The sequence below is a fragment of the Streptomyces sp. NPDC056361 genome (assembly GCF_042262805.1).
GTDB lineage: Bacteria > Actinomycetota > Actinomycetes > Streptomycetales > Streptomycetaceae > Streptomyces.
The window spans coordinates 55,998-101,119 of record NZ_JBHJQI010000012.1; the positions used below are offsets into that span (position 1 = coordinate 55,998).

The window sequence follows — 45,122 nt, forward strand, 5'->3', positions numbered from 1 at the left end:
GCCCCTCGCCGCCGCGCTCTTCACGGGGGTGGCCCAGGCCGACAACGGCGGGTTCGCGGACGACGGATCGAACACGAGCGTCGCCTCGATCATCGGGAGCGGCGTGGGTGGGGACAACCACGGCAACTCGACCACCACGCAGCAGGTGGCGACCGGTTCCGGTGCCTCCAACCAGAACAACACCGCGAGCGTGAACGGCTCCGCCTTCACCCACATCTCCCAGTCCAACAACGTGGTGAACTTCAACCCGTGGTGGTGACCGGCAGCACGGGAGCCGGCCCGACGGGGGGCGTGACCGCGGTGTGAACGACGGCCCGCGCGGTGGTACTTCGGTACCGGCGCGCGGGCCGTCGCGCTGTCGTGTGCGGCGTGCCGGAGCAGGGCGCGTGAGGGGGGCCGGGCGGGTGCTGAGGGGAAGCCGGGCGGGTTCCGGAGCCGGGTGCGGGCGTCGGCGACCTTGACAGGGGTCCTGAATCTGACGGACAGTCAGAAACCTCAGTCGTCCCACGGGAGGCCGTCGCCGTGCACCTCGCCCCGACCGAGCGGCAGCTGCGGCTGCGCGCCGAACTCCGCGCGTACTTCCGGGAGCTGATGCCCGACGGCCCGCCTCCCCCCGACGACGCCGGTGCCCAGCGCCGGCTGCTCCGCCGCATCGGCGCCGACGGGCTGCTCGGCCTCGGCTGGCCCGAGGAGTACGGCGGGCAGGGGCGCGGCCCGGACGAGCAGTTCGTCTTCTTCGACGAGGCGTACCGCGCGGGCGCCCCCGTCTCGATGGTCACCCTCAACACCGTCGGACCGACCCTGATGGCGTACGGCACCGAGGAGCAGAAGGCCTTCTTCCTGCCCCGGATCCTGCGCGGCGAGACCGTCTTCGCCATCGGGTACAGCGAGCCCGAGGCGGGCACCGACCTCGCCTCCCTCCGCACCCGGGCGGTGCGGGACCCGGCCCCCGCGGAAGGGGCCGCGGCGGGCGGGAGCTCCGCGGACGACGGCTCCTGGGTGATCGACGGGCAGAAGATCTTCACCTCCAACGCCCAGAACGCCGACTGGATCTGGCTCGCCTGCCGCACCGATCCCGACGCGCCCCCGCACCGGGGCATCTCCATCGTCCTGGTCCCCACCGACGCCCCCGGCTTCTCCTGGACCCCCATCGCGACCGTGGGCGGGCTGACGACGACCGCCACGTACTACGACGGGATCCGGGTCCCCGCGGGCAACCTCGTCGGACCCGAGCACGGCGGCTGGGGGCTCATCACCAGCCAGCTGAACCACGAGCGGGTCGCGCTCGCCGCGATCGGCATGCAGGCCGAGGACTTCTTCGGTGCCGTGCTCGACCGGGCGCGTACCCCCGATCCGGTGACGGGCAGGCGCCGCGTTGACGAGCCGTGGATTCGGATTCGAGCCGCCGAAGCGCACGCCCGGCTGGCGGCGACACGCCTGCTGAACTGGCGTTTGGTGGGGGACGTGGGGGCCGGCCGGCTGGCCCCGGGCGACGCGAGCGGAGTGAAGTTCGCGGGAACCGAATCGGCGGTGGAGGTGTATCGAATATGTCAGGAGATCGCGGGCGGGGCGGGGACGGTGCGGGCGGGATCGCCGGGGGAGTTCGACGGCGGTGAGCTGGAGCGCATGAACCGTGCCGCGCAGATCAACACCTTCGGGGGAGGGGTGAGCGAGGTGCAGCGCGAGATCGTCGCGAGGATGCGGCTCGGCATGAAGGGGAGGGGGCGGCGATGAGCGGAACGGAGCGGTCGGCGGACGGGCTGTACGAGCTGCTCGCCGCGTACGAGGGCCGGCCCGCCGCCGTCGGGGGCACCGGCAAGGACCCGGTCAACCTGCCCATGATCAGACACTGGTGCGAGGCCATGGGCGACGCCCACCCCGCCTACCGGGGGCCGGAGGCCGTCGCTCCGCCGACCATGCTCCAGGCGTGGACGATGGGCGGCCTCTCCGGGCACACCGACCGCTCCGGGGCGTACGACGAGCTGCTCGGCCTCCTCGACGGCGCCGGCTACACCTCGGTGGTCGCGACGGACTGCGAGCAGGAGTACCTGCGGCCCCTGCGGCCCGGCGACGAGGTCACCTTCGACGCCGTCATCGAGTCCGTGTCGCCGCGCAAGACCACCAAGCTCGGCACCGGGCACTTCGTGACGACGCGGATGGACGTACGGGCGGCCGGCACCCTCGCCGGCACCCACCGCTTCCGCATCCTCAAGTACGCCCCCGCCGGCCGCGGCCCCACCGACGCCGGGGCCGGCGCCGGGATCGGGACGGAGGCCGGGACCGGCACCAGCGCCCTCGGTACCGGCGGCGGGACCGGCGCCGGTACCGAGGGCGAGCGGCCGAAGGCGCGGCGCCCGCGTCCCGTGGTCAACCGGGACAACGCCGGGTTCTGGGAGGGCGTGGCCGCGCACAAGCTGCTCATCCAGCGCTGCGGCGACTGCGCGGCGCTCCGCTTCCCCTGGCTTCCGGGGTGCGCCGACTGCGGCTCGCGGGAGTGGGACACGGTCGAGGCGAGCGGCGCCGGGCGGGTCTTCTCGTACGTGGTGATGCACCACCCGTCCTTCCCGGCCTTCGACCCGCCCTACGCGGTGGGGCTGATCGAACTCGCCGAGGGCGTACGGATGATCAGCAACGTGGTGGGAGTGCCGTACGACAAGGTGCGGATCGGGATGCCGGTGCGGCTGGAGTTCCTGCGGGCCGACGAGGAGCTGGAGCTTCCCGTCTTCCGCGCGGGAGGGGAGGACTGACATGGACTTCACCCCCACCGAGGAGCAGGAGGCCGCCCGCGAGCTGGCCGGGCGGATCCTCGGCGACCTCGCCACCCACGAACGGCTCAGGGCCGCCGGCACCGGTACCGACGCCGAGCTCTGGAAGGCCCTCTGCGCGGCCGGCCTCCCCGGCGCCGTCGAGGACACCGGCCTCCTCGGCCTCGTCCTCCTCCTGGAGGAACAGGGCCGCGTCACCGCCCAGGTCCCGTTCGCCGCGACCTGTGTCTACGGGATCCTCGCCGTCACCCGGCACGGCACCCGGGAGCAGCGCGCCCGCCTCCTCCCCGGCCTCCGCGACGGCACGACGGTGGTCACGGGCGCCCTGCCGACCGCCGGCACGGTCACCTCCCGCGACGAGCCGCCCCACGGCGGGCCCGGCGGAGCAGTGGCCGGCAGCGGGCGGCTCAGCGGGGTCGTGGAATGGGTGCCGTGGCTCAGGGACGCCACCCATGTCCTCGTCCCCGACGAGAACCACACCCTGTGGCTGGTCCGCACGGAGGACGCGGCGGCCGTCGAGGCCGTCGAGCTCACCGCGCCCTGGTCGGCCGGCCGGCTCGTCCTGGCGGGGACGCCCGCCGAGCGGCTCGGTGGGCCCGGGGCGGCGGCCTACGCGGACGTGCTCGCCGCCGCGCGGATCGCCTTCGCCGGGCTGCAGGCGGGGGTGTGCGCCGGGTCGTTGGCGAGGGCCGTGGCGTACACGTCGGTGCGGGAGCAGTTCGGCCGGCCGCTGGCCACGCATCAGGCGGTGCAACTGCGGGCCGCCGACGCCCATATGGACACCGAGGCCATCCGTGTCACGGCCTACGAGGCGGCCTGGCGGTTCGACGAGGGCCTGGACGCCGAGGAGGCGGCCCTGACCGCCGCCTGGTGGGCGTCCGAGGCGGGGAAGCGGGTCGTGCACGCCGGACAGCACCTGCACGGCGGCATGGGCGCGGACCTCGACCACCCCGTCCACCGGCACTTCCTGTGGGGCCGGCAGCTCGACTCCTATCTGGGCTGCGGCACCGAACTGCTCGCCGAGCTCGGCGACCTGCTCGCGAAGGGAGACCCGTCATGAAGGCCGGGGACGAACTGCCGCCGCTGCGGATCCCGATCACCCGCACCCTGATCGTCGCCGGGGCCGTCGCCTCCCGCGACTACCAGGACGTGCACCACGACGCCGAACTGGCCCGGGAGAAGGGGTCGCCGGACATCTTCATGAACATCCTCACCACCAACGGACTCGTCGGCCGGTACATCACCGACCACTTCGGCCCCCGGGCCGTCCTCCGCAAGGTCGCCATCCGGCTCGGCGCCCCCAACCACCCCGGGGACACCATGGTCCTGACCGGGACGGTCACCGAGGTGGACGGGGACACGGTCGGCGTCAGGGTCGTCGGGGCGAACGGGCTCGGACACCACGTCACCGGGACGGTCACCGTGGAGGTCGGGCGATGAGCCTCCGCGCCAGGGACGAGCTGGGCGGCCGGGCGGCCGTCGCGGGCATCGGGGCCACCGAGTTCTCCAAGGACTCCGGCCGCAGCGAACTCTCCCTCGCCGTCGAGGCGGTGCGGGCGGCCCTCGACGACGCCGGGCTCACGCCCGCCGACGTCGACGGCCTGGTCACCTTCACCATGGACACCAACCCCGAGATCACCGTCGCCCAGGCGTCCGGCATCGGCGAGCTGTCGTTCTTCTCCCGCGTGCACTACGGCGGCGGGGCGGCCTGCGCCACCGTGCAGCAGGCCGCGCTCGCCGTCGCGGCCGGGGTGGCCGAGGTCGTCGTCTGCTACCGGGCGTTCAACGAGCGCTCGGGCCGCCGCTTCGGCTCCGGCGTCCAGCAGCGCGAGCCCTCCGCCGAGGGCGCGGCCCTCGGCTGGCAGCTGCCCTTCGGGCTGCTCACCCCGGCCTCCTGGGTCGCCATGGCCGCCCAGCGGTATCTGCACACCTACGGGCTGACCCCGGACGCCTTCGGCCACGTCGCCGTCACCGACCGGCGGCACGCGGCCCGCAACCCCGCCGCCTACTTCCACGGGAAGCCGATCACCCTCGCCGACCACGCCGCCTCGCGCTGGATCGTCGAGCCGCTCCGGCTCCTCGACTGCTGCCAGGAGACCGACGGCGGCCAGGCGATCGTCGTCACCTCCGTCGAGCGCGCCCGTGACCTGCGGAATCCGCCCGCCGTGATCCTCGCGGCGGCGCAGGGCGCCGGACGCCGACAGGAAGCCATGACCAGCTTCTACCGGGACGATCTGTCGGGGCTGCCGGAGATGGGCGTGGTCGCCCGGCAGCTGTGGCGGACGTCCGGCCTCGCGCCGACCGACATCGACGTGGGCATCCTCTACGACCACTTCACCCCGTTCGTGCTGATGCAGCTGGAGGAATTCGGCTTCTGCGGGCCCGGCGAGGCGGCCGACTTCGTCGCGGCCGACGCCCTCCCGCTGAACACCCACGGCGGTCAGCTCGGCGAGGCCTACCTCCACGGCATGAACGGCATAGCGGAGGCCGTGCGTCAGGTGCGCGGCACCTCCGTCAACCAGATACCCGGCGCGGCCAGGACACTGATCACGGCGGGCACCGGTGTTCCCACGTCCGGGTTGATCCTGGGCACGGACGGCTGAGGCGACGGGCCCAGCGGTGGCCGGGTGGCGCGGGCGGTTTTTCACTCGCGCCATGAGCACAAGCGCCCGCCCCCCTGCCGCACCCGAACCCGACCCCGTACACGCACCCGAACCCGACCCCGTACGCACACCCCTGCGCGCACCCGAACCCGACCCCGTTCCCGAGGTGTCCTCGGCACCGCCGCCTCCGTCCTCGCCACCGCCCTCGGCCTCGCCGTCCTCGCCCTCGCCGTCCTCGCGTTCCGCGCCGCCTCACGGGGCGCGGTCCGCGCTGGCCGCCCTGATGGTGGCGGTGGCCGGCGCGGGCCTCCTGATCGCCCCCGCCGCCGACACCGCCACCCGCTCCGACGCCTCCACCCACGCCTCGACCCAAGCCCCCACCCACGCCTCGACCCAAGCCCCCACCCGTGCCGACGCCCAAGCCCCCACCCGTGCCGATGCCCTCGCCTCCACCCGTGCCGATGCCCTCGCTCTCGCCGGTGCGCCCGCGCTCGCGTACTTCGAGGGCAAGGCCTTCGACACGTGCGAGGCGCCGTCGCTCGCGGTGATGGAGGCGTGGCGCAGCTCGCCGTACGGGGCCGTGGGGATCTACTTCGGCGGTCGGGGTCGGGGGTGCCCGGAACAGCGGGAGCTGAGCCCGGCGTGGGTCGCCTCGGCGCACGCCATGGGCTGGCGGTTGCTGCCCCTGTTCGTCGGCTCCCAGGCGCCGTGCGTCATCTCCCCCGCCAAGCGGCCGTACGCGATCGGTGCCGACCCCGGGGGGCAGGGCACCAAGGAGGGGGCCGAGGCGGTACGGGCGGCGCAGGCCCTGGGGATGGGCGCGAGCAGCCCGCTGTACCTGGACATCGAGGCCTACCAGCGGGAAGACGCGCGGTGCGCCGCGACGACCCTCTCGTTCGTCCGAGCCTGGAACAGGGAGGTGCGACGCCTCGGCTACGTTCCCGGCTTCTACAGCAGCGCCGATTCGGGGGTCAGGGACATCGAGGCGCAGCGGAAGGCGGGCACGACGGACCTGCCGGCCGTGATGTGGTTCGCGCGCTGGCGGGGCCAGCCGGCGCTGTACACCGAGTCCGTACTGCACCCGCAGGCCTGGATGCCGCACGCCCGCATCCACCAGTACGTGGGCGACGTCGCCGAGTCGCACGGCGGTCGCCGCCTCTCCATCGACCGCAGCGAGGTGGACGCGCCCGTCGCCCGTGTCACGACCAGGAACGCGTTCGCGGCGACCCGGCCCCGACCGGTGCAGGAGCCGTGAGCGACACGGGGCCACAGCCAGTACAGAAGCCGTGAGCGACACGGGCCTCGGCCAGTACAGAAGCGGTGAGCGACACGGGATCCGGCCGGTACAGAAGCGGTGAGCGACATGGGGCCCGGCCGGTACAGAAGCGCTGAACGCGGCCCCCGTCCGCCCCTCCGCCGTCCAGGTCGCCCCGGCCACCGTCCGCCTCCTCCGTCCCCTCCGCCCCCGCCCCGCGGCCGGTGATCTCCTCCCCAGGCAGGTTCCGACCCTGAGGCGGGGGTCGGGGGACTCCACCCAGAGGAGGTGGAGCCGTCCCCGCCCCTACAACCTGAGGCGGAGCGCGGGTCGGGACCTGGGGCCGATCCGCCGGGGTCCGTCCGCTCCTAGCGTGGAGTCATGACTCCGCCACCCTCTGGCCCCGTCTGCGCCGGTGCCTCGCAGTACGCGTCGTACCCGTCCTTCTCCTCGTACGTACGGGCGCGCGGGCCCGTGCTCCTGCGCACCGCGCGCTCCCTGACCGCCAACCCCTCGGACGCCGAGGACCTCCTCCAGACCGCGCTGACCAAGACCTTCGTGGCCTGGGAGCGCATCGAGGACCACCGGGCTCTGGACGGGTACGTCCGCCGGGCGCTGCTGAACACCCGCACGTCGCAGTGGCGCAAGCGGAAGGTCGACGAGTTCGCCTGCGAGGAGCTGCCGGAGCCCACGGGGCTGCCGGAGCCCGACCCGGCCGAGCGGCAGGTGCTGCACGACGCGATGTGGCGCGCGGTCCTGAAGCTGCCGGAGCGGCAGCGGCAGATGGTGGTGCTGCGGTACTACGAGGACCTGAGCGAGGCGCAGACCGCCGAGGTGCTGGGGGTGTCGGTCGGCACGGTGAAGAGCGCGGTGTCCCGGGCGCTCGGCAAGCTCCGCGAGGACCCGGAGCTGACTCCCGTACGGTAGCGAAACGGGGCGTAGGGCCCGCGGTTCGTCCACTTTCGCCAGCGATCACTGGCAATTTCCGTACTCCCGGGTAGTGACATACCGCGCGGTACGTGCGCAGAATCTCCACACCCCTACTGCCACGTAGCGCCCACCGGGAGGACGCCCCGTGTACAGCACCATGCAGGACGTACAGCTGAACGTGAGCCGCATCCTCAAGCACGGGATGACGATCCACGGGAAGTCCACCATCACCACCTGGACGGGCGAGCCCGAGCCGCAGCGCCGCACGTTCGCGGAGGCCGGGGCCCGCGCGCACCAGCTGGCCAACGCCCTGCGCGACGAACTCGGGGTCACCGGCGACCAGCGTGTGGCCACCCTCATGTGGAACAACTCCGAGCACGTCGAGGCGTACTTCGCGATCCCCTCGATGGGCGCGGTCCTCCACACGCTCAACCTCCGCCTGCCCCCCGAGCAGCTGGTGTGGATCGTCAACCACGCCGCCGACCGGGTCGTGATCGTCAACGGCTCCCTGCTCCCCCTCCTCGCCCCGCTGCTCCCGCACCTGCCGACGGTCGAGCACGTCGTCGTCGCGGGCCCCGGGGACCGTTCCCTGCTGGACGGCGCGGCGCCGCGCGTGCACGAGTACGAGGAGCTGATCGCCGGCCGCCCGACCACGTACGACTGGCCCGAGCTCGACGAGCGTTCGGCCGCGGCGATGTGCTACACCTCCGGCACCACCGGCGACCCGAAGGGCGTCGTCTACTCCCACCGGTCGATCTACCTGCACTCCATGCAGGTCAACATGGCCGAGTCGATGGGCCTCACCGACCGGGACACGACCCTGGTCGTCGTCCCGCAGTTCCACGTCAACGCGTGGGGCCTGCCGCACGCCACCTTCATGACCGGCATCAACATGCTGATGCCGGACCGCTTCCTCCAGCCGGCCCCGCTCGCCGAGATGATCGAGCGCGAGAGGCCGACGCACGCGGCCGCCGTCCCCACCATCTGGCAGGGCCTGCTCGCCGAGGTCACCGCCAACCCCCGCGACCTCTCCTCGATGGTCCAGGTCACCATCGGCGGCGCCGCCTGTCCGCCCTCCCTCATGGAGGCCTACGACCGGCTCGGCGTCCGCCTCTGCCACGCCTGGGGCATGACCGAGACCTCCCCGCTCGGCACGATGGCCCACCCGCCGCACGGCCTCACCGCCGAGGAGGAGTGGCCCTACCGCGTCACGCAGGGCCGCTTCCCGGCCGGCGTCGAGGCCCGCCTGGTCGGCCCCTCCGGCGAACACCTGGCCTGGGACGGCGAGTCGGCGGGCGAGCTGGAGGTGCGCGGCACCTGGATCGCGGGCTCGTACTTCGGCGGCATCGACGCCGAGGAGATACGCCCCGCCGACAAGTTCAGCGAGGACGGCTGGCTGAAGACCGGCGACGTCGGCGTGATCAGCCCCGACGGCTTCCTCACCCTCACCGACCGCGCCAAGGACGTCATCAAGTCCGGCGGCGAGTGGATCTCCAGCGTCGAGCTGGAGAACGCCCTCATGGCCCACCCGGAGGTCGCCGAGGCCGCCGTCGTCGCCGTACCGGACGAGAAGTGGGGCGAGCGCCCGCTGGCGACCGTCGTCCTCAAGGAGGGCGGCACCGCGGACTACGAGACGCTGCGGGCGTTCCTCGCCGACGAGGGCGGCATCGCCAAGTGGCAGCTGCCCGAGCGCTGGGCGATCGTGCCGGCGGTGCCGAAGACGAGCGTCGGCAAGTTCGACAAGAAGGTCATCCGCAGGCAGTACGCGGAGGGCGAGCTGGACGTGACCCAGCTCTAGCCGAGCGGCGGTTCCGCGGACGGAAACGCGTCCGCGGAACCGTGTCCGCTGAACCGCGTCCGCTGAACCGCGTCCGCGGAAACGTGTCCGCTGACGGAACCGGTTGCGCGGGCCGAGGCGGGTCTCCGGACGGAAAAGGGAGGGCGGGGGCGCCCTCCCTTTTCCCTTTTCCGTGCCTAGTTGGTGCCGATCTTCGCGAGCAGGTCGACGATCCGGGCCTGGACCTCGGTGCTGTTCGACCGCTCGGCGAGGAAGAGGACCGTCTCGCCGGAGGACAGCTTCGGCAGCTCCTCCTCGTCGAGGTCGACCGAGGTGTAGACGACGAGCGGGGTGCGGTTCAACTGCCCGTTCGCCCGCAGCCAGTCGATGATCCCGGCCCGGCGGCGGCGCACCTGCATCAGGTCCATGACGACCAGGTTCGGCCGCGTCTCCGTGGCGAGCGCGACCGCCTCCGTGTCCGTCGCCGCCCGGGACACCTGCATCCCGCGCCGCTCCAGCGTGGCCGCGAGCGCGTCCGCGATGTCCTCGTGCTCCTCGATCAGCAGGACCCGGGACGGGTGCTGCTCGCTGTCGCGCGGCGCGAGCGCCTTGAGGAGCACGGCCGGATCGGCGCCGTACGCCGCCTCCCTGGTCGCCTGCCCCAGCCCCGCCGCGAGCAGCACCGGCACCTCGGCGGCGACGGCCGCCTGGCGCAGCGACTGGAGCGCGGTGCGGGTGATCGGCCCGGTCAGCGGGTCGACGAACAGCGCGGCCGGGAACGCGGCGATCTGCGCGTCGACCTCCTCGCGGGAGTGCACGATCACCGGCCGGTAGCCGCGGTCGCTCAACGCCTGCTGGGTGGCGACGTCGGGCGCGGGCCAGACGAGCAGCCGGCGCGGGTTGTCGAGGGGCTCCGGCGGCAGCTCGTCGTCGACGGGACGCGGAGCCGGCCGGTTGGCGACCTCGACCGCGCCGCCGGGACCGTCGAGCGGCTCGGGACCTTCGGCGGAGCCCTCGGCGGGCGCCCCTATGGCGTACGCGCGCCCCTCGGGCGCTGCCGGGACGAGCCCGAGCGCGGCCTCGGGCGAGGACTGCGGGTGCGGCCTCGCCTCGGCCTCGGCCGCTGCGGGCAGCGCCGCCGGCACCGGCGGGTCCATCTCGGGCGGCGTCGCGAGCTTCCGCCGCCTCCCCGACCCGTTGGAGGGTGCGGCAGGGGGCAAGCCAGGCGTCGCGGCGGCCACCGGCGCGGGCGGCACGAAGGGCACGCCCTGCCCGAGCGTACGGACGCTGAACGCCCGCCCCTGCGTCGAGTCCTTCGGCATCGGCAACTCGGGCGGCAGCGGTACGGAACCGGTGCCGGTCCCCGAACCCGAACCCGTGCCCGTCCCGGAATCGGTGACGTTCCGCGTCTCGACCTCAGCGCCGTCCCGCGGGGCCGGCGGCGCCACGGCCCGGCGACGCCCGGTCGCCTCGGCCTGCGGCCCGTCCCGAAGCTCCTCGGGCAGCGGGGACCTGGGCAGCGGATGCGGCTGCGGAGGCGTGTGGTCGGCGCCCGGCACACCCCGTACGGCCTCGTGCCGCCCCTCGTCGCCCACCGGCAGCGCACCGCCCGCCGGAGCGACGGGCGCACCGGCCATGGGCAGCGGCGAGGACGAGGCGACGGGCAGGGAATCGGGCACGGGCAGGGACCCGGGTACGGGCACGGAACCGAGCCCGGGAACGGCTCCAAGTTCGGGAGCGGAGCCCATCCCGGAAGCGGCTCCAAGCTCGTGAACGGAACCCGTCCCGGCAACGGCGGACGGCCCGGGAACGGCGGAGAGACCGCCGCCCTCCGCCGCATCGGGCGCACGGTCGGCGTCCGCCGGCGGCAGCGCGAACGGCGTCCGCGGCCCCGCGTCGGCAGCGGCCGCACGCTCCTGCGCCGCGGCCAGCGCCCGGCGGCGACGGCCGCTCGGCTGCTCCACGGGCGCGTCCTCGCCGGACGAGACGGCCGGCAGGGCCCGGGCGAGGGCGGGCGCCCCCACGGGCTCGACGGCGACCCCCTGCGGCGGGACGGCGGCCCCCAGCGCGGCACGCCCCTGCGCGCCCTCGGCGGCGGTCACCACGGCACCCTCGGCGGGACGGCCCCGACGGCGCCCGGTGGGCTCCACACGGCCCGCGGGGTCGACGACCCCGGCGGCACCGGCCGGTACGACGGCGGGGGCGTCCACGGCCGCGTTCTGCTGGGCCGGGATCAGCTCGGCCGGAGCGCCGGCCTCTCCCGTACGCGCACGGCGGCGCCCACTGGGCTCGGCGCCGACCCGCGCGTCACCCTCGGGCGCGACCGCACTCTCCAGGAACGCGTCGGTGGAACCGCGCCGGGCACGCCGGCGCCCCCCACCGGAGGTGTCCGATCCGGAGACCGGCACCGGGACCGCGTCGGCACCGGCACCGGAATCGGCACTCGCGCCGACCACGGAGCCCGAACCCGGACCCGAAACCGAGCTCGTGTCTGCACCCGTGCCCGTACCCATGCCCATGTCCGAGCCGGTGCCCGTTCCGGACGACGTGGCCTGGGCCGGCAGCGCGAGGGCCTCCCGGCCGCCGCCACCGCCCTCCGGCGCGTCGTTCCGCGGTGCGGGCGGGACGGTGCCGCGACCGGCACCGAGCGGTACTTCGAGGACGTACGCGCCGCCGCTCGTGCCCGGCACCTCGTGGGTCTGCACGACACCGCCGTGCGCCGCGACGATCCCGCGCACGACGGGCCCGTGGACCGGGTCGCCGCCCGCGTACGGGCCGCGGACCTCGATGCGCACGACGTCGCCGCGCTGTGCGGCCGCGACGACGATCGTGGAGTCGGTGGGCACGGAGCCCTGGGCGGTCGCCCGGTTCTTGCCGGTCGCGTCGACACCGGCGACGTCCGCGACGAGGTGCGAGAGCGCGGTCGCGAGCCGGACCGGGTCGATCTCGGCCTCGATCGGCGGCGCGTGCACCGCGAACTGCGCGCGGCCGGGCCCGATCAGCTCGACGGCCCCGTCGATGCCGGCCGTCACGACCCCGTCGAGGAGCGCGACCCGCTTCTCCAGCTCCTCCGTGCCCGCGTCGAGGCGCTGGTAGCCCAGGACGTTGTCCACGAGCGCCGTCATGCGGGCGTACCCGGCGGCGAGGTGGTGCAGCACCTGGTTGGCCTCGGGCCACAGCTGCCCGGCGTCGTCGGCGGCGAGGGTGCCCAGCTGGGTGCGCAGCTCATCGAGCGGGCCGCGCAGCGACTCGGCGAGGACCGCCGTCAGCTGCTCGTGCCGGGCCGCCAGCGAGGCGTACCGCTCCTGCTGCGCCTCCCGCTCGGCCGCGTGCCGCTCGGCACGGTCGGCGAGCTCGGCGGCGTGCTGCTCGGCGAGCTCCTCGTACGGCCTGCGGTCGGTGAAGGTCATCACCGCGCCGACGAGCTGGTCCCCGTCCCGCACGGGAGCGGTCGTCAGGTCGACCGGCACCCGGTCGCCCTTCTTCGCCCACAGGACCTGCCCGCGGACCCGGTGCTTCCGGCCGGACTTGAGGGTGTCGGCGAGCGGCGACTCCTCGTACGGGAACGGCTCGCCGTCCGCGCGCTTCGCGAGGATCAGGGGGTGCAGCTCCTGGCCGCCGAGCTCGCCGGCGCGGTAGCCGAGGATCTGCGCGGCGGCGGGGTTGACCAGGACGACCCGGCCGTCGGTGTCCGTGCCGACCACGCCCTCGGCCGCGGCGCGCAGGATCATCTCGGTCTGGCGCTGCGAGCGGGCGAGTTCGGCCTCGGTGTCGAGGGTGCCGGTGAGGTCCCGCACGACGAGCATGAGGAGCTCGTCGCCGGTGTAGCCGCCGTACGAGTCGTAGGCCTCGCGGCCGTCCTCCAGGCTGGCGCTGGTCACCTCGACGGCGAACTCGCTGCCGTCGGTACGGCGGGCGATCATCCGGGCCGGCTTGGTGCGGCCCCGCTCGTCGGTGCCCTCGGGGCGTCGCATGGAGCCGGGGATGAGGCGCGAGTCGAAGCCGGGCAGCAGGTCGAGCAGGCCGCGGCCGACGAGCGCGGTACCGGGCGTCTCGAACATGCCGAGGGCGATCGTGTTGGCGTTGACGACCGTGCCGTTGCAGTTGACGAGCACGAGGCCGTCGGGAAGGGCGTCGAGTATCGCTGCGAGGCGAGCAGCGCCTCGGGATGGCCTGCTGCTCACGACGACGCTTCCTCCCAGACCCACTGCACGTGCTTGCCCATCGACCGCGGCCCCATCTTGCCCCTCGGGCCGCAGCCTGTCACTGAGGGGAGTCTAAGGGAGCCTCCGGGCGTCATCCCCGGACGATCGGAAGGACCGGCTCCAGGTTCGCCCAGCGGTCGATCTCGCAACCGTTCGCGCGGGAGAACCGGGCGTCGACCTTACGGCCCTGCCAGGTGCCCGTGACGTGCGCGAGCGCGGGCCCGCCGTACACCTGCGTGCAGAGCGCGTCCTGCGGCACCGACTTGAACGGGTCCGCCCCCTCCCCCGCCAGCTGCTCCAGCCGCTTGCAGGCGTCCTCCGCCGCCGGATGGTTCCCCTCGGCCCGGCCGTCGCACGTCAGCTCGAACGTGCCGTCCGCCGCCGGATGCCCGCTCTTCTCGACCGTCACCGTGAGCGTCTCGGGCCCCTCGGGCCCCGAAAGCAGCGGCAGCGGCGGCAGCGGCCCCAACCCGGCCGTCCCGGCGGCGGTGGCGAGGGTCGCGAGGACGAGGCTGCGCAGCATTCGGATCTCCAGGAGCACGAGGTGGCGTCACACGCGGACGCACGGCGCGCCCGCCCCCTCTAACGCTCCGACCGCCGCCGCGTTGCGCAACCGGGGTGCTCCGTGCGGACCCACGCCACGACCCACCCCTGGGCTTTGCCCTGGACCCCCCCTGCCTAGTACGGTGAGAATCGATTGGTGACACCCGGTTCGCCTGTGTCATCATCTGCACGCACCAAACGCGTATGCGCGAGGTGCGAGGAGGCGTCGCCTAGTCCGGTCTATGGCGCCGCACTGCTAATGCGGTTTGGGCCTTCAAGCCCATCGAGGGTTCAAATCCCTCCGCCTCCGCCCCCACCGAAGCCCCGGCCCCCAAGGCCGGGGCTTCGGCCGTTTCCGCCCCACCCCACACCTCGTGTGACCCCCGTCTCCTTCCGCCCCGTTCCTACCCCCCAACCCCCTTCACCACCCGCGCTCCCCTCCCCGTCCCACTCCACCCCATCCCGACGTTTTCGCAGGTCACAAGGGGTGGGGGCAATGGATTTCACATGGCGGCGGCAGTCATGTAATGTTCTTCCTGTCGCCGGGACAGCGGGCCGAAAGGGCCGGGGAACGGAGACAAGAACTAAAAACAAGCACTCGTAGCTTAACGGATAGAGCATCTGACTACGGATCAGAAGGTTGCAGGTTCGAATCCTGCCGAGTGCACATGGACAAGAGGCCCGGACGAGAGTCCGGGCCTCTTGCGTTGTTCGGGGTGTGAGGGGTGGGTGGAGGCCCCGCGGATCGGTCCGGGGGGCCTCTGGTGGGGTCGGGGGCGGTCGGGGCCGCGGGCGGGGTCAGGCGGTGGCCTTGGCGGGGGTGGCCGGGTGGAGCTGGGCGTGGCGGCGGCGGGTGGGGACGCCGAGGGTGGGGTTGGCGACGCCCCAGGCGGCGGCCTTGCAGATGAACTCCTTGTAGCGGGCGGCGAGGCGGCCGGTGAGGGCGGCGCTGACCGCGCGGTCGTCGGCGGTGACGTACTGGATGAGGCCTTCGCGGCGGCCGAGCGAGATGCACTGGTTGAAGTAGCGCGGGGCGGTCTTCGGGAGCTTGCCGCCGGTGAGGCGGGCGGCGATGGCGTCGGCGGCCTGCCAGGCCATGGGGGTGCCCGAGGCGCAGGACATGCGCAGCGGCTTGTCGCCGGGGCCCATGGCGAGGGCGGCGTCGCCGATGGCGTACACGTCGGGGTGGGAGACCGAGCGCATGGTGTCGTCGACGATGATGCGGCCGGTCTCGGTGACGTCGAGGGTGGTGGCGCGGGCGATGGGGTGGACCGCGAAGCCGGTGGTCCAGACGGTGACCGCGGCGGGTACGGGGCCGTCGGTGGTGATGATCCGGTCGGCCTCGACGCCGGTGACGGAGGTGTTCTCGTGCGCGGTGATGCCGAGGCGGTCGAAGACCTTCCGCACGTGCTGCCGGCCCTTGGGCGAGAGCCAGTCGCCGAGGCCGCCGCGGGCGGCGAGGGCGACGTCGAGGTCGGGGCGGGCCTCGGCGATCTCGGTCGCGGCCTCCAGGCCGGTGAGGCCGCCGCCGACGACGACCACGGACCGTCCGGCCTCCAGGGCGGCGAGGCGGTCGCGCAGCCGCAGCGCTCCGGGGCGGCTGGAGATCTCGTGGGCGTGCTCGGTGGTGCCAGGGGCGCCCTGGGTGTCCCAGCCGCTGCCGAGGGCGTAGACGAGGGTGTCGTACTCCAGCTCCTCGGCGCCGTTCGGGGCGGTGACGGTGACGGTCCGGCGCTCGGCGTCGACGGCGGTCACCGTCGCGAGCTTCAGTTCGACGCCGGTGCCGGCGAACATCTCGCCGAACGGCCGGGGCTTGAGGTCCTGGCCGACCGCCAGCTGGTGCAGGCGGACGCGCTCGACGAAGTCGGGCTCGGGGTTCACCAGGGTGATGGCGACGTCCTCGCGGTGCAGCTGCTTGGCGAGGCGCCCGGCGGCGATGGCTCCGGTGTAGCCGGCTCCGAGGACGATGATGCGGTGCTGCTGCATGTGCCTGCTCCTGTCTCGCTCGCGGTTTCGTGACTTGAACCGGGCAGCCCGTCGATTCCTGACAGGTGGCGAGTGTGAAGCAGGTCACATGGTGGTGAGGGGTGTCAGAACGCGGCTTCCATCAGCGGCGCGCCGTGGTCGGAGGCCGCCCAGATCCGCGTCGCGCGGTCGAGCTTGTCGGGGTTGACCTGGTTGCGGAAGGCGATGATGCCGTCGGCGCCGACCTCCAGGCACATGATGCCGACGACCCGGCCGTCGAGGACGGCGACGACGGCGGGGGCGCCGTTGGCGGTCGTGGCGTAGACGTCGGGCGAGCCGCCGATGATGGTGCGCTTGGCGGTGCTGGGCTTGAACAGGCCGCGCATGAACGTCGCGACCGCGAGGGCGCCCTCGAACGCCTTGGCGCGGGCCGGGACCTTCCCGCCGCCGTCGCCGATCGCGATGGCGTCCGCGGTGAGCAGCCGGACGAGCGGCTCGGTCTTCCCGGTGGTGGCGGCCGCGAGGAACTCCTCGACGATCCGCCGGGCCTCGGCGTCGCTGATCTCGGTGCGGGCCTTGCCGGCGGCGACGTGCTTCTTGGCGCGGTGGAAGATCTGCTGGCAGGACGCCTCGCTGATGTCGAGGATCTCCGCGATCTCCCGGTGCGGGTAGTCGAAGGCCTCCCGCAGCACGTACACCGCGCGCTCGTTGGGGGAGAGGCGCTCCATGACGGCGAGGACGGCGTACGAGACGGATTCGCGCTGCTCGGCGGTGTCGGCGGGGCCGAGCATCGGGTCGCCGGAGAGCAGCGGTTCGGGCAGCCACTCGCCCACGTACGTCTCGCGCCGTGCGCGGGCCGAGGTGAGCTGGTTGAGGCACAGGTTGGTGAGGACCTTCGTCAGCCATGCCTCGGGGACCTCGATGCGGTCGACGTCGGCGGCCTGCCAGCGCAGGAAGGTGTCCTGCACGGCGTCCTCGGCCTCGCTCGCGGAACCGAGGAGGCGGTAGGCGATGGCCTCCAGGCGGCGCCTGGAAGCCTCGAACCGGTCGACGTCGCTCAAGGTCAGAGGCATGGTTCGGATTTTAGTCCGAGCACCCCGCTCGGCAAGGATCCCCATTTGGGTGAACCTGTCTGATTTCCATGTCAGTTGAATATGCCTTCGGCCTAACGTCCGATACGGAGGTGATGATCGATGGACGCGATCGACATCGATGACTTGGTGCGGGTGGCCACCGGGGCCCGGCTGCGGCGGCTGACCGCGCCGGACGGGTCGTACTGGTTCCCCGTCACGGACGTGGCGAAGCGGCTGGGGTACGCCGGGTCCCGCGAGGCGCTGCGCGGTGCGGCGCTGCCCGCGGGGTGCCTGGCTTCCGCGCGGGAGCTGGCCGGCGGCACCGGGATACTCGCCCGGTGCGGCATCCGGGCCTCGGCGCGGATGGTGAGCCTCCAGGGGCTCGTCCACCTCGTCGGGGGTTGCGGCAGACCCGAGGCCGGGCCGTTCCGGGCATGGGTCGCGGAGATGGTGGCGGCGGTCCAGCGGAACGGGGGCTACCGACTCGAACGCTCCCCGGTGGACTCCGGGTTCGTGCTGCCGCCGGACCTCGTCGACGTCCTCGTACGACTGGAGGGCCGGTTCGACGAGCAAGCGACCGCCTGCGCCGAGTTCGCCGAATCCGCCGGGTCCGCCGAGTACGCGGAACTGCTGCGCGCGACCCGCTGCAGCCTCTCAAGGGTCGCCGACTCCCTTGAGAGGCTCGCCGTGCCGCGCCAGCGCACCTCGGACTCCGTCGTCGAACTCACCGCGCAGGAGCTCGTCGACTCCTGGGCGATCACGGGGGACGTGCGGACCGTCGCCACCTGCCTCGCGCCCGCGCTCGTCCGGGGCGGCGTCCGCTACCGGGCCCAGGACGTCACCCGCAGCACCGGCCTCTCCGGCGAGCGCGTGCGGGACTGCGTACGTCTCCTCATCGAGCGCGGCTGCATGCGGGAGGTCGGCGGCCCCGACCCGGACGGGACCCGGATCTACGTCCTGCCGTGAACCTGCCCCCGTAGGGAGGCGAGAGGGGGAGGGAGGGGGAGGAGGGGACCGGGGCCGGGGCCATCCCGTGCTGGGGGGCCGGGACCGGGGCCGGGGAGGGGAGCGGGGGAGCGGGAGAGCGGGCACGGAGGGGACGGGGAGGGGCAGGGCGGCGTGCCGGAGACTGGGTACCGGGACGAGGGCCGGGGTGCCCGGATGGTCGGGGTGGCTCGGGAGGGTGAGGAGGTGCGGGGCGTGGAGTGGCGGTGTCGGGGTCTCGGCTGGGCCGGTGGGGTGCCCGGACTGCGGTGGCGGGGCGGGAGGGTGAGCGCGCTCGGCTACGGGCAGGAGCTCGCGTTCCGGGCCGTCGGTGTGCGGCGGTGTCCCGGGGCCCGGGGGAATCCGTGCCCGCTGGAGGCCGTGGTGCCGGGGCGGGCCACCGGCGGGCGGTGTCCGGAGTGCGCGCGGCTCGACCGGGCCCATTCGGTGGCCGCGGACACCGTCGCCGACGACCCGCAGCCGTACCGCGTGTACCTGGCCTGGTTCGGGCCCGGGATGACCAAGGTCGGCATCACGGCGGAGGCCCGGGGCGAGGCGCGGCTCCTGGAGCAGGGGGCGGTCACGTTCAGCTGGCTCGGCCGCGGCCCGCTGATGGCGGCGCGGCGCACCGAGGAGGTGCTGCGGCAGGCCCTCGGCGTGCCGGACCGGGTGGCGTACGAGCGGAAGCGCGCCGTGCGGCACGCCCTGCCGCCCGCCGGTGAACGCGCCCGCGAGGTGGGGGAACTGCACCGGCGGGCCGGGGGTGTCGGCGGGTGGACGGAGACCCTGGAGCCGCTGGAGTTCGCCGCGCGCGACCATGCCGGCGCCTTCCACCTGGACGGGCTGCCGCCGCTCGCCGGCACGGTCGCCGAACTGGTCGACGGGGGTGTCGTCACCGGTCGGCTGCTCGCCGCCGCCGGACCCGACCTGCACCTCCTGGCGCCCGACGGCCGCTGCCTCGCGCTCGACACCCGGGTCATGGGCGGCTGGGTCCTGGAGGCCGCGGGGGCGGGGGAGGGCTTCTCGGTGCCGGTGGTGGCGGCGGCGGTTCCGGTGGCCGGGAGCGCGCAGGAGGGGCTGTTCTGATCCCCGTACTCCGCTTCGTAAAGTCTTGGATCCCTTTCCCCGGGCGCCGTGGACATCCCGCCGCCGCCCCGGCGAGGGTGATCACATGACTCCCAAGCTGGTGGCGGGCCTCGAACCGCCCTACTACACCGCCGTGTTCACTTCCGTCCGTCCCGAAGCCCCCGAGGGCTACGCCGAGACCTCCGCCCGGATGCAGGAGATCGTCCAGAAGGTTCCCGGTTTCCTCGGCTACGAGTCGGCCCGCACCCCCGGTGGCATCGGCATCACCGTCGCCTACTTCCGCGATCTGGAGTCGCTCGACTCCTGGCGCCTCGACACCGCGCACCAGGCGGCCAAGGCGCATGGGCGGGAGCACTGGTACGAGAGCTACAGCGTCCACATCGGCAAGGTCGAGCGGAGTTACGGCTTTGAGCGCGAGTGACCCCTCGGATCTGCCGGCGAGGCTCGGGATCCCCGGGCTCGTGGACGTGCACACGCACTTCATGCCGCAGAACGTCCTCGACAAGGTGTGGGCGTACTTCGACGCCGTCGGTCCGCTGACCGGCGTGGAGTGGCCCATCACCTACCGCGAGGAGGAGGAGCGGCGGCTCGCGCTCCTGCGCGGGTTCGGGGCGGTCGCCTTCACGGCGATGCTCTACCCGCACAAGCCCGGCATGGCCGCCTGGCTGAACTCCTGGGCCGCCGACTTCGCCGCCCGCACCCCCGACTGCCTGCACACCGCGACGCTTTTCCCCGAGCCGGGCGTGAACAAGTACGTTCACCAGGCGCTCGACGCCGGGGCACGGGTCTTCAAGGTGCACCTCCAGGTGGGCGGGTTCGACCCGACCGACATCGAGCTCGACAGTTCCTGGGGAGCACTCGCCGACAGCGGTACCCCCGTCGTCGTGCACTGCGGCTCCGGGCCGACGCCGGGGAACTTCACCGGGCCGGGGCCCATGTGGCGGCTGCTCGCCCGGCACCCGAGGCTGCGGGTGATCGTCGCGCACATGGGGATGCCGGAGTACGGGGACTTCCTGAACCTGGCGCAGCGGTACGAGGGCGTCCATCTGGACACCACCATGGCGTTCACCGACTTCAGCGAGCGGCTCGCACCCTTCCCGGAGGCGGAGCGCAAGCGGCTGGTCGACCTCGGTGACCGGATCCTCCTCGGCTCGGACTTCCCGAACATCCCGTATCCGTACGTCCACCAGCTCGACGCCCTGGAGCGGCTCGGGCTCGGGGACGACTGGCTCCGGCGGGTCCTCTACGAGAACGGGGCCGCGTTGTTTCACGTGAAACCTCCGCCGCCCGCCGCCTGAGACCTTTCTCAGGGAATTCACAGGAAAGGGAAAGGGGGATCTCAGCGGCGCCGGACAGCGTGGGTGCCATGACCGTGACCACGCGAAGCACCAGCGCCGGCGTCGGCACCCGTGCCGACATGCTCCGTGCCGACGGCACCGCCGTCCGCGTCCTCGTCGTCGACGACGAGGCCTCGCTCGCCGAGCTGCTCTCGATGGCCCTGCGCTACGAGGGCTGGCAGGTCCGCAGCGCGGGGGACGGGGCCGCCGCCCTGCGGACGGTGCGCGAGTTCCGCCCCGACGTGGTGATCCTCGACATCATGCTGCCCGACGTCGACGGGCTGAGCCTGCTCGGCCGCATCCGGCGCGAGCTGCCCGACGTACCGGTGCTGTTCCTGACGGCGAAGGACGCCGTCGAGGACCGGATCGCCGGGCTCACGGCGGGCGGCGACGACTACGTCACCAAGCCCTTCAGCCTGGAGGAGGTGGTGGCCCGGCTGCGCGGACTCATCCGCAGGTCCGGGGCCGCGCAGGCGCGCAGCGAGTCGCTGCTCACCGTCGGGGACCTCACCCTCGACGAGGACAGCCACGAGGTCACCCGGGGCGGGGAGTCGATCCACCTCACCGCCACCGAGTTCGAGCTGCTGCGCTACCTCATGCGCAATCCGCGCCGGGTCCTCAGCAAGGCGCAGATCCTGGACCGGGTCTGGTCGTACGACTTCGGCGGCCAGGCCAACGTCGTCGAGCTCTACATCTCCTACCTCCGCCGGAAGATCGACGTGGGCCGGTCCCCGATGATCCACACCCGGCGCGGGGTGGGTTATCTCATCAAGCCGGGGGAGTAGCGCCCCGTGCGCGGACGACGTGGGCGGCCCTGGTCGCTGCGGACCCGGCTCGTCGTGTCGGCGGTCGCGCTGATCGCGGTCGTCGCGGCGGTGATCGGGACGGTGACGACGATCGCCTTCCGGTCGTACCTGTACGACCAGGCCGACGAGCAGGTGCGGGCCGTCTCGAACCGGGCCGCCGGGCCGCCGGTCGCCATGCCCGCGCCCGATCCGGTGCGGGACCGCGAGCCGCTCGCCTTCGTCGTCGGGCCGGGCGTGCCGAGCGGCACGCTCGGCGCCGTCCTCACGGCCGGAGCGGTCTCCACCGCCGGATACCAGGCGGAGGCCGACGACAGCGGTGTGTACGGCCCGAAGTTCCGGGTCAAGGAGCTCGACGCGGCCCAGCGGGCCGCCCTCGCCGCCGTCCCCCGGGACGGCCGCCCGCACACCGTCGAGCTGCCCGGCGGCCTCGGCTCGTACCGGGTCGAGTACGCCGTCGGGACGCACGGCGAGTTCCTCACGGGCATACCGCTCGCCGAGGTGGAGGACGCGCTGTCCACCCTCGTGCTCGTCGAGCTGAGCGTCACCGGCGCAGGGCTCGTCGCGGCCTCGCTCGCCGGGACGGTCCTCGTGCGGGTGGCGCTGCGCCCGCTGCGGCGGGTCGCCATCACGGCCCGTCAGGTCGCCCGGCTGCCGCTGCACAGCGGCGAGGTGGCGCTGAACCAGCGGGTCCCGGAGGCGGAGGCCGATCCGCGGACCGAGGTCGGCCAGGTCGGCGCGGCCCTGAACCGGATGCTCGACCACGTCCACTCGGCTCTCGACGCCCGGCAGCAGAGCGAGACCCGGGTGCGGCAGTTCGTCGCCGACGCCAGCCACGAACTGCGCACGCCGCTCGCCTCGATCCGGGGGTACGCGGAGCTCACCCGGCGCGGCCGGGAGGAGTGCGGGCCCGACACCCGCCACGCGCTGGGCCGGATCGAGTCGGAGGCGACCCGGATGACGGGCCTGGTGGAGGACCTGTTGCTGCTCGCCCGGCTCGACGCCGGACGGCCGCTCTCGTACGAGACCACCGACCTCGTCCCGCTCGTCGTGGACGCGGTGAGCGATGCCCGCGCCGCCGGGCCCGAGCACCACTGGCGCCTCGAACTGCCCTCGGACACCGGGGTCGTACGGGCCGACGGCGCCCGGCTCCAGCAGGTCCTGGTCAACCTCCTCGCCAACGCCCGTACCCACACCCCGCCCGGCACGAAGGTCACCGGCCGGGTCCGTACGGACGCCTCGGCGGTGTGCGTCGAGATCGAGGACGACGGCCCCGGCATCCCGCCGGACCTGCTGCCCGCCGTCTTCGAGCGGTTCGCGCGCGGTGACGCCTCCCGCTCCCGGCACGCCGGGTCCACCGGCCTCGGGCTCGCCATCGTGCGCGCGGTCGTCCACGCGCACGGCGGCGAGGTGGGCGTGGAAAGCGCCCCGGGGCGGACCGTGTTCGCGGTGCGCCTGCCCGCGGCCGAGAACTCACAGGCAGGGCACAGGCTCATCACACAGGCGTGACAGCGGGCCCGGCGAATGTCGGTGCCATGCGAACCACAACGATCGCGGGACCCGCGTCCGCGGCCTCCGGGAGGCCCGACGGACGGTCCGATGCACGGCCCGACGGAACGTCCGGCGGAAGGTCCGACGCCCTCCCCGCCCGGGAGCACCTGCCGGTGAACGTCGCCGGACGGCCCGTCCTGGACGTGGTGATCCCCGTCTACAACGAGGAGAAGGACCTGGAGCCGTGCGTCCGCCGGCTCCACGAGCACCTCCTCAGGACCTTCCCGTACGGCTTCCGCATCACCGTCGCCGACAACGCCTCCACCGACACGACCCCCGAGGTCGCCGCCGCCCTCGCCGCCGAGGTGCCCGAGGTGCGCTCCGTGCGGCTGGAGCAGAAGGGACGCGGCCGGGCGCTGCGGACGGTGTGGTCGGGCTCGGACGCGCCCGTCCTCGCCTACATGGACGTCGACCTGTCGACGGACCTGAACGCGCTGCTCCCGCTGGTCGCGCCGCTCATCTCGGGCCACTCCGACCTGGCGATCGGCTCCCGGCTGGCCCGCTCCTCGCGGGTGGTGCGCGGGCCGAAGCGCGAGTTCATCTCGCGGGCGTACAACCTGATCCTGCGCGGCTCGCTCGCCGCCCGGTTCTCGGACGCGCAGTGCGGGTTCAAGGCCATACGGCGGGAGGTCGCCGAGCGGCTCCTCCCGATGGTCGAGGACACCGGCTGGTTCTTCGACACCGAGATGCTGGTCCTCGCCGAGCGGGCCGGGCTGCGCATCCACGAGGTGCCCGTCGACTGGGTCGACGACCCCGACTCGACCGTGCACATCGTGAAGACCGCCACCGACGACCTGAAGGGCGTGCTGCGGGTCGGGCGGGCGCTCGCCACCGGTTCGCTGCCGCTCGACCGGCTCGCCCGCCCCTTCGGCGACGACCCCCGGGACCGCGACCTGAGCGGGGTGCCGGGCGGGCTCGCACGCCAGCTGGTCGGCTTCTGCGCGGTCGGCGTCCTGTCCACGCTCTTCTACCTCGCGCTGTACTCGGCCTTCCGGCTCGGCCTGGGCCCGCAACTCGCCAACGCCGCCGCCCTCCTGGTCTCGGCCGTCGCCAACACGGCGGCCAACCGGCGCCTCACCTTCGGGGTGCGGGGCCGGGACCGGGCGGTCCGCCACCAGGCGCAGGGGCTCGTGGTCTTCGCCATCGGCCTTGCCCTGACCAGCGGTTCGCTCGCGGCGCTCGGCGCGGCGACGGGCGATCCGGCGCACTCCACCGAGCTCGCCGTCCTGATCGTGGCCAATCTCGCCGCGACCGTCCTTCGCTTCCTCCTCTTCCGGCTCTGGGTCTTCCCCGACCGGCCCACCTCGCAGACCTCGGCGACCTCAGCAAGGAACGAACGATGACCACCCTGTCCCCGACGGCCCCGGCGGCCCACGCCGCGACCGGGAGCGGCCGGCTCGCCCGCCTGTGGCGCGGGCGCGCCGAGGACGCCCCCTGGGTCCGGCCCGCCTTCCTCGGCCTGCTCGTCGCCACCACGCTGCTGTACCTGTGGAACCTGAGCGCCTCCGGGTACGCCAACTCCTTCTACTCCGCGGCCGTCCAGGCCGGCGGCGAGAGCTGGAAGGCGTTCTTCTTCGGCTCGCTCGACGCGGCCAACGCCATCACCGTCGACAAGCCGCCGGCCGCCCTGTGGCCGATGGCGCTCTCCGTCCGTCTCTTCGGTCTCGGCTCCTGGCAGATCCTCGTGCCCGAGGTGCTCATGGGCGTGGGCACGGTCGCGGTGCTGTACGCGGCCGTGCGGCGCCGCTTCGGCGCCGGCGCGGGCCTGATCGCGGGGGCGGTTCTCGCGCTGACGCCGGTCGCCGCGCTGATGTTCCGCTTCAACAACCCGGACGCGCTGCTCGCGCTGCTCATGACGGTCGCCGTGTACTGCGTGCTGCGCGCCCTGGAGCAGGAGAAGGGCGCGAAGTGGTTGGTGTGGGCGGGGGTGGCCTTCGGGTTCGCGTTCCTCGCGAAGACCCTCCAGGCCTTCCTGATCCTGCCGCCGCTCGCCCTCGTCTACGGGGTGTGCGCGCCGGGCGCGCTCGGCCGCCGGATCGGCCAGCTGGCCCTCGCCGGGCTCGCGATGCTCGTCTCGGCGGGCTGGTGGGTGGCGCTGGTCGAGCTGTGGCCGGCGTCCTCGCGCCCGTACGTCGGAGGCTCGCAGAACAACAGCTTCCTGGAGCTGACCTTCGGCTACAACGGCCTCGGCCGCATCAACGGCAACGAGACCGGGAGCGTCGGCGGCGGCCGCGGCGGCGGCCAGGGCGGCGGCTGGGGCGAGACCGGGATCGGCCGGATGTTCAACGACTCGATCGGCGGTCAGATCTCCTGGCTGCTCCCGGCCGCGCTGATCCTGCTCGCCGCGGGACTCGTCGTCACCTGGCGGGCGCCCCGCACCGACACGGCCCGCTCGGCATTCCTGGCCTGGGGCGGCTCGCTCCTGATCACCCTCGCCGTCTTCAGCTTCATGGCCGGCATCTTCCACGAGTACTACACGGTGGCCCTCGCCCCGTACGTCGCCGCGCTCGTCGGCATGGGCGCGGCCGTGCTGTGGGAGGAGCGCACCCGGTGGTTCGCCTCGGCGGCGCTCGCCGTGACGGTGGTCGCCACGGCCTGGTGGGGTTGGACGCTCCTCGGCCGCACCCCGGACTGGCTGCCGTGGCTGCGCTGGGCCGTCCTGGTCTCGGGCGCGGTGGCCGCGCTCGGGCTGCTGTTCTCGGGCCGCACCGACCGCCGCCTCGGGCTCGCGGTGGCCGGCCTCGGCCTGGTCTCAGGGCTCGCGGGCCCCTTCGCGTACACCCTGGAGACGGTGAACGCCGGCCACCAGGGCTCGATCGTGACGGCGGGCCCCGCTGGTGCGGCGATGGGCGGTCGCGGCCCGGGCGGCGGCCGGATGTTCGAGGGCGGCGGGATGTTCCCCGGCGGCCAGAACGGTCAAGGCGGCCAGAACGGCCGGACCGGCGGCGGACAGCAGATGCCCGGCGGCCAGATGCCCGGCGGTCAGGGCGGCGGCACCCTGCCGCAAGGCATGCCCCAGGGAATGCCCCAGGGCATGCCGCAAGGAATGCCCCAGGGCGCCACCCGCGGTGAAGGCCCCGGCGGCGGTGGCGGCATGGGCGGGCTCCTCAACGGCTCCAGCGTCGGTAAGGAGGCCAAGGCGGCCCTGCTCAAGGACGCCGACGACTACACCTGGGTCGCCGCCGCCGTGGGCGCGCAGAACGCGGCCGGTTACCAGCTCGCCACCGAGAAGCCGGTGATGGCGATCGGCGGCTTCAACGGCAGCGACCCGTCCCCGACGCTCGACCGGTTCAAGCAGTACGTCGCCGACGGGAAGATCCACTACTTCGTCTCCGGCGGTGGCGGCGGCATGGGCGGGAACGGCACGAGCGCCCAGATCACCGCGTGGGTCCAGGACACCTTCGAGACGGTCACGATCGGCGGCTCCGCCTTCTACGACCTGACGCGGGAGAAGTAGCCCGACAGAAATCGCTATACAGCGTACGAGAGCCCTTGTACGGTGTACGAGACCCAGTCCCGTACACCGTACAAGGAGTGCTTCCCATGACGGCGACGACCGCCGCGACCGAACCGACCGCCACCGGCGGTCACCCCCAGCGCTGGCTGATCCTCGGCGTCATCTGCCTCGCCCAGCTCACCGTGCTGCTCGACAACACCGTGCTCGGCGTCGCCATCCCGTCGCTGACCTCCGAACTCCACGCGTCCACCACCGACATCCAGTGGATGATCAACGCGTACTCGCTCGTCCAGTCCGGCCTGCTGCTCAGCGCGGGCAACGCGGCCGACCGCTACGGCCGCAAGAAGATGCTCGCCATCGGCCTCGCGCTCTTCGGCCTCGGCTCGCTCGCCGCCGGCCTCGCCGACTCCACCACGCAGCTGATCGCCGCCCGCGCGGGCATGGGCGTCGGCGGCGCGCTCCTGATGACCACGACCCTCGCCGTCGTCATGCAGATCTTCGACGACGCGGAGCGGGTCAAGGCCATCGCGCTCTGGTCCACCGTCGCCTCGCTGGGCTTCGCCGGCGGCCCGCTGATCGGCGGCGTGATCCTGAACCACTTCTGGTGGGGAATGATCTTCCTGATCAACATCCCGGTCGCGGTCGCCGCGCTCGTCGCCGTCCTCAAGCTGGTCCCCGAGTCCAAGAACCCCCAGGGCGAGCGCCCCGACCTGCTCGGCGCGCTGCTCTCCACCATCGGCATGACCGCCGTCGTGTACGCGATCATCAGCGGCCCCGAGCACGGCTGGCTCTCCGCAGAGGTCCTGGTCCCGGCCGCCGTCGGCGTCGCCGGCCTCGGCGCCTTCGCCCTGTGGGAGCTGCACACCCCGTACCCGATGCTCGACATGCACTTCTTCCGCAACCAGAAGTTCGTCGGCGCCATCGGCGGTTCGATCCTGGTCGTCTTCGGCATGGGAGGCTCGCTCTTCCTCCTCACCCAGCACCTGCAGTTCGTGCTCGGGTACGAGCCGCTCGAGGCGGGGCTGCGGATGGCGCCGCTGGCGCTGACGATCGTCGGCCTCAACCTGACCGGCGTCGGCCCGAGGATCGTCATGAAGCTCGGCACCCCGCCCACCGTCGTCGTCGGCATGACCCTGGTGGCCGCCGGTCTCACCTCGATCTCGCTGCTCGGCGGCGGCACGGACGGCAGTTACGCGGGCATGCTCCTCGGCCTGGTCCTGATGGGCGGCGGCATCGCCGTCTCCTCCCCGGCCATGGCCAACGCGATCATGAGCTCGATCCCGCCGGAGAAGGCCGGTGTGGGCGCCGGGATCAACGGCACCCTCGCCGAGTTCGGCAACGGCCTCGGCGTCGCGGTCCTCGGAGCCGTGCTCAACGCCCGCTTCGCCGCGCTCGTCGCCGTCACCGCGACCTCGCTCCCCGCCGCGCTGGCCGCCGCCGGGGGCGAGGCGGAGCGCCGGGCGATCTCCGACGCGTTCGCCTCCGGCCTCCAGACCAGCCAGCTGGTCGGCGCCGTCGCCGTCTTCGTCGGCGGCCTGGTCGCCGGAGCCCTCCTCCAGCGGGCCGAGCGCGCGGAGCGGGCCGCGGCCGAGCGCGCGGAGAAGGCCGCGGGCGCCGAGAAGCCGGTCGCTGCCTAGCATGGTGACGGACCGCTGACAGACGGAGGAACGCGATGGTCAAGGCAGCCGATCGGGCCAAGAACCCGGCGCGTTCCAGCGTCTGGCTGGAGGAGAGGGCCGCCCGCAGCGGCGGCGGCCCCGCCGGCCTCGACCGCGACCGGATCGTCGCCGCCGCCATCCGGATGCTCGACGACGAGGGCTTGGCCAAGCTGTCGATGCGCAAGCTCGCGACCGAGCTCGGCGTCACGGCGATGTCGCTGTACTGGTACGTCGACACCAAGGACGACATCCTCGAGTACGCGATGGACAGCGTCTACGGCGAGATCGACCTCGCGGCGGTCGACGCGGCCGGGGACTGGCAGGACCGGATCCGCTTGCTCGCCCTGGACTACCGGCGGATGCTGGTCCGCCACGCGTGGATGTCGCCGAGCGCCGGCCAGTACCTCAACATCGGACCGAACTCGATCGCCGTCGGCCAGAAGATCCACGACACGATCGCGGAGACCGGCCTCCGGCTGGACCGCCGGCCGAGCGCGATGTCGGCGGTCTTCCAGTTCGTGTACGGCTACGGGACGATCGAGTCCCAGTTCGGCCGGCGCGCGGCGGAGGCCGGGATGTCGCAGGACGAGTTCTACGCGGACTCGGTGAGCGCCTTCCGGGACGACCCGGTGTACACGGACAAGGTGGAGGGCCTGAAGGAGATCCTCGACGAGCGGACCTCGCACGACAGCCTCAGCGTCGTCTGGGACCGCGACTTCGACTACGCCCTGGACGTGCTGATCGCCGGCATCGAGGTCATGGTCACCCGGCAGACGGAGAAATGACGGAGCGGCGGGCCGTCCCCTGCCCGCCGCTCCGTACCGGACCCGGTCGCGCCTCCGCTCGAAGCGCGGCCGGGAGCTCTTCTACTTGTCGTCGGCCTTCACGGTGCTGCTCTTCAGGGCGACTTCCTTGATGAACAGGGTCACCACGAAGGCGAGCAGCGCGAACGGCGCCGAGTAGAGGAAGACGTCCGCGACACCGTGTCCGTACGCGCTCTCCATGACCGTGCGGATCGGGGCCGGCAGCTTGTCCATGTCGGGGATGCCGCCGCCCGAGCCGCCCTGGCCCATGGCGCCCGCGGCCTTCGGGCCGAGCTCGGCCAGGCCGTCCTTGACGTAGTTCGTGACCCGGTGGGCCATGACCGCGCCCAGCGCCGAGACGCCGATCGCACCGCCGAGGGAGCGGAAGAAGGTGACGACGGAGGAGGCGGCGCCGAGGTCGGCGGGGGCCACCTGGTTCTGGGTGCAGAGCACCAGGTTCTGCATCATCATGCCGAGGCCGAGGCCCAGGACCGCCATGAAGACGGCGATGTGCCAGTACGTCGTGTCGTAGCGGATCGTGCCGAGCAGACCGAGGCCGCCGGCCGCCAGGGCGCCGCCGCTGACCAGCCACGCCTTCCACTTGCCGGTCTTGGTGATGATCAGGCCGGAGACGGTGGAGGAGACGAACAGGCCGGCGATCATCGGGATGGTGAGGACGCCGGACATCGTCGGCGACTCGTTCCGCGCCAGCTGGAAGTACTGGCTGAAGAAGACCGTGCCGGCGAACATCGCGACACCCACGAAGAGCGAGGCGAGCGAGGCCAGGGTGATCGTGCGGTTGCGGAAGAGGCGGAGCGGGATGATCGGCTCGCTCGCCTTCGACTCGACGAGGACGAAGAGTCCGCCGAGCGCGACCGCGCCGAGGACCATGACGGCCGTCTGCCAGGACATCCAGTCGTACTTGTCGCCCGCGAAGGTGACCCAGATCAGGAGCAGCGAGACGGCGGCGCTGATGAAGAGGGCGCCGGCCCAGTCGACCTTGACCTGGCGCTTCACGACGGGGAGGTTGAGGGTCTTCTGCAGGACGATCAGCGCGATGATCGCGAAGGGTACGCCGACGTAGAAGCACCAGCGCCAGCCGAGCCAGTCGGTGTCGGTGATGACGCCGCCGAGCAGCGGGCCGCCGACGGTGGCGACGGCGAACGTCGCGCCGAGGTAGCCGCTGTAGCGGCCGCGCTCACGCGGGGCGATCATCGCGGCCAGGATGATCTGGGAGAGGGCGGTCAGACCGCCGACGCCGATGCCCTGGACGACACGGCAGGCGATGAGCATGCCGGTGCTCTGCGAGAGGCCGGCGACGACCGATCCGGCGACGTAGACGACCAGGGCTATCTGGACGAGCAGCTTCTTGGAGAAGAGGTCGGCGAGCTTGCCCCAGAGCGGGGTGGTCGCGGTCATCGCCAGGAGGGCGGCGGTGACCACCCAGGTGTACGCGGACTGGCCGCCGCCGAGGTCGGTGATGATCTGGGGGAGGGCGTTGGAGACGATCGTCGAGGACAGGATGGCGACGAACATGCCGAGCAGCAGCCCGGACAGCGCTTCCATGATCTGCCGGTGCGTCATCGGGGCGGTCTCGCCGCCACCGCTGCCGGTGACGCCGTCCCGCGCACCGGTGTCGGGCGTGGTCGTAGCCATGAACTTCCTTTTTCTCAAGCGTGGTGGGCCCGGCAGTCCCCGAAGGATTCGCGGAGGCGGACGAGCAGGTGGGTGAGGAGTTCGACGTCGTCGTCGGACCACTCCGCGAGGTGGCGGGAGAAGGCCTCGGTGACCCGGCGGTCGAGCTCGCCGAGCATCGCGTGGCCCGCTTCGGTGAGTCGCAGGATGCGGGAGCGCTTGTCGTCCGGGTCGGGCAGCCGCTCGATCCAGCCGTGCTCCACGGTGTGGGCGACATGGCGGCTGCACACGGACATGTCGACGGCCATCAGCTCGGCGAGCCGGCTCATCCGCATGTCGCCGTGGTGCTTGACCAGGGCGAGCACGGCCGCGGAGCCGCCCTGGCATGCGACGGGCAGGACGCGGGCGAGTCCGCGCTTCACGGCCCCGATCGCGCTCACCGAGCGGGCGAGGTCCTCGTACCGGTTCCGTGTCGCCATCGCGCACCCCCGTCCATCTTGTTGCTTAGGGCAACCATAGAGATGGATGGTTGCTTCAGGCAAACTAAATCGGTCAAACGGCGCTAAAGAATCGGCAAAGGCGGGGGGCGGGCCGGAGGGTTGGGGCCACCGGCCCCCTTTCGCTAGGGTCCTGGCCCATGGCACACAACCCCCAAGCACCGTACGGCCAGGGCCAGCCCCCTCAGGGCCCCGAGGGTTACGACCCCGCCGGCAGCACGCAGATGTTCCGCGCCTTCGTCGACGAGGGCACCCCGCAACAGCGGCAGCCCCAGACCGTCACCACCTCGGGCGGCGGCCCGAAGGTCGGCGTGATCGTGGGCGTCGTCGCGGTGATCGTCGTCCTCGCGGCCGTCGCCTGGCTGGCGCTCGGCTGACGCCGCACCTCCCGCACCCCCGGGTGGGCCGACTCCGCACCTCGCGGACCGGCCCACCCTTCTTTTTCTTCCGCGTCGGCGGGGGCGCCGCCCACCGCTCCGAGGTGGCGGGGCGGAGGGGGGTCCGGCGGGCCTCTACGACTCCCGTCCGTCCAGCGCCGGCGCGAGGATCGCGAAGGCCTGCCCGATCAGCGCACCCGGATCCGAGGCGGCCTCGGCGGCCTGTCCGGCGCTCCATCGGCGCAGGACGGCGTCGAAGGCGGTGAGCGCCATGCCCGCGGCCAGTCGGGGGTAGAGGTCGGCCTCCGGGTCGAGGCCGAGGCGGGAGCCCAGTTCCCCGGTCAGTTCCTCGCGCCACTGCGCCTGGTGTTCCAGGAAGCGCGCGAGCAGGGACGGGGTCCGCAGGATCAGCCGGACCACCGGCAGGACCCGTTCGGCGTGGTCGCCGCAGGCGGCCAGTGGCACGGAGACGGCGTGCAGCAGCGCCTCGGACGGCCGCTCTCCGGCGGGCCGGGCGGCCAGTCCCTCCCGCATGTCGGCGCCCATGCCGGCCAGGAACTGGACGACCACGTCGTCCTTGGACGCGAAGTAGCGGAAGAAGGTCCGCTTGGAGACCCCGACCGTGGTCGCGACCTCGTCGACGGTCACCGCGTCGAAGCCCTTGTGGGCGAACAGCTGGAGGGCGGCCTCGGTGAGCTCGGACGCGACGAGCTGTCGTTTGCGCTGGGCGAGGCTGGTCTCGGGGCGGGTGGTCACGACCCGATGGTACCGCGGTGCCTTTGATGACATCTAGAGTCATGCTTGACACCGGGTGACACAGAGGGCAGCGTGTGCCGCATGACCAGGAAGCAACGCTGGACCGCCGACCTGATACCGGACCAGACCGGGCGGGTCTTCGTCGTCACCGGAGCCAACAGCGGCCTCGGCCTCGCCACCACCCGGGCGCTCGCCCTCCGGGGCGCCCACGTGGTCCTCGCCGTACGGGACGAGGAGAAGGGTCGGGCGGCCGCCGCCGGCCTCGCGGCGGCCGGGGCGGAGCCGGGCCTCCTCGACGTGCGACGGCTCGACCTCGCCGACCTCGACTCGGTGCGGGCCTTCGCCGACCGGATGCGCGCCGAGCACCCGCGCCTCGACGTGCTCGTCAACAACGCGGGGGTGCTGGCCCCGCCCCGCACGCTCAGCCCGCAGGGCCACGAACTCCAGTTCGCCGTCAACCACCTCGGCCACTTCGCGCTCACCGGGCTCCTGCTCGACCTGCTCGCCGCCAGCCGCGAACCCCGGGTGGTCACGGTCAGCTCGATCAACCACCGGCAGGGCAGCCTCCGCTTCGACGACCTCGCCGGCGAACGCGACTACGCGCCCATGGCCTTCTACAACCAGTCGAAGTTCGCCAACGCCGTCTTCGGCCGGGAACTGCACCGCCGCCTCGTCGCGACCCGCAGCCCCGTCCGCGCCGTCCTCGCGCACCCCGGCTACACCGCCACCAACCTCCAGACCAAGGACACCTCCGGCCTCGCCCGGCTCGTCCTCGGGTACGTCGGCAACCCGCTGCTGGCCCAGCGCCCCGAGCGCGGCGCCCTGCCGCAGCTGTATGCGGCCACCGCCACCGACGTGACGGGCGGCGACTTCATCGGCCCCGGCGGCCCCGCCGAACTCCGCGGCGCCCCGACCCGCGTGCGCCTCTCCGACGCCGCCGCCGACCCGGCGACCGGCCGTCGCCTCTGGGAGCTCTCGGAGCACCTGACCGAGGTGCGCTACCCCGACGCGTGAAGCCGCGTCGGGTGCGTGGAGCGGCCGGTGGAGTTCGCGGAGGTGCCGGTCACTGCCATGCGGCGGTGACGGAGCGGGTGTCGATGTGCATGCCGAGGGGGACGCGCCAGGAGTCGAGGCAGACGGTGTAGGTCTCGGTGCGTGCGGTTCCGGCGGCGATCGGGGTGGGGAGGGGTTGGCGGGAGGTGATCGTCGCCCAGTCGACGCCGAGGGCGCCGATGACGTGGGTGGCGAAGGTGGCCGTGCCCGAGGTGGCGGCGGATCCCCCGGTGTTGCGGAAGGTCACGGTGACCCGCTCGCACCAGCGCCGGTCGTCGTCCGCGAGGCCGGGGGCGGAGACGGTGAGCACGGCGGGCCCGGGCGCGGGCGTCGGCGTGGGGGACGGCGCGGGCGTGCCGGTGCCGGGCGCCGGGGGCCCGGGCGTCGCGGAGGGGGTACGGGGCGGGGTGGCCGTGCCGCCGGTTCCGGGCGCGGCCGTCGGAGGCGTGCCCGATCCGGGCCCGGAACCGGCTCCTGGTCCGACGCCTGATCCCGTACCGGACCCCGACCCCGATCCCGGGCCTGCTCCCGTACGGGAGGGGTCGGAGCCGTTTCCGTGGGAGCCCGAGGGGCCGCCCGAGGCCCCGTTCCCGGCCGTGGGCGGGGTGCCGGGCGGTGCGGGTGAGGGGGACGACGTGCTGGAGGTCAGGCCGGGAGTCGTGGGGCCGTCCAGGGGGACCAGGGTGACGGCGCCCGAGGGGGCGACCGCGCCCTTGGGCGAGGGGCCGGCGCCCACCGCCGCGTACCCCTCGCCGTCTCCGCCGCCGCACGCGGTCAGCGCTCCGCCGAGGCAGAGCGCCATCGCCACGAGTCCGGGCCCCGGTCCCGGCTTCCTTGGCCTCATGGACCCAGTGTGTCTGACGATCCGTCAATAAGCCCGTGTTTTGCGGAAGTCGGCCACCGGGAGCGGAGGGTCAGTCGGAGATGAGGCCCTCGCGCAGCTGGGCGAGGGTGCGGGTGAGCAGGCGCGAGACGTGCATCTGGGAGATGCCGACCTCCTCGCCGATCTGCGACTGGGTCATGTTGGCGAAGAAGCGCAGCATGATGATCTGGCGTTCCCGGGGCGGGAGTTTGGCGAGCAGCGGCTTGAGCGACTCGCGGTACTCGACGCCTTCGAGGGCGGTGTCCTCGTAGCCGAGGCGGTCGGCGAGCGAGCCCTCGCCGCCGTCGTCCTCGGGTGAGGGGGAGTCGAGCGAGGAGGCGGTGTACGCGTTGCCCACGGCGAGGCCGTCGACCACGTCCTCCTCCGACACCCCGAGCACGGCGGCGAGTTCGGGGACGGTGGGGGAGCGGTCGAGCTTCTGCGCGAGCTCGTCGCTGGCCTTGGTGAGGGCGAGGCGCAGCTCCTGGAGGCGGCGCGGGACCCGCACCGACCACGACGTGTCGCGGAAGAAGCGCTTGATCTCGCCGACCACGGTCGGCATGGCGAACGTCGGGAACTCCACGCCCCGTTCGCAGTCGAAGCGGTCGATCGCCTTGATGAGGCCGATGGTGCCGACCTGGACGATGTCCTCCATCGGCTCGTTGCGGGAGCGGAAGCGGGCCGCTGCGTACCGCACGAGGGGGAGGTTGAGCTCGATGAGGGTGTCGCGGACGTAGGTCCGCTCCGGGCTGTCGGCGGCGGCGCCCTCGGTGTCGAGTGCGCGCAGCCTCAGGAACAGGGAGCGGGAGAGGGTGCGGGTGTCGAGGGCTCCCGACGGCACGACCACGGGCGGCGGAGGCATGGCCTCGGCGCTTTCCTGCGCGGTCGGCGCCGTCGTCTGCGTGGGCACGGGAACGGGCGTGAGCGTGAGCACCTTCGAGCTGCCCAGTTCTGTGGACATGCCACCCCCTTGAGGTCGCGGACGGTCGCGGTGGCCGCGACCATCTGAGGAACGCAGCTTCCACCTGAATACCGGCGGCGGGGCTGCGGCAAACTCGGTTCCAGCAGAATGTCACATGTCGGCAACGCGCTGTAGTGACTTGTCGACAAGATGAGGGTGCATATCCGCAGGAAACAAGGGGTGTAAGGCATTTGGGGCAGCGCAGAACTGCTCCGAACCGGTCTACCCGTTCCGGTTACGCCTCGATTCTGTTTGCGGATCTCAAACGCGCGAAGCTCCGGGCGAGGAGCCTTGACACGTGCATCTGGGAGACGCCGAGTTCCTGGCTGATCTGGGACTGCGTCAGATTGCTGTAGTAGCGCAGCATCAGGATCCGCTGCTCCCGCTCGGGCAGTTGGACGAGCAGGTGGCGGACGAGGTCGCGGTGCTCGACGCCGGCCAGGGCGGGGTCCTCGTAACCGAGCCGGTCGAGCAGTCCGGGCAGTCCGTCGCCCTCCTGCGCGGCCTCCAGGGAGGTGGCGTGGTACGAGCGTCCGGCCTCGATGCAGGCGAGCACCTCGTCCTCGCCGATGCGCAGCCGCTCGGCGATCTCGGCGGTCGTGGGGGAGCGGCCGTGAGCGGTCGTCAGGTCCTCGGTGGCGCCGTTCACCTGGACCCAGAGCTCGTGCAGCCGGCGCGGCACGTGCACGGTCCGGACGTTGTCGCGGAAGTACCGCTTGATCTCGCCGACGACGGTCGGCATGGCGAAGGTGGGGAACTGCACGCCCCGGTCGGGGTCGAAGCGGTCGATGGCGTTGATGAGGCCGATGGTGCCGACCTGGACGACGTCCTCCATCGGCTCGTTGCGGGAGCGGAAGCGGGCCGCCGCGTACCGCACGAGGGGGAGGTTGGCCTCGATCAGGGCCCCGCGCACGCGGTGGTGCTCGGTGGTGCCCGGCTCCAGGTTCTTGAGCTGCCCGAAGAGCACCTGGGTGAGCGCGCGGGTGTCGGCGCCCCGGGTGCTCTGGGGGCGGGGGCGCGGGGTGTCCGCGCCGCCTGCCTCGTGCTGGGGCGGGACTTGAGGCGCTGTACTGGCCGGCACGTTCACGCCACCCCTTTGGCTGGTCTTGCTGGTCGACTGGGTCAACTACGGTCAACTCATCCGTCAAAAGCGGTCATAGCATCACAAGACATGTCCACTGTGTGCAAGCACCGCATACTCCCGTGTTGAGGGCATGTTGGCGGAAAAAGGGGAGGTCACGCACGGAAAAGGCCCCCCGCCACGACGGCAGGGGGCCCCTCGACGGGCGAGGACTAGAAGGCGTAGTCCGCGATCACCCAGGTGGCGAACTCGCGCCACTGCGCGACACCGGCCTGGTGCGCGGGGTGGTCCAGGTAGCGCTGCAGCGCGTCGGTGTCCTCGACGGCCGAGTTGATGGCGAAGTCGTACGCGATCGGCCGGTCCGTGATGTTCCAGTCGCACTCCCAGAACCGCAGCTCGGGGATCTGCCCGCCGAGCGCGCGGAACGCCTCGACGCCGGCGACGACACGCGGCTCGTCGCGTGCGACGCCGTCGTTGAGCTTGAAGAGGACCAGATGGCGGATCACGAAGGGCTCCTAGTTGATGAGTTCGGTCATGAACTCGCCGACACCCTGGGCGGCGCTGGAAATGCCCTCGAACCCTACCTGCACGAGATCGGCGGCCCGGGCCGGGGACGTGACGATCGTGTACAGCACAAAGACCACGACCGCGTACAGCGCGACCTTCTTCGCTTGCACCATTGCCCAGCCCTCCCCTGTTCCCCCGCCGTACGACCGCGCCACTCTAACCGAGCCTTTATGGACCAAGGACCCGGAGATCGAGGCCCTTTGCCACCCCCCGGAAGGGTGACGGGCGAGCAGTATGGATGTCGAGCCCGGAGGATCTGGCAGGAATCCGAAGGGCTCCTGGAACCGGCCCGCACTGCGGGGTCCGCGCCGCGAGCTTCCCCCCCTGAACGCGGCGCAGGACTTGCAGGTCCGGTTCTCATCGGGGGGAACGGCTTGTCCCCCCGATGCCGTTCCCCCCGTCCTACGGAGAAGGCCCCGGCCGCGCGGCGAGCGCGCACCGGGGCCTTCTCCGCGTGCGCAGGGGCCTTCTCCGTACGCGCCCGGGCGCTCTCCCCCGTACGCGCTCCCGCGCCCCCGGACACGCCGAAGGGCCCGGCGCTGATGCGCCGGGCCCTTCGATCGAAGCGGTAGCGGAGGGATTTGAACCCTCGGTGAGTTTCCCCACACTCGCTTTCGAGGCGAGCTCCTTCGGCCGCTCGGACACGCTACCGAGAGAGAGCTTAGCCGAAACTTCCGCTGCGATGAAATCCGTATCGAAGGCCAGGTCGGAGCGGGGGTCAGCGGGCGCGGAAGAAGGCGGTCAACTGCTCCGCGCACTCCTCGCCCAGCACGCCGTGGATCACCTCGGGGCGGTGGTTGAGACGCCGGTCCCGCACCAGGTCCCAGAGCGAGCCGGCCGCGCCCGCCTTCTCGTCGAGCGCGCCGAACACCACCCGCTCGACCCGGGACTGGACGAGGGCGCCCGCGCACATCACGCACGGCTCCAGGGTCACGACGAGCGTGCACCCCGTCAGACGCCACTCGCCGGTGACGGCGGCCGCCCGGCGCAGGGCGAGCACCTCGGCGTGCGCGGTGGGGTCACCGGCCGCCTCCCGCTCGTTGTGCGCCCGTGCGAGGACCTCCCCGTCCGGGCCGAGCACGACCGCGCCGACCGGCACGTCGCCGGCCGGACCGGCCGCGTCGGCCTCCGCGAGCGCGAGCCGCATGGCGTCCCGCCAGGGGTCCCGTACGGGATCGGGAAGGGCCCCCGGGACACGGTCGGTCCCGGGGGCGTCCCCCGTGCGGTCGGCCCCGGGGGCGTCCCGTACGGGATCGGTTCCGGGGGTCGGAGCTGGTACCGCTCGTGCCACTAGCGCACGGCCTCCAGGACCTCGGACGCGCCCAGCGCGTCCGCGATCACCGAGAGGGCGTCGCTGTCGAGGGCGCGGAGCTCGCGCTCCGAGAGGCCGAGGTCCGCGAGGACCAGGGAGTCGCCGACGGGCGCGGACGGCACGGCCCCGGCGGCCTCGTCCCCGTCCTCGTCGTCCCCGTCGGCCTCGTCGGAGAGCGGCTCCCCGTCCTCCGTGCCGTCCAGGTCCAGGGACGCCAGCTCGTCGAGCTCGGCGTCGAGGTCGTCGCCGAGGATCTCCCGGGTGAGGATCTCCCCGTACGAGGAACGGGCGGCGGCGGCGCCGTCCGAGACGTAGATCCGAGGGTCTTCCTCACCCTCGATCCGTACGATCCCGAACCACGCGTCCTCCTGCTCGATGTAGACGATCACCGTGTCGTCGTCCGAGGCCTCACGGGCCAGCTCGGCCAGATCCGACAGGGTCTCCACGTCGTCGAGCTCCGTGTCGCTCGCTTCCCACCCGTCTTCGGTGCGCGCGAGCAGTGCGGCGAAGTACACCTGACTCTCTCCCACTGATCAGAGGTGTGACGTTCCGGCGGCGCGCTCCTGGTGCCCCGCCCAATCGGCATCGTGACAGAAACAGGGCGCGCAGGAGAGGTCTTCGGTCCTTGCGTCGTGCATCAGTCTGAACGACACCGCCATCGGGCGGGCGTGCGACCCCGGCGCACACAGGGGGCGCACGGCCGGGCCCGGCCTGTTCCCCGCCGTCGGCGGGTCCCGCGGCCCTCACCAGCGGAAGGTCCGCATGCGCATGGCCTGGCGCATCCGGGCGGCCCGGGCGCGCCGCGGCTGCACGCGTTCGCGCAGCGCCTTGGCCTCGTTGAGTTCGCGGAGGAACTGGGCGCGGCGCCTGCGGCGCTCCGCGTCGGTCTCCGGTACCGGCGTCCGGGCCGCCCTCTTGGCGGATCCGTCGGCCGGTTCTTCCAGGTCGGGCATCGGCCACACCACCCCATCGCTGGGTCCCTGTGCCCCCACCTTCCCCCAGCGGCGTGGGTCGACGCCAGTGCGCGGCGGGCTACTGTTGGGTCATGCGTCTCCACGTCGTCGACCACCCCCTGGTCGCCCACAAGCTCACCACCCTGCGCGACAAGCGCACGGACTCCGCGACCTTCCGCCGTCTCGCCGACGAGCTGGTCACCCTGCTCGCCTACGAGGCCACCAGGGACGTCCGGACCGAGCAGGTCGACATCGAGACCCCGGTCACGCCCACGACCGGCGTGAAGCTGTCGTACCCGCGTCCGCTGGTGGTCCCGATCCTGCGCGCCGGGCTCGGCATGCTCGACGGCATGGTCCGGCTGCTCCCGACCGCCGAGGTCGGCTTCCTCGGCATGATCCGCAACGAGGAGACGCTGGAGGCGTCGACCTACGCCACGCGGATGCCGGAGGACCTCTCCGGCCGCCAGGTGTACGTCCTCGACCCGATGCTGGCGACCGGCGGCACGCTCGTCGCGGCGATCCAGGAGCTCATCAAGCGCGGCGCGGACGACGTCACCGCCGTGGTGCTCCTCGCCGCCCCGGAGGGCGTCGAGGTCATGGAGCGCGAGCTCGCCGGCACGCCGGTCACCGTCGTCACGGCCTCGGTCGACGAGCGCCTCAACGAGAACGGCTACATCGTCCCGGGCCTGGGCGACGCGGGCGACCGCATGTACGGCTCCGCCGAATAGAAGTCACGGTCGGCTCCGCCGAGTGGAAGTCGCGCTCGGCTCCGCCGAGTGGCTCCTCAGCACTTTCCGGTCGGTACGGGCGCGGGCTTGGTCAGGGCGACCAGGGCCGCGTCCGCCGTCGTTTTCGGGGAGAGCGTCTTGAACGCGGTCCCGATGATCAGGTCGACGTCCGTCGTGCCCCGGGTGTCCGTCTTGGTCGTGGCGCCCGCGAGCTGGGTGCCGAGGACCGGGAAGGCGCCCTTGGTGGCCGCGGGGGCGCCGAGGAGCAGGCCGGCGCCGGGGACCTTCTTGTCGTAGGCGGCGGGCGCGTTGCCCACCTTGCCGATCTTGAAGCCGCGTTTCTTGAGCTCGTCGGCGGTCGTCTTGGCGAGGCCGCTGCGCGGGGTCGCGTTGTAGACGTTGACCGTGATCTGCCCGGGCTTGGGGAGGGCGACGGCGGGCGCGGTGGTCGCCTTGGCGACGGGCTTGCAGTCGGCCTGCTTGCCGGCGGTCGCCTTCGTTCCGTCGCCGCCGGAGAAGACGTCGACGAGCTGGAGCGTGCCCCAGCCGGCCGCGCCGAGCACGACCACTGCGGCGGCGGACGCGAGGACGATCCTGCGCCGGCGGTGGGGGCGGCGCATGCGCGGGTAGACGTCCCCCGTGATGCGGTACTTTCCGCCCATTCCGGGGGGAGTGAGCATGCTCATGAACGCAGCGTAGTGCCGCCCGTCGGCGATGCCTACTTGATGATCATGTGATCGCGTCCGGATGGGGGCGAACTGACCCCGAAAGGGTCAGCGGAGAGGGGCCGGCCGGCTCCGTCTCAGTCCATCTCGAGGACGCGGGCGTGCAGCACCTGGCGCTGCTGGAGCGCCGCGCGCACGGCGCGGTGCAGCCCGTCTTCCAGATAGAGGTCGCCGCGCCACTTCACGACGTGCGCGAAGAGGTCGCCGTAGAACGTGGAGTCCTCGGCGAGCAGCGTCTCCAGGTCCAGCTGGCCCTTGGTGGTGACCAGCTGGTCGAGGCGGACCGGGCGCGGGGCGACGTCCGCCCACTGCCGGGTGCTTTCCCGGCCGTGGTCGGGATACGGCTTTCCGTTACCGATGCGCTTGAAGATCACACGGAAAGCCTACCGGGCGAGCGGCTTCCGGCGCAGCCACGCGAGAGCAGTGGGATGCTGGTGCAAACCGTGACAAAACCGAAATCGGGGTCCCGTCATGAGCGTCAGCGAGCAGCCGCCGGCCGCCGAAGCGGCCGGGCCCGCCCCGGCGGCCCAGGACCCGGCGGCACCCGCACAGGCCCCGGCAGCACAGGCCCCGGACCCGGCGGGACAAGCCGCGGCCCCCGTGGCGGGGCCCGCCGCCGAGATCGCCGCCGGGTACGCCTTCGACGGCGCGGCACTCGATCTGGGGGCGCTCCTCTGGGACGGCGCATGTCACCCGGACGCGCCGATCCGCATCCCGCTGCCGGTCCTCAACCGCCACGGTCTGGTCGCCGGCGCCACGGGCACCGGCAAGACGAAGACGCTCCAGCTGATCGCCGAGCAGCTGTCCGCGCACGGGGTGCCGGTCTTCCTCGCCGACATCAAGGGGGACGTCTCCGGGGTCTCCGCCCCCGGCGAGGACGGCGAGAGGGTCAGGCGGCGCGCGGCCGAGGTCGGCCAGGAGTGGCGGGCGACCGGCTTCCCCTGCGAGTTCTACGGCCTCGGGGGCATCGGCCCCGGCATCCCGGTGCGCGCCACGGTGACCAGCTTCGGGCCCGTACTGCTCTCCAAGGTCCTCGGGCTCAACCGGACGCAGGAGCAGTCGCTCGGCCTGATCTTCCACTACGCCGACTCCAAGGGCCTCGAACTGGTCGACCTCAAGGACCTGCGGGCGGTGGTGGCGTTCCTGGTGTCGGACACGGGGAAGGCCGAACTGAAGGGGATCGGCGGGCTCTCCACGGCCACGGCCGGGGTGATCCTGCGGGCGCTCACGGCCTTCGAGCAGCAGGGGGCCGGCGGCTTCTTCGGGGAGCCGGAGTTCGACACGGGCGAGTTCCTGCGGACGGCGGAGGACGGGCGCGGGATCGTCTCGGTCCTGGAACTGCCGGCCGTGCAGGACAAGCCGCAGCTCTTCTCGACGTTCCTGATGTGGCTGCTCGCGGACCTCTTCGGCGACCTGCCGGAGGTCGGCGACCCGGAGAAGCCGAAGCTGGTCTTCTTCTTCGACGAGGCGCACCTGCTGTTCAGCGGGGCGTCGAAGGCGTTCCTGGAGTCGATCACCCAGACGGTGCGCCTGATCCGCTCGAAGGGCGTCGGCGTCTTCTTCGTGACGCAGACCCCGAAGGACGTCCCCGCGGACGTGCTCGCGCAGCTCGGCAACCGGGTGCAGCACGCGCTGCGCGCCTTCACCCCGGACGACGCCAAGGCCCTCAAGGCGACCGTGCGGACCTTCCCGAAGTCTCCGTACGACCTGGAGGAGGTGCTCACCGGGCTCGGTACGGGCGAGGCGGTGGTCACCGTACTGAGCGAGAAGGGGGCCCCGACGCCGGTGGCGGCGACGCGGCTGCGGGCGCCGGAGTCGCTGATGGGCCCGGTCGCCGCGGCGGCGCTGGACGCGGCGGTGAAGGGTTCGCCGCTGTACGGGCGGTACGCGGAGGCGGTGGACCGCGAGTCGGCGTACGAGAGGCTGACGGCCGAGCAGCGGGCGGCGGAGGCGGCGGCCCTGGAGGCGGCGGCCGCCGAGGAGGCGGAGAAGGCCGCGAAGGAGGCCGAGAAGGAGGCCGCGAAGGCCGAAGCGAGGGCCCCCCGACAGAAGGAGGAGCCCTCGCTGGCCGAACAGGTGGTGGGCAGTGGGATCTTCACGTCCCTGGCCCGGTCGATCGGCACCCAGCTGGGCCGGGAGATCAGCCGTTCGATCTTCGGGACCGCCCGCCGCCGGCGGTGACCGAGCCGGCGGTGACCGAGCCGGCGGTGACCGAGCCGGCGGTGACCGCGCCGGCGCGACTGCCGCGCGGTGACTAGGCGGTGGCCTCGTCGTGGTCGTCGTGCAGGCCGCCGCCGCTGCCCGAGCCGGTGGTCGGGACGGAGTCGACCGGCTTGCGCAGCGAGGAGATGTCGTGGGCGTAGGTGCCCACGGCGTTGGCGATGACCTTGATGTTGGCTTCGAAGGCCGTCATGTCGATGTTCTTCAGGTCGTCGCCCTTGGCGTGGTAGTTCACGTCGTACGCGACGCCCGCCGTGCCGCCGAACAGGGCGGCCTGGGCCGGGGTCTTGATGCCCTCGGCGCCGGTGAAGGTGCCGCCGGAGGGGATGCCGACCTCGATGAACGGGCCGTAGTCGGAGCGGCCGCTGAAGTCGGTGCCCTCGTGCGGGAGGCCGCGCTTGTCCATGAAGTCGGTGATGTCGCGCTCCAGCTGCGCGGAGCCCTCGGGGCCGGCACCGGCGCCGACGCCGTCCGAGTCGTCGCCGTCGTAGACGAACAGGCCGTAGTTCGGCGAGGCGATCATGTCGAAGTTGAGGTAGAGCTTGATCTCGCCCTTGTCGAGCGCCGTGAGGGTGTTCACGTAGTGCTCGGAGCCGAGGAGGCCGTTCTCCTCCGCGGACCACCAGGCGAAGCGGACCTTGTTGCGGACCTTGTCCTTCGACTTGGCGAGCTCCAGGGCGGTCTGGAGGAGGCCGGCGGAGCCGGAGCCGTTGTCGTTGATGCCGGGGCCGGCGGTGACGGAGTCGAGGTGCGAGCCGAGCATCACGGTGTTGGCGGCGTTGCCGCCGCGGGTCTCCGCGATGACGTTGTTGGTGGAACGGAGCTCGCTGAGCTGGCGGATCTCCAGCGAGAGCGAGACCGGGCCGTTCGCGAGGTCGGCGGCGAGCGCGACGCCCTCGGCCTGGGTGAGACCGCCGGTCGGGATCTTTCCGGCGGCCGGGTCGCCGAGGGTGCCGGAGAGGGCGCCCGCGGTGTTGTTGTAGATGACGGCGCCGACGGCTCCGGCCGCGGCGGCGTTCTGCTGCTTGGCCGCGAAGGTGCAGCCGCCGCGCTTGATCAGCGCGATCTTCCCGGTGAAGGTGCCGGCGGCGAAGTCGCCGGGCTCGCAGCCGGTGGTGCCGTCGGCGTCGACGGGGACGGCCGCGAGGGCCGCGGTGATGCCGCCGACCGGGGTGGACTTGGTGTACGTCATCGCCTTGATGTCGAGCGTGCGGGGCGCGGGGGCGACGACGGAGGCCTTCTCGGCGAGCGTCTGCGTGTACTGGAAGTCGAACTTCTGGTAGCGGACGTCGTATCCGGCCTTCTTCAGCTGCGTGTACACGTACGCGGCCGAGGCGTCGTGGCCGAGGGAGCCGGCCGCGCGGTGACCGCCGGCCGAGTCGGCTATCGCCTGGAACTTCTGCAGGTGCTTGTAGGCGTCCTGTGCGGTGGTTTCGCGGACCAGCTTCTTCGCCAGCTTGGCGGCATCGCGGGCGGGTGCGGCCGTGGGGTCCTGCCCCGCGGTGGCGGGGGAGGCGAGGACCAGCGGGGTGGCGAGTGCGGCGGCGGCCAGGATGGCCGCGGCACGGCGCTGGGTTGCGTTCACAGAAGTCCTTCCCGTTACGGACGAGGTTGAGGGGAAGTTAGCGATATCCAGGGCATTCTGTGAACAGGTTCTGCGTAATTCCTGTCAGCTTGAACAGGATTGACATGTGGAATTATCAATTCCCGGGTGGTTTAACCACCTTGGCGGCTTTCGCCGCCTTCGCCGCAGCCTTCGTCTCCTGCTTGAGCGCCCGCACCTTGGCCAGCGAATCCGGCCCCGTGACGTCCGCCACCGAGCGGTACGACCCCTGCTCGCCGTACGCGCCCGCCGCCTCCCGCCAGCCCTTCGGCCGCACCCCGTACTGCTTGCCGAGCAGCGCGAGGAAGACCTGCGCCTTCTGCTTCCCGAACCCCGGGAGCGCCTCCAGGCGCCCGAGGAGCTCCTTCCCGGTCGCCACGCCCGCCCACACGGCGGCGGCGTCGCCCCCGTACTCCTCCACCAGGAACCGGCACAGCTGCTGCACCCGCCCCGCCATCGATCCCGGGTAGCGGTGCACCGCCGGCTTCTCCGACAGCAGCGCCGCGAACTCCTCCGGATCCCGCGCCGCGATCTCGTGCGCGTCCAGATCGTCCGCGCCGAGCCGCGAGGCGATCGTGTACGGCCCCGAGAACGCCCACTCCATCGGCACCTGCTGGTCGAGCAGCATGCCGACGAGCGCGGCGAGCGGGGACCGCCCGAGCAGCGCGTCCGCGTCCGGCTGCTGGGCGAGACGGATGTCGGGCGTCTTCGGCACGGGACTCATGCCCCGATCATCGGCCCGGAGCCGCCCACCCGCCCGGCGGGTTCACCCCTTCGCGAACCGACCGGGGACACGGGGAACGGGGCCCACCGGCCGCCCGGGACGCCGGAAGCGGGCAGGTCGCGGTCGGCCCGGCGCCCGACACAGGCCCTAGGGCCTGTCGTCACATTCCCGTCTGCCCCGCGACGCCTGGTGCGTGCTCTCGCCGCACCGGGCGAAAGCCCGAGTACGTCCAGTACGCGGACTTCCACCCGGCACGCCGAGAGCACGCACCAG

The 45,122-nt window shown here is 72.8% G+C and carries 42 protein-coding genes and 3 tRNA genes (1 of these 45 only partly in view); 25 read left to right on the forward strand and 20 right to left on the reverse strand.

Annotation, left to right across the window (positions count from 1 at the left end; genetic code table 11):
* The 9 genes from ACFCY7_RS06300 to ACFCY7_RS06340 all read left to right on the forward strand — a co-directional run.
* Positions 1-259 carry the 3' portion of a hypothetical protein gene (locus ACFCY7_RS06300; RefSeq protein ID WP_376481816.1) on the forward strand. 47 nt of this gene lie to the left of the window's left edge, so 259 of the gene's 306 nt are visible here — the last part of the coding sequence; the start codon falls outside the window, past its left edge; it ends in the stop codon at positions 257-259.
* Positions 260-522: 263 nt separating this feature from the next.
* Positions 523-1,734 carry an acyl-CoA dehydrogenase family protein gene (locus tag ACFCY7_RS06305; RefSeq protein WP_376481817.1) on the forward strand — a complete coding sequence of 404 codons (1,212 nt, stop codon included), beginning with the start codon at positions 523-525 and terminating at the stop codon, positions 1,732-1,734.
* Positions 1,731-2,747, forward strand: coding sequence for a bifunctional MaoC family dehydratase N-terminal/OB-fold nucleic acid binding domain-containing protein (locus ACFCY7_RS06310; protein ID WP_376481819.1), 1,017 nt, complete (start codon positions 1,731-1,733; stop codon positions 2,745-2,747). Before ACFCY7_RS06305 ends, ACFCY7_RS06310 begins: the two co-directional genes overlap by 4 nt.
* A 1-nt stretch (position 2,748) precedes the next feature.
* Positions 2,749-3,825: an acyl-CoA dehydrogenase family protein gene (locus ACFCY7_RS06315; RefSeq protein ID WP_376481821.1), complete on the forward strand. Its 1,077-nt coding sequence runs from the start codon at positions 2,749-2,751 to the stop codon at positions 3,823-3,825.
* Positions 3,822-4,205 (forward strand): MaoC family dehydratase, encoded by a 384-nt coding sequence (locus tag ACFCY7_RS06320; protein WP_376481823.1) that lies wholly within the window; start codon positions 3,822-3,824, stop codon positions 4,203-4,205. Before ACFCY7_RS06315 ends, ACFCY7_RS06320 begins: the two co-directional genes overlap by 4 nt.
* Positions 4,202-5,368: a lipid-transfer protein gene (locus ACFCY7_RS06325; RefSeq protein WP_376481825.1), complete on the forward strand. Its 1,167-nt coding sequence runs from the start codon at positions 4,202-4,204 to the stop codon at positions 5,366-5,368. The genes ACFCY7_RS06320 and ACFCY7_RS06325 overlap by 4 nt, the downstream gene beginning before the upstream one ends.
* 52 nt (positions 5,369-5,420) lie before the next feature.
* The gene (locus ACFCY7_RS06330) at positions 5,421-6,623 is read left to right on the forward strand and encodes a glycoside hydrolase domain-containing protein (protein ID WP_376481827.1); all 1,203 of its coding nucleotides are present in this window, start codon (positions 5,421-5,423) and stop codon (positions 6,621-6,623) included.
* Between the two features lie 381 nt (positions 6,624-7,004).
* Positions 7,005-7,550 carry a SigE family RNA polymerase sigma factor gene (locus ACFCY7_RS06335; protein ID WP_376481828.1) on the forward strand — a complete coding sequence of 182 codons (546 nt, stop codon included), beginning with the start codon at positions 7,005-7,007 and terminating at the stop codon, positions 7,548-7,550.
* 148 nt (positions 7,551-7,698) lie between these two features.
* The gene (locus ACFCY7_RS06340; RefSeq protein WP_376481830.1) at positions 7,699-9,351 is read left to right on the forward strand and encodes a long-chain fatty acid--CoA ligase; all 1,653 of its coding nucleotides are present in this window, start codon (positions 7,699-7,701) and stop codon (positions 9,349-9,351) included.
* Between the two features lie 176 nt (positions 9,352-9,527).
* Here ACFCY7_RS06340 and ACFCY7_RS06345 read toward each other — a convergent pair whose 3' ends face one another.
* Together ACFCY7_RS06345 and ACFCY7_RS06350 are read right to left on the reverse strand one after the other, a co-directional pair.
* Positions 9,528-13,514 carry a PAS domain-containing protein gene (locus ACFCY7_RS06345; RefSeq protein WP_376481831.1) on the reverse strand — a complete coding sequence of 1,329 codons (3,987 nt, stop codon included), beginning with the start codon at positions 13,512-13,514 and terminating at the stop codon, positions 9,528-9,530.
* A gap of 112 nt (positions 13,515-13,626) precedes the next feature.
* The gene (locus ACFCY7_RS06350; RefSeq protein WP_376481833.1) at positions 13,627-14,058 is read right to left on the reverse strand and encodes an SSI family serine proteinase inhibitor; all 432 of its coding nucleotides are present in this window, start codon (positions 14,056-14,058) and stop codon (positions 13,627-13,629) included.
* A 239-nt stretch (positions 14,059-14,297) separates the two neighbouring features.
* Here ACFCY7_RS06350 and ACFCY7_RS06355 point away from each other — a divergent pair.
* Both ACFCY7_RS06355 and ACFCY7_RS06360 read left to right on the forward strand, forming a co-directional pair.
* Positions 14,298-14,388 (forward strand) — tRNA-Ser (locus ACFCY7_RS06355).
* 284 nt (positions 14,389-14,672) lie between these two features.
* Positions 14,673-14,745 (forward strand) — tRNA-Arg (locus ACFCY7_RS06360).
* 131 nt (positions 14,746-14,876) lie between these two features.
* On the opposite strand, the gene ACFCY7_RS06365 is transcribed toward ACFCY7_RS06360, so the two are convergent.
* Together ACFCY7_RS06365 and ACFCY7_RS06370 are read right to left on the reverse strand one after the other, a co-directional pair.
* Positions 14,877-16,064: an NAD(P)/FAD-dependent oxidoreductase gene (locus ACFCY7_RS06365; RefSeq protein WP_376481835.1), complete on the reverse strand. Its 1,188-nt coding sequence runs from the start codon at positions 16,062-16,064 to the stop codon at positions 14,877-14,879.
* A 104-nt stretch (positions 16,065-16,168) separates the two neighbouring features.
* Positions 16,169-17,116, reverse strand: a complete 948-nt coding sequence (locus ACFCY7_RS06370) for an RNA polymerase sigma-70 factor (protein ID WP_376481837.1) — start codon at positions 17,114-17,116, stop codon at positions 16,169-16,171.
* Between the two features lie 120 nt (positions 17,117-17,236).
* Between ACFCY7_RS06370 and ACFCY7_RS06375 the strand changes: the two genes are divergently transcribed.
* The 10 genes from ACFCY7_RS06375 to ACFCY7_RS06420 all read left to right on the forward strand — a co-directional run bounded on the left by ACFCY7_RS06375 (position 17,237) and on the right by ACFCY7_RS06420 (position 28,777).
* Positions 17,237-18,082: a BRO family protein gene (locus ACFCY7_RS06375; protein ID WP_376481839.1), complete on the forward strand. Its 846-nt coding sequence runs from the start codon at positions 17,237-17,239 to the stop codon at positions 18,080-18,082.
* Between the two features lie 195 nt (positions 18,083-18,277).
* Positions 18,278-19,186 (forward strand): DUF2797 domain-containing protein, encoded by a 909-nt coding sequence (locus tag ACFCY7_RS06380; protein ID WP_376481880.1) that lies wholly within the window; start codon positions 18,278-18,280, stop codon positions 19,184-19,186.
* Between the two features lie 85 nt (positions 19,187-19,271).
* Positions 19,272-19,607, forward strand: coding sequence for an antibiotic biosynthesis monooxygenase family protein (locus ACFCY7_RS06385; RefSeq protein WP_376481840.1), 336 nt, complete (start codon positions 19,272-19,274; stop codon positions 19,605-19,607).
* Positions 19,594-20,484 carry an amidohydrolase family protein gene (locus ACFCY7_RS06390; protein ID WP_376481843.1) on the forward strand — a complete coding sequence of 297 codons (891 nt, stop codon included), beginning with the start codon at positions 19,594-19,596 and terminating at the stop codon, positions 20,482-20,484. The genes ACFCY7_RS06385 and ACFCY7_RS06390 overlap by 14 nt, the downstream gene beginning before the upstream one ends.
* 68 nt (positions 20,485-20,552) lie before the next feature.
* Complete coding sequence (locus ACFCY7_RS06395; protein ID WP_376481845.1) at positions 20,553-21,308, forward strand: response regulator transcription factor; 756 nt, start codon at positions 20,553-20,555, stop codon at positions 21,306-21,308.
* Between the two features lie 6 nt (positions 21,309-21,314).
* Entirely contained in the window at positions 21,315-22,835 is a 1,521-nt protein-coding gene (locus ACFCY7_RS06400; RefSeq protein WP_376481847.1) for a sensor histidine kinase, read from the forward strand.
* Positions 22,832-24,220 (forward strand): glycosyltransferase, encoded by a 1,389-nt coding sequence (locus ACFCY7_RS06405; RefSeq protein ID WP_376481849.1) that lies wholly within the window; start codon positions 22,832-22,834, stop codon positions 24,218-24,220. The genes ACFCY7_RS06400 and ACFCY7_RS06405 overlap by 4 nt, the downstream gene beginning before the upstream one ends.
* Positions 24,217-26,334, forward strand: coding sequence for an ArnT family glycosyltransferase (locus ACFCY7_RS06410; protein WP_376481850.1), 2,118 nt, complete (start codon positions 24,217-24,219; stop codon positions 26,332-26,334). The genes ACFCY7_RS06405 and ACFCY7_RS06410 overlap by 4 nt, the downstream gene beginning before the upstream one ends.
* Before the next feature lie 86 nt (positions 26,335-26,420).
* A complete protein-coding gene (locus ACFCY7_RS06415; protein WP_376481851.1) occupies positions 26,421-27,971 on the forward strand; it encodes an MFS transporter in 1,551 nt (516 codons plus the stop codon).
* A 35-nt stretch (positions 27,972-28,006) separates the two neighbouring features.
* Entirely contained in the window at positions 28,007-28,777 is a 771-nt protein-coding gene (locus ACFCY7_RS06420) for a TetR/AcrR family transcriptional regulator (protein WP_376481852.1), read from the forward strand.
* An 81-nt stretch (positions 28,778-28,858) separates the two neighbouring features.
* On the opposite strand, the gene ACFCY7_RS06425 is transcribed toward ACFCY7_RS06420, so the two are convergent.
* Complete coding sequence (locus tag ACFCY7_RS06425; RefSeq protein ID WP_376481854.1) at positions 28,859-30,451, reverse strand: MDR family MFS transporter; 1,593 nt, start codon at positions 30,449-30,451, stop codon at positions 28,859-28,861.
* A 14-nt stretch (positions 30,452-30,465) separates the two neighbouring features.
* Positions 30,466-30,909, reverse strand: a complete 444-nt coding sequence (locus tag ACFCY7_RS06430) for a MarR family winged helix-turn-helix transcriptional regulator (RefSeq protein ID WP_376481856.1) — start codon at positions 30,907-30,909, stop codon at positions 30,466-30,468.
* A 158-nt stretch (positions 30,910-31,067) separates the two neighbouring features.
* Between ACFCY7_RS06430 and ACFCY7_RS06435 the strand changes: the two genes are divergently transcribed.
* On the forward strand, positions 31,068-31,304 hold the full coding sequence (locus tag ACFCY7_RS06435) for a hypothetical protein (protein WP_376481858.1): 237 nt from the start codon (positions 31,068-31,070) through the stop codon (positions 31,302-31,304).
* Positions 31,305-31,439: 135 nt separating this feature from the next.
* Here the strand turns inward: ACFCY7_RS06435 and ACFCY7_RS06440 are convergent, their stop codons facing one another.
* A complete protein-coding gene (locus ACFCY7_RS06440) occupies positions 31,440-32,060 on the reverse strand; it encodes a TetR family transcriptional regulator (RefSeq protein ID WP_376481860.1) in 621 nt (206 codons plus the stop codon).
* An 81-nt stretch (positions 32,061-32,141) separates the two neighbouring features.
* Between ACFCY7_RS06440 and ACFCY7_RS06445 the strand changes: the two genes are divergently transcribed.
* A complete protein-coding gene (locus tag ACFCY7_RS06445) occupies positions 32,142-33,074 on the forward strand; it encodes an oxidoreductase (RefSeq protein WP_376481862.1) in 933 nt (310 codons plus the stop codon).
* A gap of 49 nt (positions 33,075-33,123) precedes the next feature.
* Here the strand turns inward: ACFCY7_RS06445 and ACFCY7_RS06450 are convergent, their stop codons facing one another.
* From ACFCY7_RS06450 to ACFCY7_RS06490, 9 genes are all read right to left on the reverse strand, one after another.
* Positions 33,124-33,957: a hypothetical protein gene (locus ACFCY7_RS06450; RefSeq protein ID WP_376481863.1), complete on the reverse strand. Its 834-nt coding sequence runs from the start codon at positions 33,955-33,957 to the stop codon at positions 33,124-33,126.
* A 70-nt stretch (positions 33,958-34,027) separates the two neighbouring features.
* Positions 34,028-34,936: an RNA polymerase sigma factor SigF gene (locus ACFCY7_RS06455; protein ID WP_376481864.1), complete on the reverse strand. Its 909-nt coding sequence runs from the start codon at positions 34,934-34,936 to the stop codon at positions 34,028-34,030.
* Positions 34,937-35,171: 235 nt separating this feature from the next.
* Positions 35,172-36,017, reverse strand: coding sequence for an RNA polymerase sigma factor SigF (locus ACFCY7_RS06460; protein ID WP_376481866.1), 846 nt, complete (start codon positions 36,015-36,017; stop codon positions 35,172-35,174).
* Between the two features lie 212 nt (positions 36,018-36,229).
* The gene (locus tag ACFCY7_RS06465; protein WP_093875008.1) at positions 36,230-36,523 is read right to left on the reverse strand and encodes a Dabb family protein; all 294 of its coding nucleotides are present in this window, start codon (positions 36,521-36,523) and stop codon (positions 36,230-36,232) included.
* A 9-nt stretch (positions 36,524-36,532) separates the two neighbouring features.
* Positions 36,533-36,697, reverse strand: a complete 165-nt coding sequence (locus tag ACFCY7_RS06470) for a hypothetical protein (protein WP_015034987.1) — start codon at positions 36,695-36,697, stop codon at positions 36,533-36,535.
* 453 nt (positions 36,698-37,150) lie between these two features.
* Positions 37,151-37,235 (reverse strand) — tRNA-Ser (locus ACFCY7_RS06475).
* 67 nt (positions 37,236-37,302) lie between these two features.
* Positions 37,303-37,731 carry a tRNA adenosine(34) deaminase TadA gene (gene tadA, locus ACFCY7_RS06480; protein WP_376481881.1) on the reverse strand — a complete coding sequence of 143 codons (429 nt, stop codon included), beginning with the start codon at positions 37,729-37,731 and terminating at the stop codon, positions 37,303-37,305.
* 143 nt (positions 37,732-37,874) lie between these two features.
* A complete protein-coding gene (locus ACFCY7_RS06485) occupies positions 37,875-38,411 on the reverse strand; it encodes a hypothetical protein (protein WP_376481883.1) in 537 nt (178 codons plus the stop codon).
* A gap of 228 nt (positions 38,412-38,639) precedes the next feature.
* Positions 38,640-38,849, reverse strand: a complete 210-nt coding sequence (locus tag ACFCY7_RS06490; RefSeq protein WP_376481868.1) for a hypothetical protein — start codon at positions 38,847-38,849, stop codon at positions 38,640-38,642.
* A gap of 92 nt (positions 38,850-38,941) precedes the next feature.
* Here ACFCY7_RS06490 and upp point away from each other — a divergent pair, with 92 nt between their 5' ends.
* Positions 38,942-39,577 (forward strand): uracil phosphoribosyltransferase, encoded by a 636-nt coding sequence (gene upp / locus ACFCY7_RS06495; protein ID WP_015034991.1) that lies wholly within the window; start codon positions 38,942-38,944, stop codon positions 39,575-39,577.
* Positions 39,578-39,633: 56 nt separating this feature from the next.
* Here upp and ACFCY7_RS06500 read toward each other — a convergent pair whose 3' ends face one another.
* Positions 39,634-40,263, reverse strand: a complete 630-nt coding sequence (locus ACFCY7_RS06500) for a LytR C-terminal domain-containing protein (RefSeq protein WP_376481870.1) — start codon at positions 40,261-40,263, stop codon at positions 39,634-39,636.
* Positions 40,264-40,379: 116 nt separating this feature from the next.
* Positions 40,380-40,676, reverse strand: coding sequence for a type II toxin-antitoxin system VapB family antitoxin (locus ACFCY7_RS06505; RefSeq protein ID WP_017240525.1), 297 nt, complete (start codon positions 40,674-40,676; stop codon positions 40,380-40,382).
* A 97-nt stretch (positions 40,677-40,773) separates the two neighbouring features.
* Between ACFCY7_RS06505 and ACFCY7_RS06510 the strand changes: the two genes are divergently transcribed.
* Positions 40,774-42,483, forward strand: a complete 1,710-nt coding sequence (locus tag ACFCY7_RS06510) for a helicase HerA-like domain-containing protein (protein ID WP_376481872.1) — start codon at positions 40,774-40,776, stop codon at positions 42,481-42,483.
* 73 nt (positions 42,484-42,556) lie between these two features.
* Here the strand turns inward: ACFCY7_RS06510 and ACFCY7_RS06515 are convergent, their stop codons facing one another.
* Together ACFCY7_RS06515 and ACFCY7_RS06520 are read right to left on the reverse strand one after the other, a co-directional pair.
* Positions 42,557-44,107: a M28 family metallopeptidase gene (locus ACFCY7_RS06515; protein ID WP_376481874.1), complete on the reverse strand. Its 1,551-nt coding sequence runs from the start codon at positions 44,105-44,107 to the stop codon at positions 42,557-42,559.
* A gap of 115 nt (positions 44,108-44,222) precedes the next feature.
* Complete coding sequence (locus ACFCY7_RS06520) at positions 44,223-44,849, reverse strand: HhH-GPD-type base excision DNA repair protein (protein WP_376481876.1); 627 nt, start codon at positions 44,847-44,849, stop codon at positions 44,223-44,225.
* Between the last annotated feature and the right edge of the window lie 273 nt (positions 44,850-45,122).

Excerpts from the sequence above, each read along its gene's own strand:
- ACFCY7_RS06310 (WP_376481819.1), top strand. The coding sequence starts at position 1,731 with ATGAGCGGAACGGAGCGGTCGGCGGACGGGCTGTACGAGCTGCTCGCC.
- ACFCY7_RS06315 (WP_376481821.1), top strand. The coding sequence starts at position 2,749 with ATGGACTTCACCCCCACCGAGGAGCAGGAGGCCGCCCGCGAGCTGGCC.
- ACFCY7_RS06320 (WP_376481823.1), top strand. The coding sequence starts at position 3,822 with ATGAAGGCCGGGGACGAACTGCCGCCGCTGCGGATCCCGATCACCCGC.
- ACFCY7_RS06325 (WP_376481825.1), top strand. The coding sequence starts at position 4,202 with ATGAGCCTCCGCGCCAGGGACGAGCTGGGCGGCCGGGCGGCCGTCGCG.
- ACFCY7_RS06330 (WP_376481827.1), top strand. The coding sequence starts at position 5,421 with ATGAGCACAAGCGCCCGCCCCCCTGCCGCACCCGAACCCGACCCCGTA.
- ACFCY7_RS06335 (WP_376481828.1), top strand. The coding sequence starts at position 7,005 with ATGACTCCGCCACCCTCTGGCCCCGTCTGCGCCGGTGCCTCGCAGTAC.
- ACFCY7_RS06350 (WP_376481833.1), bottom strand. The coding sequence starts at position 14,058 with ATGCTGCGCAGCCTCGTCCTCGCGACCCTCGCCACCGCCGCCGGGACG.
- ACFCY7_RS06365 (WP_376481835.1), bottom strand. The coding sequence starts at position 16,064 with ATGCAGCAGCACCGCATCATCGTCCTCGGAGCCGGCTACACCGGAGCC.
- ACFCY7_RS06370 (WP_376481837.1), bottom strand. The coding sequence starts at position 17,116 with ATGCCTCTGACCTTGAGCGACGTCGACCGGTTCGAGGCTTCCAGGCGC.
- ACFCY7_RS06375 (WP_376481839.1), top strand. The coding sequence starts at position 17,237 with ATGGACGCGATCGACATCGATGACTTGGTGCGGGTGGCCACCGGGGCC.
- ACFCY7_RS06380 (WP_376481880.1), top strand. The coding sequence starts at position 18,278 with ATGGTCGGGGTGGCTCGGGAGGGTGAGGAGGTGCGGGGCGTGGAGTGG.
- ACFCY7_RS06385 (WP_376481840.1), top strand. The coding sequence starts at position 19,272 with ATGACTCCCAAGCTGGTGGCGGGCCTCGAACCGCCCTACTACACCGCC.
- ACFCY7_RS06395 (WP_376481845.1), top strand. The coding sequence starts at position 20,553 with ATGACCGTGACCACGCGAAGCACCAGCGCCGGCGTCGGCACCCGTGCC.
- ACFCY7_RS06410 (WP_376481850.1), top strand. The coding sequence starts at position 24,217 with ATGACCACCCTGTCCCCGACGGCCCCGGCGGCCCACGCCGCGACCGGG.
- ACFCY7_RS06415 (WP_376481851.1), top strand. The coding sequence starts at position 26,421 with ATGACGGCGACGACCGCCGCGACCGAACCGACCGCCACCGGCGGTCAC.
- ACFCY7_RS06420 (WP_376481852.1), top strand. The coding sequence starts at position 28,007 with ATGGTCAAGGCAGCCGATCGGGCCAAGAACCCGGCGCGTTCCAGCGTC.
- ACFCY7_RS06425 (WP_376481854.1), bottom strand. The coding sequence starts at position 30,451 with ATGGCTACGACCACGCCCGACACCGGTGCGCGGGACGGCGTCACCGGC.
- ACFCY7_RS06430 (WP_376481856.1), bottom strand. The coding sequence starts at position 30,909 with ATGGCGACACGGAACCGGTACGAGGACCTCGCCCGCTCGGTGAGCGCG.
- ACFCY7_RS06435 (WP_376481858.1), top strand. The coding sequence starts at position 31,068 with ATGGCACACAACCCCCAAGCACCGTACGGCCAGGGCCAGCCCCCTCAG.
- ACFCY7_RS06445 (WP_376481862.1), top strand. The coding sequence starts at position 32,142 with ATGACCAGGAAGCAACGCTGGACCGCCGACCTGATACCGGACCAGACC.
- ACFCY7_RS06450 (WP_376481863.1), bottom strand. The coding sequence starts at position 33,957 with ATGAGGCCAAGGAAGCCGGGACCGGGGCCCGGACTCGTGGCGATGGCG.
- ACFCY7_RS06455 (WP_376481864.1), bottom strand. The coding sequence starts at position 34,936 with ATGTCCACAGAACTGGGCAGCTCGAAGGTGCTCACGCTCACGCCCGTT.
- ACFCY7_RS06470 (WP_015034987.1), bottom strand. The coding sequence starts at position 36,697 with ATGGTGCAAGCGAAGAAGGTCGCGCTGTACGCGGTCGTGGTCTTTGTG.
- tadA (WP_376481881.1), bottom strand. The coding sequence starts at position 37,731 with ATGCGGCTCGCGCTCGCGGAGGCCGACGCGGCCGGTCCGGCCGGCGAC.
- ACFCY7_RS06490 (WP_376481868.1), bottom strand. The coding sequence starts at position 38,849 with ATGCCCGACCTGGAAGAACCGGCCGACGGATCCGCCAAGAGGGCGGCC.
- upp (WP_015034991.1), top strand. The coding sequence starts at position 38,942 with ATGCGTCTCCACGTCGTCGACCACCCCCTGGTCGCCCACAAGCTCACC.
- ACFCY7_RS06500 (WP_376481870.1), bottom strand. The coding sequence starts at position 40,263 with ATGAGCATGCTCACTCCCCCCGGAATGGGCGGAAAGTACCGCATCACG.
- ACFCY7_RS06510 (WP_376481872.1), top strand. The coding sequence starts at position 40,774 with ATGAGCGTCAGCGAGCAGCCGCCGGCCGCCGAAGCGGCCGGGCCCGCC.
- ACFCY7_RS06520 (WP_376481876.1), bottom strand. The coding sequence starts at position 44,849 with ATGAGTCCCGTGCCGAAGACGCCCGACATCCGTCTCGCCCAGCAGCCG.